Below are 57,671 nucleotides of genomic sequence, written 5' to 3'. Positions count from 1 at the left end.
TCTGTAATTATCTAAAACCTCTAATAGTTGTTTTTTGGTGTTTTGGTGTGTCCCTTTTTTTATCTCGAAATAGGCTTCTTCCTTAAAACCTAATTGGTCTTTTTTCTCTTGGCAAAGTTTACCAACGGTATTTTCTACAATGTATTTGGTAATGTATTTTGGTGTGTAGAACACGCCATCTTTTTTACGCTTACTCTTTTGCTTATCGAACTCGCCACCTTCAATTTCAGCATTAACGCTTTCTATTTCGTTAAGTGAGTTTTCAAAAATGTGACCTAAAATATTAACATCTACTTGACTGCTAAAATCGTATTTAGCGAGTTTGTAGGTGTGTTTGTAAAGTAAGTCATCATCAATCTCTAAACTATCGAGAATGGCATCCGGTTTAAACAATCCGCCATTGTAGGCATAGATTTCTGCTCTTGAGGTTGTGCCTTTTCTACCTTCATCTAAAAAATGAAAGTATTGTTTAAAGAGGTTGTATAATGGGCGTTCATCACCAAAATCGATGTCGGCTTTCCACTTATCTAATATCTGTATTGTTGAGTTTGGTGGTAATAAGTCTCTATCTTCCGCAAAGAAAATGAACAGGAAACGGTCTATGAGTTTCTGTGATTTTTTGAATAGGGATAGTTTTACGTTTTTTTCGAGTGCTTTTAGTTCGGTGCTATCGTCTCCATTATGAGATTGCCGCGCTTCGCTCGCAATGACATTTTGTTTTAGGCGTTTGGCATTTCGTTTTACGAGGTCTCTAAAGAGTTCGCGTTTAAATACGGAATAGTCGTTGTAAAACTGTTTGGTAATCTTGTCTTCCTCAACTAAAGACGCTTCTTTAATGGTTAATGGTAGATTGTTGAGAATGTTATCCTTTTGTAAGCACAGGTGCATTAAAGCAAATTCTTCGGGCGCTAACTGAAAGAGATTAAACTCTAAAAACTCGGTAGCATCATTGATGTAAAACCGCAACTTCTCAAAGTTGGATGTGATGACATACACACAACCCTTTTGGTTGGCTTTATAGTCGAATGCCTGTTTACGGATGCTTTCTAAATCTTTGGTGTTGGTTCCCTTTAGCTCAATAACTCCAATAGCTTTGGTTTCCTTTAAAATAGCTCCATCTGCTTTTCCTGCTCCTTTTTGGTTTTTAAACTCGGTAGTAATATTAAAATTAGGCTTTGGATTTAGCGTATAACCCAAGACATTGACAAACAGCTCGTCCAGAAACTTTGCCTGGTATTGCTCTTCTTTAGAGTTTTTAATATTCTCTTGAATGGTAGCATTATGAAAATACTTGGTATATTTTTTATAGGCACGTTCTACTACTGAATTATCTTGTTGCGCCAGATATGTTTTTAATACTGATGTTTGAAATAATGCCATTTAAAGCTACTTTTTTTGGTTGGTTAAGTTCTTAATTTCTTCTTCTACTTTTTTGAGGATTTCCGTACTGTTGGATTCATCTTTAAGCATATTGACAATTTTATCAGCCATCCAAAACTTTAGTAAATCACTTTCACTTTTGTTTAATGCCTTTGCTAAATCTTCCACCTGTTCCTTTCGGGCCATACGTGTACCACGTTCAATTTTACTTAATAAGGCGGTATCAATGTTCATTTGAGAGGCAACCTCACGCAGTAATAGTTGCTTTTCTTCCCTTAACTTCCTTATATAATTACCAAATGTCATTTTAGAGATATTTTGACTTGTCAATATTTGTCTAATTTAATAAAAGGAAACAAAAGGAAAGTAAAAAGATATAAACAGTTATTAACAGGTAATGAGGAAGTTGAGGATTTGAGGAAATCCATTTAATCATTTCCTTAAATCCTCGAAATCCTTAACTATGTCTTTGCAGGATTTGAGTAGTTATTGTGTGCTTCTCTGTGTATTAATCCTGCATCAACAAATTTGGTAATATAACCTTCTGCGGTTTTATGTGGTATGCTCTGTTTTGTGGCTAAATCTAAATACTCTTGTCTGCTAAACTGCTTTGGTAAACTTTCTAAAAAGCGTTCTTTTCTATTTGAACGTTTTGTTGTTTTTTGCTCAATTGGTAAATCATTAAATACTTTACTACTGTGTTTTACTAAAATTGAAATTATGGTTAGTGCGTTTTCAAAATCCATATCCTCACATTCTTTAGTTGCATTTACATCACCATCTTCCATAATTCGGAATGCTGTGAATAGCATCATTATCCTAAACGCAATTAAGCCTAATCGCCTTATTGTTGCGATGTACTCTTCAGGTTGTAGGTTGATGTATTTGGTCTGTAAGGATTCAAAAAAGGTATTGAATTGCTGTTGTTGAGTTGTGGTTAATCGTATTTCAATCTCTGGATTGTTTTTTAGCGTTTTGTACAATTCTAAAAACTCACTACCTAATTGGTTATAGTAATCATCTAAACCTACTTTATTGCTATTTTGAAACACGTTTTTCCAAGTTGGTTTTATATTCATATAGTAAAACATAAAACGACTAAACAAACCATTTTCGGCATTGGGTATTAAGGTTGCCACTTGTTTAGGTGTGCCTGATAATACTGTTGACAAACACGGTTTCTCAATATCTACATATTCTCTATCTGTTCTGCGATAATAGCTTATAGTTTCGTGATGAAAGGCTTTACGAAAACCATCGGAATAATTACCATAATCGCTTTTAAAGGCTTGTGCTAACGTATCGCCTTCGGTTTCAAAAATTAACCCTCTGCCTTTATTATCAGAAATTAATTGATATACGCCTGTTACACTATTGTTAGCAGGAATAAACAGCATTCTTTCTGGTGGTTTACTTGGTTTTTCCAAGTTTTCATCTTTACCCTTGTTCATATTGTAAGTAGCAGTTTCTGCTTGAAATTGCTGTTTTAATACTTTGGCTTGTTCCCGTTTTAACTTGTGAACAGGTTCTACCAAATTTTTAATTTGGTTAAGTCTTCCTTTACCTGCAGATGCAGGTGCTGTAACAAATAGATATAAATTACAAAACACTTTACGTTGGTCATAGATTCCGAAGAGTTTAGGAAAACAAGCACTAAACGCTGTTAATGCACCTAATAACAAAATGTCCTTTTCTTCCTGTCCATTAGCAGGGTTTACAACTTGTTGTAAAAACTGTGGCAAATTTTCATATACCGTTTCTGGTATTGTTGGCATTGCTTGGTTGGGTGTATCAACAATAGTTGCAACGTTTGTTGCAACTTCGTTGTTGTTTTGTTGTTTGGTCGGTTTGATACCTGATTGATGTGCGTAATGGTAAAAGGTAGCAATTGTAATTCCGTGTCCTTTTGCGTTTAGGCATTTGTTGAATTGTGCGTCACACTCTTTGGCATCGTAACCTGCATAATTTTTACTTATACGGTGAAAATAATCCCTTCCTGTTTCTCCATACTCTTCTGCTAAAGCAAAGCCTAAATCTCTCCAAGTGGCATAGCCTCCTGTTATGTCTGTACCTGATTGCTCGATTGCTGAAATGTAGGATTCAATATCGTTATCAGCAACAGCAACAACTTGAGTTATTGTCTTGTTGCTTTTTGGTTTTATTGGCTCTTTAGGAACTTCTAACCAATCTTTTGGGTTAAATATTTTAGTCATAATGCTTGATGTCTTTTATGTAAAAAGGCTGTTGGGTCGTATGGTAAAAAACACGCTCTGGAAACGTCTTTACCTGACTGGTCAACCTCAATGTTATAATTGTGTTTAATGTAATTTGCTACTGCTGTGAAATATTCTGAATGTGATACTTCTGAAATATCTATTCTAATAATCCATTTTAAACCATCACCAGATGGTGATATGAATAGCATTTCGGTTTCAAAATATTCATCATTTAAGAGCTGTGTTCTTAACTCTTGTAGATTCTCTAAATGGTCAAAATCAATGGTTAATAAATTAGAATGCTTTAGCAAATTTTTATCGCCTCGTTTTTCAAATATTCCTGAAAGTGTTACGTAATCAAAGCGATTTGCTTTGAATTTACGTGCTTCTTTTACATTGGTAATTGCTCTTAATTCTTCAGTAATCCTTTTGTATTTATCACTTGTGATTAATGCAAATACTTGATGCAGTTGCAAGGTTTCCGAAGGAAATACATTGCGAACAGGTGCTTTGAAAAAGCTACAGTTGGCATACCAGGTATCGTCTGGTTCATTAAGCCATTCCAATTCGTCTTTTTCCTTGACTTCTAAATTTAGATGTAACTCTTTATTTATCTTCTGGAATAATTCTTCTTCATCGGTTATTCTAAAATGGTATTGTGCAAAATCGAATACATCACCTTTAAAGGCTTCTAATTCTGTATCTCTATGTGTTGCTATAATACCATCAATATGAATCCGTAAGGTTACTTTACCACCATTAAAAGGGTTTCGAGTTATCCCACAGTCCCTTCCTTTTACAGAAAGGACTGTTTGATTAGGATAATACTGTCTCAACACATAGGCATAGATTTTTAAACCATAATGTGTTTTGTCTAAAATTGCTTCTCTACTTATTTCCATCTTGCTTGAAATTATGGTTGTAGTAGTTATCTTGAAGCAATTGCTCTATGTCAGCAACTCTATAGTAAAATTTACCTTTTACTTTGCTGTAAGGTAAAGTGCCATTGGTTCTTAAAGTTTGCAACGTACGCTTACTAATATGTAAGGTCTGCAATACATCTTGATTGTCTATCCACGTATCTTTTAATACTTCTGCTCTCGATTGTCGCAACAATTCGATACGTGCTTTTAAGTCCTTAACATCTTGCGAGAGCGTTAAGAGTAAATCGATTATTTCTGTCATAACTTCACCGCTCCTTTCTTAATTAGGTAATCGGCAGCTTGCTGTTCGATTTCATCTCTTGAGTCCATACGGTTACGTAGTAACCAATGGTCTAACTCTTCTCGTTGGAAATAAATCTTTTTACCATTCGGTTTATAATGTGGAATGGTTCCCGTACTTGTAAGTTTATACAAGTGCGATTGGGATAATTCTAAATACTTGCAAGTTTCATTAAAGTTTAATACTTGCTTTTGCATTGTTTGTTGCTCTAACAAGAGTTTTTCAATGCGGTCTAACTTTTCGATGATATTTGTGTCCATCGTTTATTTTGTTTTAAATAAATGAGGACATCTGGCCAAATGTCATTCTTGGTTTTCAAGAACAGGACAAAGGTTCAAAATTGGCTTCTCGATTTTAGTAAGAGTGTAAAACAAGGGTAAGACAACAGTAAGGTTTCTTACTATTCTTACTGTTTTTTATTGCAGTTGTTGGATAATTTTATCTATTTCTTCCTTTTCTTTTGGGTTATGAACTTTGTTTTTGTGAAGATTATTAGCCTTTAATAGCGTACCTGTTTTGGTAACAAATTTTCCAGAACGTTCTATTGCCGTAGGATTGAAATAAATAAAAAATGGTTTAAGTTTTGTTACAAGGTAACTAAACTGTGTCGTCTCGCATTGAAGATAAATTTGCGATTCTGTATTTGTGAAATCTTTTGCTAATAAGAGTTCGTGCAACTGTTCTACAGTTGTACGGTTATCTAACAAATCTATTTTTAGATTTACCAGTTTGAGCACAGTTAGCAAAGTTGAAGTGTCATTACTTTTATATCCGAAAGAAGTCTTTGGTTTTGCTTTCGTTTTTGATGTTTTTTTGGTAGCAACTTTTTTAGTGGTGCTCTTTTCTATCACATTAACATCAAAAGTTTCATCATTAAAGTATTTTTCTGCAATTTCTGAAATAGAAAATGTTGTGTTTTCTGAAAACTGACCGTATTGCTCTTGTAGTTCAGCATACAATCTTATAGCAGACACTTTTAAGTAGTTTATGATATAATTATCATCATTATTTAAATCTGCTGTTATTCCTCTCTTATTGATATAAGTTGCAATGTCATTTAAGTACTTATCAAATTTATTAAGTAGAATAGTATAGCTATATTTATTTTCCGGTGTAGTTGCATTTACGGGAAATTCTTTTGAAAATGATGCTACTGTATTTTCTGTTTCAATAAAGATTAGCTTTTGGTAGTATTCTTTTTTCGCATTTAAAGGCTTTTTAAAGTTTACTTTAAAAACTGCATTATTGGCTTTTGGATTCAATTTAAAATCAGACAGTAGGTATTTAAAATCCTTTTTTTGTCTATTATCTCTATGTAAGCCATTGGTTATAGAAACCAAACTTGAAAATACACTTCCTTTCATTATAAATCCAGTTGAATACGGTTAGCAGCTTCTTTCTTTTTATCGTCAATTACTTTAGCATATATCTGTGTAGTGCGTAATTCTTTATGACCTAATAATTTTGATACTGTATATATGTCTGTACCCAATGTTAATTGTAAGGTAGCGTAGGTATGGCGCGCGCAATGGAAGGTTATATTTTTAGTAATACCTGCTTTCATCATCCATTGTTGTAGCTTTAAGTTAGACCAGGCACTATAATGTAAGCCATCAAACACTTTATCATCTGGATTACCTTTTTCTCCTAATAGATTTCTTGCTTGGTCTGATATTGGTAAGGTTTCTACACCTTTAGTTTTCTTTTGTCTAAATCTGATATAATATCCCATTTCTTTAGAGTGCTGGATTTCTGACCATATTAGTTTTTCAATATCTGACCAACGTAATCCGGTTAAAGCTGAAAAAATAAAAGCATTTTTTAAAATAGGTAGTTCACATTCTGTATTAACTGCCTTTTGTAATTCATCAAGCGTTAAAAATTCTCGTTGAGGTTCGCCTTGTTTAAAGTATTCAACACCATTTGCAGGATTTACTTTTAATATACCATCCTTTACAGCCTGTTTTAATGCTGCTGAAAATTTCCCGAAATATGAATATTTTGAATTTTGAGACAATTGCTTACCTGCTCTACCTATTGCATCTTTATCTAAATACTCTTTGAAACGCTCAACAAATGATTTGTCTATATCTTGAAAACTAACATCAGTTGGACAAAACTTTTTTAAATGTTTTAGCATACTATTCCAATTACCATAATTGCCAGAGCTTGTATTTTTCTTTTCTGCTAAAGCTGTGATGTAAGTAATAAAACTGCCTTTTAGCTTTTCAATATCTTGAAAGCCATAAATACCGTTTTGAATTTCAATCTGTCGTTGTGCACAAATAGTTTCTGCAAGTTGCTTCGTTTTCCTGTTTACCTCTCTTTCCGTTTTGGTTTTAGGATTTGGTGTAAGGTATAAGCGTAAGTATTCGGTTTTACGTTTACCTTTATGATAGTAATCTAAATACAGGCTTATTTTGTCGTTTTTCTTGCGTTGTCTTAATGTTACTTTCATAATGGAATTAATTAAAGAGGTTTTCTATTTGCCATCTGGCCACAATACGCTTTCTACCAAAAGGAACTGCTTTTAAACGTCCTTGTTGAATCATTCTTTGAATGGTCCATCTACTCACACCAATAAGTTGTGAGGCTTCTGTAACGCTTAAAAAATCCTTGTTATTTACAGCATTAGGATTGTGAACTTCAACAACTTGTTTTTGCTGTTGCATATCTTCAGTAAGAGTAGCTTGGATTTTTTCTTTACGCTTACGTGCCTTATATGCTCTTTTTGCACAAGTATCGCCACAGTATTTAGTAACTGTTGTACGTGCTGTGAAGGCATTACCGCAATGCTTACAAGTTTTAGGAATGAATAAATTACTGCTCATAAATGGTGCTTTATGTAGCGTAATGGTGCAACGTGGTGCGTTATGGTGCATCATTTCGCCTTTATTTTCGCCAACAGATTTGGGCAACAAATCCGTATTTAAGGCAACAGATATACAACAAATTTAATCAAAAAAGAGTAAATAAGCAACAAATAAAAGAAGATAAAACACTATAAAGTCAACAATAAAAAGGGATTAACAAATAAAATAAAGTAAGTTACTTCCCAATACAGAAGTTAGCAAATATATTTCCTAGAAGATCATCTGATGATATTTCTCCTGTGATTTCTCCAAAATGATACAGTGACTGACGGATATCTATGGCTAGCAAGTCTCCAGACAAACCTGTATTTAAGCCACTTTTAACTTTTGATACTTCTTTTAAAGCTTTTAACAATGAGTCATAATGCCTAGTATTGGTTACTATGGTTTCATCATTACGTAAGGCTCCCGTATTTACAAAATTAGTTAAGGTAATTTTTAAATCCTCTACCCCTTTCTTGGTCTTAGCAGAAATAAGTTTAATATCTTTAATACTATTCTTGAGTTCTTCTAACTCTTTACCAGAAATAGCATCAATCTTATTAGCAATAACCACTAAAGGCTTTTGTGGGTATTTGTTTTTTATTTTTTCAATCTCAATACTAATGTTTTCAACAGAAGCTTTTTGAGAAAAAATGGATACGGCATCAAACAAATAAACAACTACCTGTGCTTGTTCAATTTTCTCAAAAGTTCTCTTAATCCCTATACTTTCCACCACATCATTAGTATCACGAATACCTGCTGTATCAATAAAACGAAACCCAATTCCGCCAATAGAAATTTCGTCTTCAATAGTGTCTCTAGTGGTTCCAGCAATATCAGAAACTATGGCGCGCTCCTCGTTTAATAGTGCATTAAGTAATGTAGATTTACCTACATTGGGCTCACCAACAATGGCCACTGGAATACCATTTTTTATAACATTTCCAACTGCAAAGGAATCAATCAATCGCTTTAAAACGTGTATGATTCTATCTATTAGCTCCTTGAATTGTGTTCTGTCTGCAAATTCTACATCTTCCTCAGCAAAATCTAATTCTAATTCAATTAAGGATGCAAAATTTAATAGTTCTTCACGTAGTTTGGCTATTTCTGAAGAAAAACCACCACGCATCTGCTGCATGGCAATTTGATGTGATGCTTGATTATCACTAGCTATTAAATCGGCCACAGCTTCTGCTTGGCTTAAATCTAATTTTCCGTTTAAAAAAGCACGTAATGTAAACTCACCAGCACTAGCCATTCGGCATCCACTTCTCAGAAATAATTGAATAATTTCCTGTTGGATATAATTAGAACCATGGCAAGAAATCTCTACTACATTTTCACCTGTATAAGAATTGGGATCTTTAAATACAGATACCAAAACCTCATCTAAAACTCTTTCTCCATCAACAATATGCCCTAAATGAATAGTATGCGTAGGTTGCTCTGACAAGGTTTTACCCGATACCGACTTAAACTGATTTTCTGCAATGGTAATAGCATCTTTGCCCGACAAACGAATAACTGCAATGGCACCTGCCCCCGAAGGTGTTGCTAAGGCTACTATGGTATCTTGAATAATCATAAAATAAAAGTAACAAAAAGCACTCAGTTTTTACTTAACCAGATAAATACCATCTGGTTTTAACTCTATTTGACGTTGTTTATATAAGGTTCCCACTGCTTTTTTAAAGCTTTTTTTACTCATTTGTAGTTGTTCCTTAATAGCTTCAGGATCTGATTTATCGGTTAGATTAATATAACCGCTATTGTCTTCTAGTTCTTCAAGGATACGTTTTGCATTAGGTTCTATATTTCTATAACCAACCTGCCCTAAAACAATATCTAATTTGTTGCCTTTTCTAATTTTTTTAACAATCCCCTTAAACTTATCCCCTACATTAATATCGGTAAAAATTGTATCCTTAAAAATAAGTCCTGAATGCTGCTTATTAACAATAACATTCCATCCAATTTCTGAAGGATGTGAAGCTATAATATCAACCTCATCAAATTCTTTTACAGTTAGTTCTTTATTGCTTAAAAACTGGTTAGTTTTACTTGATGCCACAAGTCTCTCTGTTTTTTCGTCTAGATAGCAATACACTAAATACCAACCGCCAGGTTTCATTTTAAAGGCCTGCTCCTTAAACGGACAAAATAATTCTTTGACCAAACCCCAATCTAAAAAAGCGCCATAATCAGTAACTTGACTACACCTTAGCAATGCAAATTCTCCTAGTTTTATATGAGGCTTATCGGTAGTAGCCACTGGGCGTTCTTCATTATCAAGATATACAAATACATCTATCTTGTCCCAAATTTTAAATGACTCCGGAACGTACCTATTGGGAAGTAATACTTCGTTATTTTCTTCATCTACTAAATAAATCCCGTGATCTGTTTCACGAAGTATTTCTAATGTGTTTATTTGCCCTAATTGCATCATGCGGCAAAGGTAATAATATAAAGCTACAAAATAACCTTTGCGTTAAGGATTGCAGCGGCATCCTTTTTAAACCTAGTAAACTAATTTTAATAAGTGCTTATTAGTTGTGAGATTGCAACAGTAAATTTGAAATTTAATTTGCTGTGACGTTTAAAAAGATATAGCGAAAAAGCCTGACCTTTAGTCCTGAACTTGTTTCAGGACAAAGGGAACGCCAATGAAACGAATGACATCATGAAATGAATTCAGGACATAAAAAAAGCGCCACAAAAATTGCAGCGCTTGAATATAGTGTTTGATAGATTTCTAGTAGGCAGATTCTTTACCAAAGTGTTTTGTTAATAGGTAATACACAACGGCACGGTATTTATTTCTGTTAGACTGACCGTATTGATTCATTACAGCAGCTATACCTCCATCTAAATCATCGCTTGCACTCAATCCTAATTTTTTAATTAAGAAATTATTCTTTACGGTTTCTAACTCTGACTCGTCTGAACCTGAAACTGTTGAAGCATCTGCATTGTAAATTGATGGCCCGCAACCTATGGTTACTTTGGTTAATAAATCCATGTCTGCATTAACACCACACTTTTCCTTTAAATCTGCGGCATATTTTGCAATTAGTTCGTCACGTTTACTCATGATAAAAATTGTTTAATTGTTAATAAAATACTTGAATTGATAACTTTTTGAAAGATACTATTTTTTAGACACAGTACCTGTAAGAAAGTCACATTTTTACTTGGTAATGATAAGTATTAGGGTTTGAATACGTTAAAAATAGACGCCATGAATGGCAGTTACATCAAAATTTAATTTTGAATCTAGACGATGAATTTAAAGTTTACTTTATAAACTTAAAATAGTTTAAAAGCACCTCATCATTTATGTTTTTAGGCGTAAATACCTCCAATAATTTTGGCTGGTTACTTTCAGAATAAAAGGTTTCTAACTTACTTTCTAACTCAATTTCGTTTGAAGCGGTTGCATATTCAAAACCGAACATCTTACATAAATGCTCTGCGGTTAAATGGTGATTAGTTTCAAAATAGGTATTAAAATTCTCAGTATTCTTATGCCCAGGCAATATCCTAAAAATGCCACCACCTTGATTGTTTATTACAATAATTCTGAAATCATTGGGAATATTATTGTTCCAAAGTGCATTACTGTCATACAAAAAACTTAAATCGCCAGAAATGAGAGTAGTTTGTTTATCTGTTGCTACAGCACAACCTATAGCGGTAGATGTGCTTCCATCAATACCACTGGTACCACGGTTACAATACACTTCTAAGGTGTTATTAATATTAAATAGTTGTGCATAACGCACCGTAGAACTATTACTTAATTGTAAAATTGAATGGTTTGGAATGGCCTTTAAAATACTATTAAATGCCTTTAAATCTGTAAATTCAATTTGGTCTATATACACAGTGTGTTTTTGTAGCCTTACTTGTTTTATAGCCTCCCAGTATAATCTATAATTACTTGAAAATGGCTGGGTTTGTGGCAGTAATTTTGATAAAAAATAATTTGGAGTTGTTTCAATAAACCTATTCAAACAGAAAAATGTATCATTGGCTTTTTGGGTGTCTATATGCCAATGTTGTTTGGGTTGATACGTTCTTAAAAAGGCTTTTATTTTTTTGGAAACTATGAGACCGCCAAAAGTTAATAGAATATCTGGTTGGAGGTTTTTAAACCCTTCATTATCTAAAGGCGCAATGATTTTATCTATACTCGGGAAAAATGCCTCATGATTTATATTTGAAGTTGTTTCTGTAAATACCAAAACACTGTCGTCTTTCGCTAAAATATCCAACCACTGTTGTTCTATGGTATTAGGATGCTTTACCCCTATCAAAATCATTTTTCGTTTTGATGTATTCCAATCATCGATACATTTGCTTAAAACAGATGCTTCTATTTCCAGTGGTTTTTCTTTAGCTGGAACTATTTCTGGTTGTACCGATAATGCTTCAACGCGTTCATACAAAGGCTCATCAAAAGGTACATTTAAATGTACCGGACCACTTTTCTGCAATGCAATATTAATGGCTTTATTAATTTCAGATTCGTTAAACTCTTGAATAGACTGCTTTAACCCTAACAAGGTTTCTACTTTATTTTCAAGGCTTTTAAAAATGGGTAACGCTTCGTGTGCTTCAGTTTCTGCTTCTTTTAAATCTAATTTTAAGTTAGCTGAGTATAAAATATGATTTTCAAAAACATTGGGCTGGTTTATGGTTTGTCCGTCACCTACACCAATTAAATGTTTAGGTCTATCTGCCGATATTATCACCAACGGAATATCACTATAATAGGCCTCGGCTACAGCTGGATAATAATTAAGCAAAGCACTTCCAGAGGTACAAACTAGAGCTGTTGGCTCTTGTAACTGTTGCGCTATTCCTAAAGCAAAAAATGCCGCACAACGTTCATCTACAATGCTATAACTTTTAAAAAAGTTGTCATGAGAAAAGCCAATAGTTAAAGGAGCATTACGGCTTCCTGGTGAGATAACAATATGTTTAATACCTTTAGCTTTACATAGTTGAATTACAGTTTGTGCTAACGGAATTTTAGGATATACCATACTTTAAAAATCTATTTGCAAAATTACAAAATACAAGGTAATTATTTTTCAAATTTCAACTTCAAAAATCCAAATTTGGTTACCCGTATTAAGTCTTTTCACTTTAAACTATAAAATGCTTTTAATGATAAGAGATTTATCTACCGTTTCTTTCCATTCTTTTTCCGCATCAGAACTTATGGTAACACCACCACCAACATAAATAATAGCCTGTAAGTTTTTAAGCTGCATACAGCGGAGGTTTACATAGAGCTGCGTACTTTTTCGATTTAAAGCATAGGCTCTATTTTCAATATTGCGTTTTCCAGAACGTGGTGCCACTGTGGTTCCCAAATTCAATTCACCTAAAAAACCGGTATAAAATTCGCGTTTGTAGTTTTCATGCTTTAAAATAAAGTCTTTAGCTGCTTGCTTTGGTACACCACAAACCGCAGGTGTAGGATGAATTGCTGAAATTACTTCTTTTAAATTAGAGCGCATTTTTAATTGTGCCGAAATCATAGTTTTTAAATGCAATAAATTCCCCGCTTTTACTGTATTAGTCCCAGAGATCGCAATACTTTCTACTAAAGGCTTTAAATTATCTACAACAAAATCTGTAACAAACTGTTGTTCTTGAATTTCTTTGTCTTGCCATACCACATCTAATGTATCTTTGTACACTTGAGTTCCAGCCAATGCCATGATAGAAAATCTGTTACCTTCAATCTTTACCAAGGTTTCAGGGGTTGCTCCCAACCACAAGCCTACTTTGGGGTGATACCAGCAATACACGAAAGCCGATGGATATTTATTTAGCAACTTTTGAAAAATGGTAATAGGGTTTGCTTCTTTTAGTAAAATATCTTCTTTTCTAGATAGCACCACTTTTTTAAAAACATCATTTTTAATGGCCTTAATGCCTTTTTGAACCAACTTGATGTGATGATTTTTAACTTCTTCACTAACCACAGATTCTTTAGAGTTGAAGCTTGTTTCAAAGACATTAAGACTACCTTCATTATAACATAAGGCTTTTATAACCTCTGAGTTTTTTAAAGGAATTAAAACAGTATCTACTTTATCATCAAAGGGAGAAAACACAAACCCTTGCTCTGTAAATTCTCTAGCAAAGCACAAATTATTAGTTTTTTGCAATAATACTTTAACCTCTTTTTTATGAGGTTTTCTATAAACTACAAATGGTAATTCTTGCTCGTATTGCGTTTCAATACGTTTAAAAAAGGCTTCCAAAATCATACTAGTTATTTGGTTCTTGGAAGTGAAATAGTGGTTAGTTTACACAACGATATTAAATTATTATCATCATCAGTTACTCTAATTTGAAATAATTGTGTGGTGCGCCCTTTATGAATAAACGTAGCTTTAGCATACACGTTACCCTCACGCACACTTTTAATATGGTTCGCAGAAATTTCAATGCCTCGCACAAAAAATTGTTTGGTATCTAAAAGTAATTCGGCAGCAAAACTACCACAAGTTTCGGCTAAAGCTACGGTAGCTCCACCATGCAATACCCCATCTGGTTGATGTACTTTTGGAGTTACTGGCATTTTTAGTATCAAAAAATCATCTCCAAAGTCCATTATTTCAATGTGTAGTGTTTCTAACAAGGTATTTTTTGCTATGACTTTAAAGCGCTCTACCAGAACTTCTTTAGATAATTGCATAAGAAATAATTACTTTTAAATTTAGGTTTGTAAAAATACGAAATGCATCTATAATCTATAGTTTTAATGAAATACAAATATTAATCTAAAGGCTCTATCCATAAATTTCTAAACTGAATTTTAGAGCCTTCGGCTTGTAAACCAATACTACCTTTTGTTACCGTACAGTTAGTAGCTACATTTTGAAGCACACCGTTTACAAACAACTCAATGGTATCAGCATTACAAGTAATATCGTAACTATTCCATTCGCCAGCTGGTTTCTCACTTGACGCCTCGTATTTTGGAATAAGTGGTTTATGGTCTATGATAGATGTGTAGATACTATCGGCAATAGTGGCGCTTCTACCTACGCCATGAACTATGAAATCGCCTGCATTTTCATGTTTTAACTGCCCTTGATAATGACCAACCCAAATAAGATCCTCTCCCGTGGCATGCACAAAAACACCGCTATTGGTAGGTTTTTCGGGATAACGCCATTCAACATGTAATTTGTAATTTGCATATTCTTTAACCGTTCTTAAATAACCAATAGGCTTTCCAACAGTCTCAATCATGCCTTCATTTACATAAAAATAGTCATTGTGGTTAATGGTAGAATCTTTAACAAAAATGGTCCAACCATCCAGATTTTTACCATTAAACAGGTATTCTTTTTCAGGTGATTTACATGTGGTAAAACAAATCATAAAAATCACAAAGGAAAAATACGTTTTCATATGCATAAAGAAATTTAAAGCTTTAAAGCTAAGTTATTTCTTTATACAATAAAAGTGCGTTGAAAATTTCTTGATGTAACAACGTTTGGTCCTTACAAACAAATTATCTAAAACAATTATTTGATATTAACCCATGACTCTAGAAGAATCAACAAACCTTTTTAAATCAACAGCATTAATTTGTCCGTGAGATGCATGCGCAACCACAACTGCATTCTTGATAACTAAAAGTTGAGGCGACTCATGCCATACCTGAAATTTTTCAGCTATTTTATCAGAAACTTCCCTGTAATTCAACAAATCTAGGTAGTATAAATCAATAAATTCCTCGGTTAAATTATAAGAAGCCACAAACTGGTTGATGACCATTCTACTAACTCCACAACGCGTAGAATGCTTAAATATGACTTGAACTTTGCTTTTAGATTTTTTTTCTATGTCCTGTAATTGTGAAACGTTATTTAGCTCAATCCAGGGTAAAACCTTTTCTTCCTTTTTCTCTGTAGCACCTCCAAACAATTTTTTTAATAATCCCATAACTTTTCAAAGTGTTTTATTTTATCCTTAAGTCGAACTAATATTGCAAACTTACAAACTGACTAAAAGTCATAAAAAAAAAGGGGTTTAGCGACATTTTGTCTGTTAACGTGTATTGGTAAGATTATTGACTTATACACAGTGTAAAGAAACAAATTTAACGCTATGAACTTAAATAATTATACCATAAAATCACAAGAGGCTATACAACAAGCGCAACAGATAGCGCAAGGCTATAGTCATCAACAAATAGAAAATGAGCATATTTTCAAAGCCCTTTTTGAGGTTGATGAAAACGTGCTGCCTTTTATTTTAAAGAAACTCAATGTTAATGTACCTGTACTTCAACAAGCTTTAGATAAACAATTAGAAAGCTTTTCAAAAGTTAGTGGATCAGAATTAATGCTCTCCAGAGAAGCAGGTAAAAGCCTTAATGAAGCCTCTATCATTGCTAAAAAAATGAAAGATGACTTTGTATCCGTTGAACATTTAATTATTGCTGTTTTTAAATCGAAAAGCAAAATAGCACAAATGCTAAAAGACCAAGGTGTTACCGAAAAAGAACTAAATGCAGCTATTGAAGAACTACGTAAAGGTGACCGTGTAACTTCCCAAAGTCAGGAAGACACATATAACGCACTTGGTAAGTATGCTAAAAACCTAAATCAATTAGCCAAAGACGGTAAACTGGATCCTGTGATTGGTAGAGACGAAGAAATTAGACGTATTCTTCAGATTCTATCTCGTAGAACCAAAAACAACCCTATACTTGTAGGTGAACCAGGTACAGGAAAAACAGCCATTGCTGAAGGTTTAGCACATAGAATAATTGATGGCGACATTCCAGAAAATTTAAAAGACAAACAAATTTTTGCTCTGGATATGGGCGCCTTAATTGCAGGTGCCAAATACAAAGGTGAGTTTGAGGAGCGTTTAAAAGCTGTTATTAAAGAGGTTACTACAAGTGAAGGTGATATTGTATTATTCATTGACGAAATACACACCCTTGTGGGAGCTGGCGGTGGCCAAGGCGCTATGGATGCAGCCAATATTTTAAAACCTGCACTGGCACGTGGTGAATTGAGAGCTATTGGTGCAACTACGTTGGATGAGTATCAAAAATACTTTGAAAAAGATAAAGCTTTAGAGCGTCGTTTCCAAAAAGTAGTGGTTGATGAGCCTGATACCGAAAGTGCTATCTCAATACTTCGTGGGATTAAAGAGAAATACGAAACACATCATAAAGTTCGTATTAAAGATGAAGCTATTATTGGTGCCGTAGAATTATCTACTCGCTATATTACAAATCGGTTTTTACCAGATAAAGCCATTGATTTAATGGATGAGGCAGCCTCTAAACTCCGTATGGAAATCAACTCTAAACCGGAAGAATTAGATGTGCTAGATAGAAAGATAATGCAGTTGGAAATTGAAATTGAAGCCATTAAGCGCGAAAAAGATGAAGCTAAGTTAAAATCATTACGTTCTGATTTAGCAAACCTTAAAGAAGCTAGAAACGAAATAAACGCCAAATGGAAAAGTGAAAAAGAGGTGGTAGATAATATTCAAAACATTAAACAGGATATTGAAAATTATAAGTTAGAGGCTGAACGTGCAGAACGCGATGGAGATTACGGAAAAGTAGCAGAATTGCGATATGGTAAAATTAAAGAAGCGCAAGAGCAACTTGAAGTTTACCAAAAGCAATTGCAAGAACAGTCTGAAAACTCTTTGATTAAAGAAGAAGTAACCTATGATGATATAGCTGAAGTAGTGGCAAAATGGACCGGAATTCCTGTTACCAAAATGATTCAGAGTGAACGTGAAAAACTACTTAGGTTAGAAGACGAATTACACAAACGTGTTGTAGGACAAGAAGAAGCTATTGAAGCGGTGAGTGATGCGGTAAGACGCAGTAGAGCGGGATTGCAGAATCCACAAAAACCTATAGGAACTTTTCTATTCTTAGGAACAACGGGGGTTGGAAAAACGGAGCTTGCAAAAGCATTGGCAGAATATTTGTTTGATGACGAAAACGCCATGACACGTATTGATATGAGTGAATATCAAGAACGTCATGCGGTAAGTAGATTGGTTGGAGCTCCTCCAGGATATGTGGGTTATGATGAAGGTGGTCAATTAACGGAAGCCGTTAGAAGAAAGCCTTATTCTGTGGTACTATTAGATGAAATTGAGAAAGCGCATCCTGATACGTTTAACATTTTATTACAAGTGCTGGATGAAGGCCATTTAACTGATAATAAGGGTCGTGTAGCAAATTTTAAAAACACTATTATTATTATGACTTCAAATATGGGTAGTTCTATAATTCAAGAGCGTTTTGAAGCTACAAAGGATATTAATTCAGCCATTGAAGCTGCTAAAGTTGATGTGTTAGCATTATTAAAACAAAGTGTAAGACCAGAGTTTTTAAATAGAATAGATGATACTGTGATGTTTACACCTTTAACTAAGGAAAACATTTTTGATATTGTTGGTTTACAGCTTAAAAATGTTACCAAAATGTTAGCGCAACAAAATATCACGTTTGATGCAACAACTGAAGCAGTACAATATTTAGCAGAAAAAGGTTATAATCCTGAATATGGTGCAAGACCCGTAAAACGTATCATTCAAAAAGAAGTACTTAACGCTTTAAGTAAAGAAATACTTGCAGGTAAAGTAACTACAGATAGTATTATTTTACTAGATGCATTTGATGATAAACTTGTTTTTAGAAATCAAAGTGATCTAGTAGCTAAAGAACTTTAAAAATACTCTAGTATTGTTGTAACATTATTTAGTTTCAACAGTCTATTAGTTGGTTGGTTAGTTGAAAAGCAACGTGAATCTTTAGTTAGATAATCGTTGCTTTTTTTTCTAAATCGGTTAAAGAATTTCGTTTAATAGTTTAAACACCAAAAACATCGTTTAAAAACTTAAAACCTAGCTAAAATGCAATAATTTGAAAATAAAGGAGTTAAAAAATTTATGATTGTAGTTCATCGAAAATCTCTTTTTAATATGATTTTCAACTACAATTATTTATAACTTAGTCCAAGAAATGTGTGGCCCCTAACTATACATTTATTAATAATTAATAGCACCTATTTTATGATTTCCCTCCAATAAAATAGATTTTTAAACCTACTTAAGACAATGAACTTATTCAAAAATTTTGAACTTACCCAGTTACATCCCAGCACTACAGAACGAGACATTATTGATTTATGCCAAGAAGCAAGAGCTATAGAAGCTCATTCGGTATGTATCAATAGCAGTTATGTTGCTTTAGCAAAACAACTTCTTGAAGGCAGTAATGTAAAAATAGTATCTACTGTTGGCTTTCCATTTGGGACCACAGATACCTTATCTAAAATCCACGAAGCCAAAAAAGCTATTGAAAATGGAGCCAACGAAATTGATATGGTTATCAATTTAGGACTTTTTAAAAGCAAAAACTATGTATCTGTTTTGAAAGATGTCATCGATGTTAAGTTAGCCATAGGAAGTATACCTTTAAAAGTAATTATTGAGATTTCAGAATTAAATAAAAACGAAGTCATAAAAGCTTGCCAAATCTGCTTAGATGCCAAAGTAGATTATATAAAAACTTCAACTGGTTTTTCAAAAGGTGGCGCTACCTTAACTGTTGTAAAAATCCTAAAAAAATCTGTTAAAAACCGTATTAAAATATGTGCCTTTGACGGAATAAATGATGAAGAAAGTGCCTCTAAGTATATGGATATTGGTGTGGACAGAATTGGCATAACTTCTGCGTTCAAAGCCAATGAAGTAGCTGCTTAACAAAAACATGTTTATACAAGGCTATACATTATTATATAGCCTTTTTTGTTTCATTAAACTGATAATAGTCATTCTTAAGGATACTTAAAAGTCGTTATTTTGCATACATACAATTGTATTTGATTTAAACTAAAATAATCTTAACTTTAACGTAGTTTTGAACACCTTAAGCAGATATATAGACCACACTTTTTTAAAGGCAACTGCCACAAAAGATGATATTATTAAGCTTTGTAACGAAGCCAAACAGTATCATTTTTTTTCGGTTTGTGTAAATAGCGGTTATGTAAATTTGGCAAAAGAACAACTTAAAGGAACTGACATAAAAGTATGCAGTGTTGTTGGTTTCCCTTTAGGCGCCATGTCTACTAAAGCAAAAGTTTCTGAGGCCAAATCTGCTTTGAAAGACGGCGCTGACGAAATTGATATGGTTATCAATATAGGGCTCTTAAAAAGTAAAGATTTTGATGCTGTTTGGAAAGATATAGAATCTGTAAAGTCCATCATGCCAAACAATGTCTTAAAAGTGATTTTAGAAACTTGCTATCTTGAGGAGATTGAAATTATTAAAGCTAGTGAATTAGCTATTCAAAGTGGAGCAGATTTTGTTAAAACCTCAACAGGATTTGGAACTGGAGGTGCTACAAAAGAAGATGTAAAAATTATGGTAAGTGTTTGCAAAAAATGCATTAAAATAAAAGCCTCTGGTGGTATAAAAGATACTAAAACAGCTATAGAATATATTAATTTGGGCGTAGACAGAATAGGTACTTCATCTGGAATTGATATTGTTGAAGGAACCACTTCTTCTAAATCTAATTACTAAAATTTTATGAGTGTACATATTGAAGCCAAACAAGGCGAGATTGCAGAAACTATTTTACTTCCGGGAGATCCACTCCGCGCTAAATGGATTGCAGAAACATTTCTTGAAAACCCTGTTTGTTTTAATAAAGTTAGAGGTATGTTAGGTTATACGGGGACTTATAAACGGAAGGCAGTATCGGTTATGGGAACTGGTATGGGTGTGCCATCTATTTCTATTTATGTTCATGAGTTAATCAATGAATATGGCGTAAAAAACCTTATCCGGGTTGGTAGTGCAGGTTCCTATCAAGAACATGTTAAAATACGTGATGTGGTTTTGGCAATGGCTGCATCCTCTAATTCTGGCTTAAATGAACTTAGATTTGGTGGAGCAGATTATGCTCCAACTGCAAATTTTGATCTTTTTCAAAAAGCGGTAGAGGCAGCCAAAACTAAAAACATCACCATTAAAGCTGGAAACATATTCACTTCGGATGAGTTTTATGCCGATGACTTTGAATCCTACAAAAAATGGTCAAAATTTGGTGTGCTCTGTGTTGAAATGGAAACTGCGGGGTTATATACTATTGCATCAAAACACAATGTAAATGCTTTAAGTATTCTAACTATTTCTGATTCTTTAGTAACTGGTGAAAGGCTTTCAAGCAAAGATAGAGAAACAACCTTTAAAGACATGATAAACATAGCTTTGGAGCTGGCCTAGTTTTTACAAATTAGTTTAAAACCAATGTGTTGTCCGGTAAACTTTTGTGCCATTACATTTATTGAAAACTCTTTTAACTGTAACACCCTAGGATACCCCCCTGTAGTTTGGCAATCTCGCATTAAAACAATAAGTCTTCCTGATGGTGTTAGCTGAACTGTTCCAGGTAATACAAGTGATGTAATTATGGGCTCTAAATTATTCTCAATAGTTTCATTTAGCTGATAAGCCATTCTATTATTGTCTTTGGAAATAGTAAAATCTTGATTCAAAAGACAATCCTTTTGATACTCTGTAAGGTTATCAAACTCTGGCCCCTTAAATACTTCAATAGTTTTTAAATTTAGATATTCATCGTTCACCTTAATAGAAGCGTATTGGTTTTCTGTAGTTAGGTTTTCTGATTCTATTTTTAAAACATCGTTCTTTTCAATTTTAAATTTACTGGTTAATCCTTGGTACATGCTGTAACTTTGCATTATTCTTTCTGTTTTAAAACCACCTGAAACAGCTAAGTATGTTCTTACTCCCTTTTTTAGTTGACCAAACGACAGCACATCACCTTTGTCTACAGAAATAGCTTTGTTATTTGAAACAAAAGTATTGTTTAGTTTAGGGGTTATATCAGCCCCAGAAATACAAATAGAAGTATTGCAATCAAACTTTAGCTTAGGCCCAACCATAGTAATTTCAAGAACTGGTAAATTTTTAGAATTGCCAATAATAGCATTGGCAAATGAAGCTGCTTTTTTATCCATAATTCCAGATATGGGCACTCCATATTCTTGAAATTTAAATCTACCAAAATCTTGAATAGATGAATAAATGCCAGGACTTAAAACTTTAATCATGTATCACCTCACTTTCTATTTGGTAAACACCTGCCTCAACTAGGGCTTTAATATGTGTATGCTCCTTTTTTGATATGGAGTAAAATTGAATTTGGTCTCCCGAAGTGGCAAAACATGGTACTTCCTTTTTAATATTGAAAAAGTCAATTGGAGAATTACCAATAATATTCCATCCTCCTGGACTTTGACTAGGATACACCCCTGTTTGTTCCCCTCCTATGGCAACAGCTCCCTTTTCAATTTTTAAACGAGGTGTGGCTCTCCTTGGTGTATGAAGCACTTTATTTAGACCTCCTAAATACAAAAACCCTGGCAGGAAACCAATAAAGTATATAGTATAGTTAGTGCTGAAATGAAGTTTAATTATGTCTGCTGTAGATAAATTTTTAGCATTGGCTAGTTCCTCAATATCAAACCCAAAAAAGACATCATAACATACTGGTATCTTCCACAAATTGAAAGTTGAGGTTTTAACACTTTTACGTGAATTATAAACTTCTTTTAAGTCATTTACACAATGTTCAAAATCGAATTTAATTGAATCATAAACAATTAACAATGAGTTATATGCATTTACTACATTAACTAATTCTTTAATGTGTTTTTTTTGAATAGTTTCTTTTAATGCTAATACATCATATAAAATATTCTTATCTATTATCTGTGGCCATTCTATTAAAATAGAACACTCTCCAAAAGACTTAAACACTAAGTTGTAATCCATTAAATTATCTTATACTAATACCGTTTGTTTTAAGTTTTTTATTCAAATTTTCAACCATTTTAATGGCATTAGAGTTATCACCATGAATACAAATAGTTTGTGCTAGAATAGGAAATTCATTACCTAAAACCGTTTTTACTTTTTTGTTCTTTACTATACGTAAAACATGTTGAACCATGTCATTTTCATCAGTAATCATGGCATTATTTTCTTGCCTTGAAACTAGGTTCAAATCTTCATTATAGTTTCTATCTGCAAAAGCTTCATAAATAATTTCAATTTTGTTCTCTTTGGCCAATTTTGCAATAACCGACTTGTAAGGTACATATAACTTTACAGGTATATGCATGCTTTTAACTACTTCAAGAATTACGTTAGCAACTTTTTCACTCTTAGCAGCTAAATTATAAAGTGCCCCATGGGGTTTAATATGATGTAATGTTGCATTTTCTTGTTTTAGCACATTTAGGAGGTTTGTTACTTGATGTTTCAATGAGGTAAATAATGCTGCACAGGAAATATCCATTTTCACACGCCCAAAGTTTTCTTTGTCTGGAAATGAAGGATGTGCTCCAATTTTAACTTTATGTTTTTTGGCTAATTTCACTACTTCATGCATGGTGCTAATATCTCCTGCATGCCCACCACAGGCTATGTTACAAGACGATATAAAGGGCATTAATTCTGATTCATTGCCCATACCCTCTCCCACATCGGCATTAATATCTATCACAAAAAAATTCATTAAAAAATATTTAAACCAAACACTTTATGGAGTGCCGAAATTGATAACAAAATGGTTATACACAAGATAAGAATTCCTAGAATATTTTGCTTAATGTTATTTTTATAAGTTCCTAAAACAGATGATTTATTCATAATCCAAATCAAAACTATCACTATAATTGGCAACAAAATACCATTAGCCACTTGAGCAAATTTAATGATATCAATTGGTTTAAAATTCAGTGACGATAATAGTACCCCCAACACCAAAATGAACATCCAAATAGCTTTAAATTTTTTCGATTTTAAATCCGACTTAAACCCTAAACAACCACAACTTACATAAGCTGCTGCTAAAGGTGCTGTAATAGCACTCGTTATGCCTGCTGCAAAAAGACCAACAGCTAAGAAATACTGTGCAAAACTTCCAAATAAGGGCTTTAATCCTTTAGCCAAGTCAGATGCGTTTGAAATATTCATACTTTGAATAGAAGCTGCTGAAATAATAATGCACATTGACACCAACCCACCTAATACAACAGATATGTAAGCATCCTTTCTAGCTAAGCTTAAGTCTCTTTTATACTTCCATTTTTCTTTTACCAGTGAAGCATGTAAAAACAAATTATAAGGCACCACAGTTGTACCAATTAAACCAATAATGATGAGTAAACTATCCTCAGGAAATACTGGAATAAAAACTCCTTTTAAAATATTAGCTATATTAGGTTTGGTTAAAATAGCAGTAATTAAAAAGGCTAAACTCATAAGAAGAACCAAAGCCATTAATGCTCGTTCAATGGTTTTGTAATTACCAACATATAAAAGAGAAAATGCTATTAGGCCAGTCAAAATACAAAGAGTGTTTATAGAAAATCCAAATAATTCTAAATTATGCTTACCAACTAAGGTTTCTAAACCTAAAACACCCCCAGATATATTTCCAGCCTCATAGGCTGCATTTCCTATAACTATAGCAGATATAATTAAAATAACCGTTAAAGATTTTAATACAGGGTTATAGATTTCCGTTCTAATAATCTCAGACAACCCTTTTTGGGTAATAATTCCTAATCTTGCTGCCATTTCCTGTAAAACAACAGTAGCGATAATAGAAAGTCCCATAGCCCATAACAATGCAAATCCAAAATTGATACCTGCAATAGTACACAAAGTAACAGTTCCTGGACCAATAAAAGCTGCAGCTACCAAGGGGCCAGGACCAATATTATTAAAGATGTCTTTAATCATTAGAAACCGTATTCAATGCGTAAATAGCAAAACTACCTAACCAATGACTACCCATATAGTCATCATTAAAAATATTTGGTAACGAATAATTAATATGTTGATTTGCAATGTTTTTTAAGTGACTATACTCTTGGAAACTGTCAGCAATAGTATTTAAATTCCATGCTCTTGAAAAATTCACACCATCTAAATGCACTAATTGTCCATCGGTTCTATCTGAAACCAAACCTGGTTCTAAAGTGTAGTTTTTATTTCCTAATTGAGGTAGAAAAGTATCTAACCAAATCTTGAAGTCTTCAATGGGTAATAAACGCTTCATTAAGGCAGCTTCCTCTAAGCATGGTGATAAAAAATCACTACCACTAGGCTCCCAAGACATGGGACAGTTTTTATCATTTTTAAAGAAAAATAAAGCTCTGTCTTTAATAGCGCTTTTTAGAGTTTCATGACCAACCGTTTCTGCATAGTCATATGCAAAAGACAAACCAAAAGCTGTATTAGTGTGGGTTCCTACCCTCAGGGAATAATTAAGTTTTGGCAAATACTCAATATACTTGTCGCAAATTAAATCTGTTAATGGCTGAAGGTTAGTTTCTAAAATTTTTGCAATATCGTTATCCCAAGTATGCAATTCCTCGGCCAATTTTAATAACCAAGCCCAACCATAAGTACGTTCATAAGATTTATTATGTTCTCCATAAAAATAAGCTACTTCAGCTTCAATGTTTTCTTTAGAAATATTGTTCAATAAACACTTTTTAATGTCTTCTGCTTTATCTAGGTTGGGGAACTGCTTTAATAAACTTACTAGACTCCAATGTGCGTGTACAGATGAATGCCAATCAAAACACCCATAAAATGCAGGATGCAATTCTGTGGGCGATTTTAAATCTTCATCGCCACCTAAAGTTTGAGACAACCTATTGGGATATTCAACATTCAAACAATGTAGAGGTAACTCTGTTAATGTATTAGCCTGAGCTAAGTCTAGTCTTGGAATTTCATCAATGGTTGTTTTACCTAGAGAATCTAAAGTTTCCTTCTCCTCTTTTTTTGTGTTAGTACATGAGAAAATGAAAAATAACAAAAGGAAAAATACTAACGGTTTTTTCATAATTTACTTTTTTAATTTACCCCAACCAACCCTCTCTATCTAAACTTCTATATTGAATGGCTTCACTAATATGAGCGCCATTTACATTTTCAGAAGCTTCTAAATCGGCAATAGTTCTGGCCACTTTCAAAATACGATCATAAGCTCTAGCTGATAAATTCAATCGCTCCATGGCGGTTTTTAACAATTGCTTAGAATTTTCATCTAAAATACAATACTTTCTAATTTGTTTGGTATTCATTTGAGCATTATAATGCACAGTGTCGTTATCTCGAAAGCGTTTACTTTGTATATCTCGTGCTGCAGTCACACGCTTTCTTATGTCTACTGAAGATTCTCCTTTTCTATCGTCAGAGAGTTTTTCAAATGGTACTGGCGTAACTTCAATGTGAATATCGATTCTATCTAAAAGTGGTCCTGAAATTTTGCTTAAATAGCGTTGCATTTCAGCAGGACTTGAGGTTACAGGCGCATCAGGGTCGTTAAAATAGCCTCCTGGACTTGGATTCATACTAGCCACCAGCATAAAAGACGACGGATAAGTAACCGTAAATTTTGCTCTGGATATGGTTACTTCCCTATCTTCCAGAGGTTGACGCATCACTTCTAGAACAGAACGTTTAAACTCAGGCAATTCGTCTAAAAACAAAACCCCATTATGCGATAATGAAATTTCTCCAGGTTGTGGATAAGCTCCGCCACCTACAAGCGCCACGTCTGAAATGGTGTGGTGCGGACTTCTAAAAGGTCTTTGAGCCATTAACCCAGTATTATCTTTTACTCGCCCTACAACAGAATGTATTTTGGTAGTTTCCAAAGCCTCTTTTAGTGCCATAGGAGGTAAAATACTTGGCAGTCTTTTAGCCAACATGGTTTTTCCGGCTCCAGGTGGACCAATTAAAATAATATTATGACCGCCAGCTGCTGCTATTTCCATACACCGTTTAATACCTTCTTGCCCCTTAACATCGGCAAAATCAAAATCTGGAAATTCTAAATTTTTATAAAATTCTTCTCGGGTATCAACAATAGTCTTTTCTAAGGCTTCTCCTTTGTCAAAATAATTAATAACTTGTTTAATATTATCAACACCAAACACCTCTAAATCATTAACAATGGCTGCTTCTTTAGCATTCTGACTTGGAAGGATAAAACCTTTAAAGCCTTCTTCTCTAGCTTTAATAGCAATAGGTAAGGCTCCTTTTATGGGTTGCAAGGAACCATCTAGCGATAGTTCTCCCATAATTAAATACTTATCTAAATCTTCTGCTTTAATTTGATTAGAAGATGCCAAAATTCCAATGGCTAAAGTTAAATCGTAAGCACTTCCTTCCTTTCGTAAATCGGCAGGAGACATATTAATAATAATTTTCTTCCCGGGAATTCTGTAACCGTTGTTTTGTAAAGCTGCAGCAATACGAAAATTACTTTCTTTAATGGCATTGTCTGGCAACCCCACTAAATGATAACCAACACCCTTATCTGTATTAACTTCAACTGTAATGGTGGTAGCCTCTACTCCGAAAACGGCGCTACCAAATACTTTCTTTAGCATAAAACTTGTTTTCAGCTTAAATGTAAGAAAAGTAATTTAACTAATGCTATATTTTAATTTAGCTTTTATTTTTTAATACTTTAACTGTGTAGGTCACTAATAAATCCTCTCCTAGTTTTAAATGAACATCATAAAAGCCACGCCTTTTAAAAGTGTTTTCAAACTCAACTATACGATTTCCGCTATTTAATTGAAATACTTCAATAGGAGAGTTATTAGAATTACTGCCAACCAATAATTCCAGAGCATTAATATCAAAATCTTCAGGAACTTCAAACCTAAAACTTAGTCTGTCATTTTGGAGTACTTCTAGTTTCATTTTTGATAGACCAATAGGTTTAACCCCATATTTAAACGCATTACCATACACTAAGGGCCCGTTTAAAAAATCTTCTATGGTAAATGAATTTCTGGTTAATTTCCATAAACTTTCTAAAGGATAATGACTTTTTACAAATAACTCTGGATCTGTTAAAAAGTACCCATCATTAAAGTTAGCCACAAAATAACCCTCATCTATATGAAAAAACCCGCTAGACCAAGTAGGGTCCGTTAAATACCATTTATTATTTAATTCTATAACATTCCATGAGTGATTAGGGATACTTAACTCATCTATATTAGACAAAACTGTTCTACCATAGCCATGAACCATTTTACAATTTAAGCCTGCTAACAAAGATAATTCTTGAAGCAAATAGGTATAACCTGTGCAAATTGTTTTTTTATGCTTTTTTAAATTCCTGAGTACTTTTTCTCTAAACTGGTTATTCCAATTTTGAAGTGCCACAGTATCATTCTGAAATTTCTTTCGCTTACGTAAATTTAAAACGTGGTTGCCGTGGTCATTTTTAATATTCAGACATATCCAAGTATAAATAGCCCTAAATTTTTCAACATCCGTATCTAAATTTGAAGTAAGCTGATGTACTAATATTGGCAGATTCTGTAAAGAAGCCCCATTAAATTGCTTCGCAACATTATCTGCTTTTTCAAAACTAATATGCTTAAAATCTGTTGCTTGAGAAAAAAGCTTTAGACCAAATAAAAATGATAATACAATCAGTTTCCTCATTTAAAAAACACTCTTTACCTTTTGCCAAATTGATTTTCTAGACTTGTAGGGCCTATTGGTGTCAATAGCTCCCATGAGCTCTACAAGTTCAGCTTGCATGGTTACATTGAGTATCTTTTGGTTGTTTGCTATGGTTACTTTTTTAGGTGAGTACCCAAGAAAACTAAACACTAAAACATCTCCTTCTTTTAATTTTTCTGGAAAGGTGTACTTACCATCAAAATCTGTAGCGGTTCCAATTTTAGTCCCTTTGAGAACAATGCTTAAACCTGGTAGTGGCAAGTTTTCATGATCTAGAACGACTCCCGTTAATAAATCTGCTTGTTGAACCGTTTGAATTGATTGACTAACTTGATTTGAAGTGCCTTTCTGTTGGGCATGTACATTCTGTATAGCAACTAATGAAAATGCTGCTATTAATAAAGCCCTAAAGTAGCTAAGACCTCTTTTAGATTTATAAATTAAAAGGTTAGATGGTGTTTTCATTTGAGATGATTTAAAAATTCCACAAGTGACAGAATAGTTTTGTTTCAAGAACCTGATAAGTTCCGTAGAAGTCATATTTCTAAAGTCTATAACTTCTGTTTTGCAAGTATTACAAAACCCTCCGTTTGAAGTCTTGTTAAAAGTATTGAACTGAGCTTTGCATGGATTGTTGATTGAGATACTAAATTGTGTTTTCATAATTATAGTTTTTTAATATCTCGAAACTAAATGTAAAAAACATTTTAAGGAATTAAGTTTTAGGGAATATAAACTTTGGTTGAGTAAAACCTGTTTCTTATTTAATCAACTTTTCACCAAGTTATCTTTAATTAAATAAAAAAAATTAAAAAAAACAATCAATATACATAATTAAAATTAAATCAATTAGGATATTAACCAATAAATACCTCGTAAATAACATATAAATACTTATTTATCAATGGTTTATAATTTTTTATAAAAAGTTATAAACAATGTGAAATCTATTATAAAAAAGACTAATTTTAACTAAACTAAAAGATCTTTATAAATAATAATTAATATGAAAAACTTTAAATTAAGACTATTTCTAGTCTTAAGTTTATTGCTATTAACGGTTTCATGTGAGGAATACCTGGATATAGCACCAGAAGCTGAAATTGACATTACAGATGTATTTGCAACTTTTCAGTCTTCTCAAGGATTTGTAGAAGAGATGTACAACTTAGTAGTTGAATATGGTACTTCGGGTCATTCCTTTCAGGATTACACTTTTGGGGACGACTCATACAGGGGGAGCCAGTTTAGTGGTGCCGTGGATCGAGGAGAATTGAACAATTGGGTGAACCAACAATACGCTTACCTTGGTAAGAATACACATCAAAATTTACCTGGAGATACTAATAATGCTGAAGCTAGGAAAAGACCAAGAGTTTGGCGTGGTAGTATGTTGGGTATCCGTAAGGCTAATTTGGTAATTGCCAACCAAGATTTAATGGTAGGATTAACCCCGACAGAAAAGAGTGTTATATTGGGGCAAGCTTACTTTTTTAGAGCATTCTTCCATAACGAAATCATGAAGTTCTGGGGGCGTTTTCCACATATCACTGAGGTATATGAAGGAGCCATTACTACACCGCGTCCAGAAACTTACAAAGAAGTAGCGTTGTCTGTTAATGAAGATTACAAAAAAGCTATTGAACTATTACCTGTAGATTGGGATGATGAACCCTACGGGCAAAATACGCTAGGCGACAATGCAGGTAGAGTAACCAAGGGGGCTGCTTACGCATTTCAAGGTAAAAACTTACTTTGGGCGGCTAGTCCGTTAATGCATTTCAATAACCAACCAGGGATTGATACCTATACCTATGATACCGAACTAGCAGCTATGGCTGCCGAGGCTTTTGCAGAAGTGCTTAAGCTAGAACAAGCTGGTGAGTATTCCTTAGCAAAAAACATGGAAGACTACAAGAAGGTATTATGGGAAACACCAGCAAACAGGTGGCCTGGTTTAGCTCCAGAAGCTAAAGAATTAATTTTTGCAGGTTCAGGAGGTTCATCTGTTGGTCAAACAATTGCTTTTATGGCAGCTGGTATTCCAAGACCTATTGGTCAATCGTCATCAGGAAATGAAAGTGCGACCCATAATTTTATATACAATAATTTTGGAATGGCCAACGGATTGTCTATTGAAGATGATATGAGTGGTGCTTATGGCACCCCAACTTATGACCCTACTAAACCATTTGACAATCGTGACCCTCGTTTTAAAGCATGGATTTTTACAGATAGAGACCAGATTTCAACCAGAGGAGGTGTGCCGGCAGCAAATAAATTTGCCCAGTTATGGGATGATGGAAGTGGTAATTCTGGTTCTCACCGTGGCGCGAATAATGTTTCACAAACAGGTTACATGTTTAAGAAGTTTTATCCAGAGATTAATGGTCAATACCATGTACAGCAAGGAAACAATATTATTAGAAGATTTACAGGAATGCGCATTCATATGAGATTAACAGATGTGTACCTCATGTATGCAGAGTCCCTTCATGTTGCTAAAGGAGCTACTACAGCATCTAACGGTTTTGGATTAACTGCAGAACAAGCTATCAATACACTAAGAGATAGAGCGGGAGTTCCTCATGTACATCCTGCCATTGTTGCAGACAATACTAAGTTCATGGACGAATTGAGACGCGAAAGAGCTGTAGAATTATCTTGGGAAGCACACCGATGGATGGATATACGCCGTTGGGGAGTTGCCCATGAAGATAAATACAAAATGAAAACAGGGTTATATTTTGATAAAGATTGGACTTTCTTTGAAGAGTTCCTTATTGTAGAGCGTGTGTGTGAATATCCAAAACACTATTGGTTACCTTTTGAAGCGAATCAAACACAATTTTATGAAGGTTTCCCTCAAAACCCAGGGTGGTAAGCTTTGATATTTTTAAATAATTTTTACAAAGAGTCTTCTAAAATTAAATAGAAGACTCTTTTTTTAGTATTAATTAGCAAATCCTAAAAGTATAAAAAAATCCCGCAAGCAGGCGGGATTTTTAAAACTAGTCATGATAAACCTGAATGAATTCAGGTTATATTTAAATATTATTTAGCTGTATTTAAAAACTTTGGTTTGATTACTAACATGGCCCAAGCCCAGTTTTGCGTATCTTTTACACCAGGCAAATCTGCTACTTCACTTGGCTCAAAGAAATGAGAATACCCCCCTACTAAAGTAAACTCCTTAAATTTTTTGGCTAAAACAATATCTATTTCCGATCCTAAATCGTTACCCAAACCGTCAAGATCTGATTGTTCTGTAAAGTAGTGTCCTGCTAGTGTAACTGCAACCCCAGAAATTTTGGTTGCATAAGATAATTGAAAATCGTTTAATCCACCCGCATTTGCGTGGTTACCAACATAGAATCTATCAATTAATCCATTAAATGCGTGGTTTGTACCATATAATGGAAAGAATGCTGCCGACTCAGAATTTCTACCTGAAATACGCTCTACTGTACCCGTAAGTGAGCTTTTATCACTCAATTTTAAGTTTGCCGCTAAACTTGCTAAATAAGCACCCTTAACATCTACTCCACCTATTCTCTGTCCTTCTTGTACAAATAAGTTTGTAGTTAACTTAACACCACCTAAATTATAGTCTGCATGAATACCAGCAGTTATTAAACTGGATTTATTTGATCCGTCTACATTTGAATCTTGGAATGTATTCACTAAACCCAAGAAAGTAAAATTCAGTTTCTCCCCTTTACTATTTGCTCTTGCAAAAACCATATCTCTGTAAGAGAACAATGCTGATGTATTGTAAACTTCATCAGTAGTAGTATTTAAAGACCCTCCCAAATCAAGGCTAAATTTTTCCTTTTTATACTTATAAACAGCGGCATCATGAGTACGTGCTTGTTGTGCCCATCCTAAACCACCAAGAATTCTTTGATCATCATAAGATAATTGTTGACGGCCGAGTTTTAGACTAGAAAATTCACCTAATTTTAAATCTGCCCAAGCTTCTTGTACTCTAAAGTTACCATTTCCATTTGTTGCAGTCTGTGGTCGGTCACCAAATGCAAATACTTCTTGAAAACTTGTATAAACAGTATAAGTTTCTGCTTTATACTTGGCATTTAATGCTGCTCTTACCGTTGTTCTAATGAATCCTTCATCTGCATCGGTAGCCGTTTGAGCTGGAAATGTGCCTCCTGTAAAGTTTCCTCCGTTTCCAAAATACTCACTACGTGGCCTAAATTCACCATCCAAAGTAAACTGTGCTTGTGCAAATTGCACCGCTAAGGCCAAAATTGTTATTAATACGTATTGTTTTCTCATGTTTTCTAATTTTAATTTTCTTTATTGAATTAGTTATTTATTATTGAATTGAATTAGTTATTTATTCATTGTATGAAACATCGAAGCAAATATAAAAAGACCTTTATATCTCTTTTATGACAAAACTCATGTTTGTAACTGCTTTTTTCATATTAATTTTAATGTTCCAAGAAATCGATTAAGTGTTTTCTATATTTATAATAATCGTCATGCTCAAGAACCGCTTTACGCGTTCTTGGACGCTCAAAGTCAATTTCTAAAACATCTCCAATTTTAGCTCTAGGACCACTGGTCATCATCACCACTCTGTCTGCTAAAAATATAGCTTCATCCACATCATGGGTAATCATAACTGCTGTAATTTTTTCTTTATTCCAGATATCAATTAATGTATCTTGAAGCTCTCCTCTAGTTAAAGAATCTAGCATCCCAAAAGGTTCATCTAACAACAACACTTTGGGCTTTATAGCAAACGCCCTAGCAATACCAACCCGCTGCTGCATACCTTGTGATAAATCTGAAGCTTTTTTATGAAAGGCATCTTCTAAACCAACCTTTTGTAAATAATACTTTGCAATGTCATTTCGTTGAGCTTTGGTAGCATCAGGAAATACTTGGTTAACACCTAACATTACATTTTGAAGTGATGTCATCCAAGGCATTAAGCTAGGCGCTTGAAAAATAACACCTCTATCAGGACCCGGCCCCTTAATATGTCTTCCTAATACCGAAATATTACCCCCAGAAATTGGGTTTAGTCCAGCTATCATAGATAACATGGTAGTTTTTCCACAACCAGAATGCCCAATGATGGTAACAAACTCTTCCTTTTTAATTTGAAGATTTAAATCTTCTAAAACCACATAATCGCCTTTTGGTGTTGGATAAACTTTCTTTAGCTGCCTTAAATCTAGCATCACTTCATTTGAAGGGAACAATCCGTTTTCCAAGAGACCTGTTGTTTTTTTATCTGCAATTGTTGTACTCATTTGATGCTATTATTTAAATTGATAAACAAAATCTTTTGGAGTTAAATCTGGTAGTACATATTCTTCTGTTGCTTCAGATTTTCTTTCATTACCTATATCCATTAAATACTCTATTATGGCATTACGCGTTTTTTTAAAGCTTTCATTGTCATTCATCTCGGTTTTATCACGAGGTCTTTCAATGTCAATTTTGAACTCTGGCCCCAAAGTAGCTCTTGGACCTGGTCTTAAAGGAATGATTCTATCTGCCATGTAGATACCTTCATCTACATCATTGGTAATCAATAAAGCGGTACGCTTATCCTTTCCCCAAATATTTAAAATCTGATCTTGAAGTGTTCCTCTTGTTAAAGCATCTAAAGCTCCTAAGGGCTCATCCATAATAATCATATCTGGTTTCATAGATAAAGCTCTTGCAACAGCTACCCGTTGACGCATTCCTCCAGATAATTCTCTTGGTAACTTATTTATAGCAGGGGTTAAACCTACCATTTCTATATAATGAGCTGCTTTACGTTTATAAACTGCTTTTTCTCGTTTAGGAAAAGCTTCCTTAACAGCCATTAAAACATTTTGCTCTACGGTTAACCAAGGTAATAATGAATAATTCTGAAAAATAACCCCTCTTTCGTGACTTGTACCTGAAACAGGTTTTCCTTTAAATAAAACTTCTCCACTGCTTGGTTCCAACAAGCCATTTATTAAGTTAACTAAGGTTGTTTTTCCACTTCCTGTAAATCCTACAATGGCTACAAACTCGCCCTCTTCAATAGATAGGTTGATATTTGATAGTACCTCGGTAGCATAATCACCTTGACCGTAAGTTTTACTAATATTATGTAATTCTAAGTATGCCATTTTCTTGTTGTTTATTCGTTTATTCGTTTATTCGTTTAATTGTTTATTCGATTACACGATTCCACATTTAAATATTTCAACACCATTATATTGCATCCGTTTTTTCAAAAGACACGGTGTTTTGAACAAATAACATTAACCTGTCTAATAAGAATCCTATGATGCCTATTACAAACATGGCCACAATAATTTTTGCATTAGAATCATTAGCGCCATTTTGGAATTCTTCCCATACAAAGGTCCCTAAACCTGGGCTTTGTGCTAATAACTCAATAGCAATTAGTACCATCCACCCTACTGACATTGTAATCTTTAAACCTGTAAATATTAATGGTAAAGACGATGGTAAAATCACTTTAAATATTTTTTGAAACGTTCCCAACTTCAGCACTTTTGCAACATTGATGTAATCTTTATCTACAGAAGACACTCCCATAGCTGTATTTACTAAAGTTGCCCACATAGAACATAAACCAACACTGATAAATGAAATGGTAAATGAGCTATCCTCACTAGAGTCAATTAATAATGTCTTTACAATCATGAATACTAACAAGTACCAAACTACAGGAGATACTGGTTTGAAAATTTGGATAAACCAGTTAAAAGCACTCTTTAAAGTAGGACTTAACCCAATGAATATTCCAAGTGGCACGGCAATAAAAAGCGCTAACAAGAACCCTGCAAATACCGTTTTTAAGCTTCTGAAAATCTGGTCAACAAACGATGGTCTACCGGTATAAACAATAGGTTCTTTACCCTCAGCAATACGTTTAGCATTGAGTGTTGCCGTTTTTTCTGCAAATTCAGTCTTATCAGCACTAATAATTTGGTGATCTTTCAATAAAGATTTATAAGAATCCCAAACCTTAGCTGGTGAAGGCAATGTATTTGGTTGACAACTAATGTCTCCCGAAGCAATGCATTCACGCATTGCTTCGGCAGCCTCAGGACCTTGATCATTAAGAGCTTTTTCTATTTTAAATTCTGCTTCTGTGTTGTATAAAGACTGAGAGCCTAAGTGCCACAGACCTAAAAATAATAGTATGGAAGCAATTGGTACGACTACTTTACGAAGAAAACCTTTAAAATCTTCTTTTTCTAACTTCCCAGTGAATAAGTCTTTTAGTGTGCTTAAAAAACCTAATCCCATAAACTTGGTTACTTTTCCTAATGTTATACTTTGCTTCATGACTAATCAAACTATTTATTAAGTAAATTTCTTTTTATTTTACAGCCTCGTCTTTGTTTCCAATTGTGAAACTGTTAATATACCCTATTGGATCTTTAGCATCGTAGGTAGTACCATCAATAAAATCTGATGTTGCGGGCTTATAGCCATCTGTTGTTGGAATATCGCTTGCTGGAATATTTCCTTCCTCTACTAAAAGGTTAGCAGCTTTTGTCCAAATATCTGGTCTGTATATATCTTTAATTGTTTTCTCATACCAGTCTGCTGGTTTAGATTCTGGAATTTGCCCCCATCGTCTCATTTGAGTTAAGAACCAAATTCCATCTGAGTAGAACGGATAGGTTGCATTGTACTTGTAGAATACGTTAAAATCTGGCATATCTCTTTTATCACCTTTCTCAAATTCAAAAGTACCTGTCATTGAGTTTGCTAATACAGCTTCATCAGCACCAACATATTGAGACATAGAAAGGATTTTCACAGCCTCTGCTCTATTTCCTGGTTCATCTAACCATTTACCTGCTCTTATTAAAGCTTTAGTAACTGCCACTGCTGTATTTGGGTATTCTTCAACAAATTTCTTTGTCATAACAAATACTTTCTCAGGGTTGTTTTTCCAGATATCGTAGTTAGTAGTTACTGGCACTCCAATGCCCTTAAATACTGCCTGTTGATTCCATGGCTCACCCACACAGTAACCATAAATTGTACCTGCTTCTAGCGTTGCTGGCATTTGTGGTGGCGGTGTTACAGATAATAAAACCTCAGCATCAATTTGCCCTTGTACGTTTTCAGCAGTATACATTCCCGGATGAATACCAGCTGCTGCCAACCAATATCTTATTTCATAATTGTGGGTAGATACTGGAAATACCATACCCATTTTAAAAGCTTTACCACTGGCTTTGTAATCTGAAATTACAGGTTTTAGAGCATCGGCCTTGATAGGATGAATTGGTTTACCATTTGAATCTTTAGGCACATTAGGTTTCATTTTAGACCAAACATCATTTGAAACAGTAATACCATTACCATTTAAGTCCATTGAAAATGGTGTCACTAACTCTGCTTGACGACCAAAACCAGCACCAGCAGCAATAGGCTGACCCGCTAACATATGAGACCCGTCTAACTGTCCATCAATTACTCTATCTAACACGTTCTTCCAGTTTGATTGTGCCTCTACAGATACAAATAAACCTTCATCTTCAAAGAATCCTTTTTCTTTGGCAATAGCTAAGGGCGCCATATCTGTTAATTTTATAAAACCAAAAGTTAACTGTGGTTTTTCAATGTCTAGTGTTTTAGTTTTTGAAGTTTCTGTAGAAACATTTTCTGCTATAGCTGCATCCTTTTTCTTGTTACCACAAGAAAATAATATAACCGCCACCGGCAGGATTAAGATTGATTTTTTAATTAGTGCTTTCATATTCATTGTTTTAATTAATTTCTAAGTAATAATACTTAATTTTTAAGCAAATATATAAGTATAATAACTTCTGTTTCATGATGAACACCATGTGAAAAACACTTTTTATACCACAAAAAAACCTGCTAAAAAGCAGGTTTCAAAATTAACTATTTGATATAAAGACAATTGATATGTGTGACTTTATACGTGGTTACAAAATATTATTACTTAGAATTAAGTACATACTTAGTTTTTATTTAATTTTTTAAGCCATTCTTCTTGAGAAAGTGCAATATATTTTTTGTCTGTTCCATATGGATCTAATCCTCCTTCAAAATACTTTTGAACATCAAGCAAAGGAATTGTATCCTTCATTTTTTCAGGAACTTCATACCGGTGGTTACCATGAAAATCATGACATTGAATACAGGTATTCCACTGCTTTTGTGAAATTAAATCTTCATGAGAAACATCCAGAGGGTCATTCTCAACTACTAATTCTTGATGGCAGTTCATACAGTAATCAGCTGTTTTGAGAGATACGCGTTCTTTATCATGATGTTCTGTATGGCAAGTAATACAAGTGGTTGTGTTAATTACTTTAATAGCATCTTTAAATCTAGGTTCTGAAAATCGGTAAGTTGGGTGCCTATCATTAGCTCTATCATGGCATTCTAAACAATTATCTACGGTTACATCTTGCGTTCCAAAATCTACCCCCTCACTTCTATTACCGAAAGCATGGGATATATTAGACTGAATTTGTTGCATCAAATTTCCTTTAGCATCTGCATGACATGCAAAACAGGATAAATCTTGATGCCCTGTATTCATTGGACCTATGGAGATATACTTTTCTGTAGAATCCAACGTCAATATATAAAATAAGGAACTACCAAGTATTAAACCAATAATTCCTCCTATCACTTGCCGTTTTCGTAAAGGGCTTATTTTAAACATAGACTAACTTTTTATCTAAATTTCTATAACAACTTTTTCACTCAAAGGATAAGTGATACAGGTAAGTATGCTACCACTTGCAACATCTTCATCTGCTAACAGGTGACCATCAGTCATTTTTACTTCACCTTCTATACATTTAGCCTTACATGTAGAACACATTCCTGATCTACATGAATATGGTATCACAATATTGTCTGACATAGCCTGATTAAGGATTGACTTATCACCTCTTACTTGTAATTGGTACTCTTTTCCTTTATACTTAAGGGTAACATCGCTCAATAAATTTTTACCAGATACCTTAATCTGCGGTGCCTTAAAAACCTCTAGTTTTATTTTATCTCTTGTAATACCATTGTCTTTTAAAATTTCTTTTATCTTTTCCATGTAGCCAAAAGGACCACATATCATGTAAGCATGTTCACTACTATAGCTAATATCATGCTTTAAAAAGATTTTATCAATAAGTCTACGTGTTGCCAAACCAACATGATAGTTATTATTGGGACCATCATAAACAGACACAATATGCTCTACAGCAAACTTATTTGAATACTCATTTTCTAGCGCTTTGATTTCCTTATGAAAAATAATGGATTCTAAATTTTGATTAGCGTATACCAAAAGAACTTTAGAGTCTTTTTCCTCCGTTAGAACGGATTTTACTATGGAAAACATGGGTGTGACACCACTACCACCAGCAAATAAAACATATTGCTTTTTAGTTTTATTATTTGGATTAATACAAAATGAACCTGCAGGGGCATCTACTTCCAGTTTATCTCCAATTTTAAGATTATCATGTAGATAGTTAGAAACTACCCCCTTTTCAACACGTTTTATAGTTATTTTCAAATCCTTGTCTGTGTAAGGATTACTACTAAATGAGTAAGCACGCTTATGAACCTTATTACCAATAGGTACATGTATAGTTAAAAACTGACCAGGTTTGTACTTTAGTTTCTTAAAGAAGTTACCATTTTTAAGAGATAAACTTACAGCATCATTGGTTTCTCTTATTATATCTTTAACTACTAATTTCATAGATTTACTTGTAATAAAACACCATTACTATATGGAATACCATAAGAATGGTAATAATTAATGATAACGATACATGACCAATCATCCAGCCTTTAAATAGTGTATCACTGTTATTTTTAATAACGTCTAGATTGAAATATCCTAGAATGGTATTTGAAAAGAATATATAAGATAGTAAAAGTAAATATCCATAACCCATTCCTATACTGTGTATGTAAAAAATCAACGGACTAATAGCTCCTAACCATTTGTGTATATTCTGCATTGACATAGCATATTTTCTTAGTTTTTTGCTAGTTCTCACAAGAGATAGCAGCCATTGAAAAGCTATTAGAAGCCCCAACAATAAACCAGACCATCTTTTGTACATTTCGTCTTGTTGCATTTCTAACAGCCAAGACCATTCAATTTTTAGAAAAAATTGTACAAAAAATGCCACGAAAAGTAACAAGCCAAAAAGCGTAGATTTATTATTACTTAATACCATTATGAATATAAATATTAAATAATATCACAATCAGAGGCCCATACTATGTAAGTAATGAGCCAGATTGCAACATTCATTAACACTAAAATTATTTATTTAGAAGCTACTAACTGCTTCATTGTTTCATAAGACGCTAGTTTTCTAACACTATCTAAGAAAACTTCGGCTGTTGGTAGATAGTTTCCTTCTTCTGGCCATTTACTGCCAATTTCTGGTTTTTCACTTTCTTTGAAGGCTTCGATTTCATCTAAGTATTCCATGTATATATCTACTGTACCTTTAGCATAAGAATTCAATACTGCTACTGTTTCTTTGTATGTTAGGGAGTCTTTTGGATATTGCCATGTTGTTGCCCCCATAACATCTCCCAATTTCCAATCAGATTTGGCTGTTTGTGGGTGTTCATTATGACAAGATACACAGGCACCTGCGCTTGCTAAATCTGCAAACATAGCTGTGTGTAATTTTTGATCTTCGTCATAAAAAAATTGAGGTTTTTGATCCTTTTTAATCTGTGAAAATAATTCAGCTTGTTTACCTTCAAATTTATTGGCTGCATTTACTGGAAAATCTGAACCTAAGTAAAGACCCAACGGAACTGGTCCCTTTCTAATACTTGTGGCCACACCTCTAAGAAATAATGCTGGAAGCGGACCTGCCTCAATATCATCTTTTCTCCAATCTTCATCGAATTTCATGCCTTGCTTTTTACCCTTGCCAACAATAGCTTTTGTATAGAGCGTTCTTGTCACATCATTCTCTTTGGCTACCATTTCCAGAACTTCTTCGACAGAAAATGTTTTTTCTTCTAAAGCTACTGCAGATTTTTCCTCTGGTACACCGCCACATGAAATTAGTAGCGTACTCAATATAGTAAGTGCAATGATTCTGTTTTTAATTTTAGTTAATTCCATAATTCCTTCTTTTATGTGTTAGTTATTAATATGCTGCTTTAATCATGACATCTGCCATAATACCATATACAGAAGCCCAAGCTGCTTTTACCTCGGGAGTAAAGTCGTCTCCTAGGCCAGCTTCTAGCGTACTTAGAAGTGCTGAACCTACAGTTTCGTAATGAAAAGCCTCTACCTTATACTCTACATGACGTTTACCTAAATCTTGAAGGATTGGTATTAAAGCGTCAAGATTACTCAAACCAGCCACAGCTGCCGCTAGCATGGACATTAGTTTGTTACCCTGTTGTTTCATAGCTCCCTCGTCACTAGGAAAAAGTGGTTTCAACTCTGGATCTAATTCAAATAGTTTACCGTAAAAAATCTCTGCAGCGGCAGGGGCTATAGGTTTTACTTTTTCAAAAGATTCTTGTACAAGTGTTATTGTTTTTTGTTCCATAGTATATTGCTTTTGTAATAAATTTTCTCACCAGAAAATAAATAAGTATTAATACTTATCTGAAAACAAAATTATAAGTACAGAACTAAAATTAATATGTATATACACAGGAGAAAATATCTTTTTACCTCAGATATTTATCTAAAAAAAAACAGCTGATAAACTGTTTTTACACCATACTTTAGAATTTATGGTTTTTATGAATATGGAATAATCTCAATTATTAACTATCTAAGAAATAGTTGTGTTCGCTTATTTCGCGGCGCAGTAAATCGATATCGTTGATACCAATTTTTTTTCCACTAGCACTAATCAGCCCCTCTTTTTTTAATGCAGAAAAAATCCTAATGACTTGTTCTTCAGAAGTACCTGCATAGTCGGCATATTCTTTTCGGCTTAAAGGCAAATTTAAAAAGCCATTTAATTCACCAAATTTTCTATTTATGTAGAGTAAAGTATCTACAACACGTTCCCTAACGGTCATTTGGGATAACGATTTTACCTTAGACTCACTTTTGTTTAGCTCGTTAGCATAAAAAAGCATCATATCGTAGGTAAACTGAGGGTTATCGCGCAATGCCTTCTGCAAAGCATCTTTAGAAAAATAACACAATAAACTATCTTCTAAGGCAACAGCACCTATAGAATAATACTCTTCGGTACCAAAGCCGCGGTGACCAATTATCTCGCCTTCTTTAGCAAAACGAACTATTTGTTCCTTACCGTTAATACCTGTTCTAAAAACTTTTACTTTTCCTCCTAGAATGAAAAACAAACCATTTACAGGGGCGCCTTCAATTACAAACTGTTGTCCTTTTTTACAGAATATCTCATTTTTACTTTCTAAAAATTCAGTATTTTCAAAAGAATTATAATTCCGTTTTATTAGGCATTTAACGTTCTCACAAAGTCCACAGGAAACCTTGCCAGTCGATCCTCGTTTTGATTTTAAATAAGGCGTAGAAGCAACCATAGTGTTTAGTGTTACATCAAATATACGTAATACTACTTAGTTTTAAAGTAATGAAGTCCATTTTTGATAAGGTGATAATTTAATGAGTTTAATTTTAGAATAACCGAAAAATAGATATCCTTAATTTACGAAATGAACAATACCTTATTTTGAAAAACACTCTACCCTTATGGGCATGTAAAAAAAACTATGTAACTTACACGATAATTTTCGTACATGTACGGTCATTTTTTTATACCACACCTACTTAACAAATTAATCATAAGAAAAATTAAGAGATTTTTGTTCAAGAATCACCTCTTTATTTTTTTTACATTACACTATATATCAACATATTCACAACAAACCCCTCAATTTTCTCAATATTTACAGAATCCGTTTGTTATAAATCCAGCAATGACAGGAGTTGAGAATTATATAGATATAAATGCCTCTCATAGAAACCAATGGTTAGGTTTTGATGGTGCCCCTAGAACATCTACGTTTAGTATTAATAGTTCTCTGTATCGTTCTAGAGCAAGTTATTTACCTAACGAAGGTACCACACATCATGGTTTGGGTGTTTTTCTTTACACGGATACTAACGGACCACTTTCTCAAAATGGACTCTATGGAAGCTATGCTTATCATCTTAAGGTCTCAGAAGAATGGTTTTTATCCTTTGGGACATTTGCTGGTGTTTCTCAATTTAGATTCGACGATAGAAAAGTTGTTTTGTTGGACAACCCCATCGACCCTCTTGTTCAAAATGTTTCAGAATTAAACTTTGATTTAAGTTTTGGTCTATATGCCTACTCGAAGTATCTTTTTTTAGGTATTGCAGCAAATAAAATTTTGAACAAAGAAATTCGATTTTCAGATGCGTCAACTGAAGAATCTTTATTACCTAGTTATAATTTACTTCTGGGTAGTAGAATATCAATTAACGATGCTCTCACAGTTGTACCTTTCTCTTTATTAAAAACGGTAAAAAACTCGCCAATACAATGGGATGCTGGTATTAAAACAGTTTACAATGATAAGTTCTGGGGAGGTTTAGCTTATCGTAACGAGGAAGCCATTATAGGCTTTTTGGGTTTACGCCTTACAGAAAACCTACTTTTAAGCTATTCTTACGACTGGATTACCGCGGATTTTAGCACACAACAGTCTGGCTCTCACGAAATAATTATTGGATACCGGTTTAACCCAAGAAAATTACTTTGTGCTTGCCCACAATATTCCTTATAATGAAGAAGCTACTAAAAATAATGATATTATGCCTTCCTTATTTTTTTGGGACACAAGAAACTCTTGCCCAACCAAGATTGGATTTTGAATTTGGTAATTTTGGCCATTGGATTTTAGATACAGGGGTTAGGGTAGACAATGAAATAATTTGGAACCCAAGACCTGCTGACAACTTAGGCCTTCAAATAAAACTAATGAGTCCTTCTAGCACTCCTAAAGACCACCTTGGATTAGACTGTTTACCTATACCAGTTGATTTACCAACCACATTTCCCGCTGGTAGGTTCTCTGCACGTTTAGGTGATAGAAAAGGCGGTAATAATGTGGCTAAAATTAGTAGCACGTTCACCGTTACCGAAAACGCTACATTTCTAAACTATAGCTATGCTATTGTATTGGAGGATCCAGGACATGGTGCAGAGGAACAACCTAAGTTTGTTGTCAATATTAAAGACTCTATGGGAAATTTAGCAACTTGTGGAGAGTTTGAGGTATCTGCAGGCCCCGATGCAGACAATAACGGTTTCATCTATTGTGAAGGGGATTATCAAATACTACCATGGACAACCAGCGGTGCAGACTTAACACCTTATATAGGTGAAGACATTACCATTGAATTTATGATATTAGATTGTTCTCTTGGTGCACATGGTGCCTATGCCTATGTAGATGCGTCCTTAGGTGCTTTAAAAATAAACGTTGAAAACTTATGTAATAATGGTGATACCGCTACATTACATGCACCTGAAGGGTTTTCTGAATATTTATGGTCTACCGGAGAAACCACCCCCAGTATAACAATTGAGAACGCTCAATATGGAGAAAATTACAGTGTTACACTTATCTCAAACACAGATTGCTCTAAGACCATTTATACTAATTTAGCACCAAAATCTACAGCTAGAATAGATGCCTTACCAGATGAAGAGATTTGCTTGGGCGGCAGTGTTTTTGTTCAACCCAAAGGGGTAAATGTAGGAGATTTTCGTTTTACAAGGCCAGACCCCACAAACCCAGGAGAATACATTGATGTTGCTCCCATTGGTGCCTCTGCGGTATTAAGTCCAATAAAAAATACAACGTATACAATCATTGCTAGAAATAAAAATGGATGTGAGGGTTTATCTACCACTCTTAAAGTAAACGTAATAAATTCTGACGACCCTCCATTTCCCAAAGCAGATTTTGAAATTGAAACTCTAACCGAGGGAACAGAAAACATATGCAATACAATACAACTTAAAAATCTTTCAGGTTACTGTAAAGGAGGACTTACTTATAATTGGGACTTTGGAGATGGTACCAAAAGCTCAGAAACTAATCCTTTGCATACATTTCCCACTACTAACGAAAACACAACCTATATAATCACATTAACAGTAACATCAGCAGATAGTAACGCAATAATAACAAAATCTGTAGAGTACAACACTTTTATTTTAGCAGATTTCTCTACTTCGAAATTAGATTGTGAAACTATTTCTATTGTAAATTCCAGTAATATTTGCAGTAATTCAATATCTGAATTCACACCTTTAGTTTACAGTTGGAACTTTGGTGATGGCAGTCCAAACATTACGACCTCTAATAACGAGCCTTCATTAACACACATATACTCTAAGTCTGGAACTTATGATATTACCCTTACCATTACAAATATAAATGAGCCAGGAGTAATTATTTCAACTTTCAGTAGAATCGTTCGTATTGATTTAGAGACCAATGTAGACTTTAACTATAGAATTAATTGTCTTGATGTAACTTTTGAGGACTTGTCCGTTCAGTGCTCAACTAAAACAACCTATATCTGGGATTTCGGAGATGGCAGCCCTACCAGTAATCAAGAAAACCCTAAGCATATTTATACTACTCCTGGGACTTACGAAGTGTCTCTAACAATTCTTGACGGAACTGAAAGCTTATCACAAACTAAAGAAATTTCGGTAACTACAACAGAGACGATACCAGATTTTGAATTAGATATAAAGTGTGACATTGTTAGCTTTACAAACTTTACCAATAGCTGTGATGAATTAACTTATACATGGGATTTCGGAGATAGCAGCCCTTTCAGTACTGAAAAAAACCCAACACATCGATATGATTTAAACAAAACCTACAATGTTACACTTACTGTAAATGATGGACTCAAGGATTTTAGCATATCAAAATCTTTTACCACAGGAAATGGCCTTACTGGTTATAACATACCTCAAGATATGATATTATGTAGAAACCCGAGTGCAACCAATACACCAATATTTGATTTAGCTGCTCAAAAAGATTTTATTTTAAGAGGTTTGGCAAACAACAATATCGAATTACCATCAGTTAGTTTTCACTTAAACGCTCCCGAGGCTTTCAATGGTCTACGGCCACTACCTTTAGAATTTACAAGCTTTTCAAGTTCTCAAAAAATTTATGCCAGAATTGCTAATCAAAATGGTTGTGTTGAAGTATTTATGTTTTCACTTAATATATTAAATACACCAACAGTTAATCTTATTGAAAATATTCACCTGTGTTCTTTTAATCAAAGCAATACTGAATATGATTTGTCTCAACTAAATGCGAAGATTTTTGATGGTATAGACCAATCGAATATCAAATTAAGTTATCATCTTTTTGAGAATGATGCCGTTCTAGGTACTAATAAAATAACAGAATTAAATCTTAACGCTGGTCTCGATATACTTTTATATGTACGTTCAGAACACATCACGGACAGTAGGTGCTTCGAATTAAGCACATTTCAAATTAGGATGGACAATGACGATACGGATACAAACAATCGTTGTATGCCATTTTTCGCTAACACCATGACACCAAATGGTGATGGTCGTAACGATACCTTTTTCATAAAAAATATCGAAAAATTTTCTAACAATACGCTAACAATATACAACCGATGGGGAAATATGGTTTACCGTACTACGGGTTATAACAACACTTGGAACGGAATGCATAAAGGAAAACCTCTCCCATCTGGAAACTATTATTACTACTTTCAACTAAATGATGGTACCAATAGGTCACACTCTGGATACATAACCATTTTGAGATAGACTACCCTACGATTTAAACTTGATTACTTTTTGTGAGGTAAAACCAATTAACTACTTCTTGTAACGTAGTTTTCCTATTTCAATACCTATTGCTGTTTTAGCTAGAATAGTAAATACAAAAGCTCCTAAAGCCCAAATACCAAGCGTAACACCTATTTCAATTCCAGTGGGCATATATTCGGCTATTTTACCATAAGGTCCGGGAATAAAACCAGGAACAATTAAACCAAAGCCTTTTTCAATCCAAATAGCAATGAACAATATAAAACAAGCAAAGTATAGGACTTTAAAATTGTTCCTGAGCTTATGGAAAGTCAACATTACAGTAGCTAAAACGTTCAATGGTATGGCCGTCCAAATCCAGGGCAACAATGCATCTTTCCCATGTAAACCAAAGAAAAGATAATAGGCACTTTCACTGTGGTGTGTAGGTGCATAAAACTCCTTGAACAACTCAGAAATAAGCATAATCAAATTAATCTGAGCTGCTACTGTAACCACCATAGCTATCTTTTTAATAGTCTTATTTTCAATTTTAAAAGAAGTATATGTTCTAATAACTGCCAAAACCAAAATTATAAGCGCTGGTCCTGCTGCAAAGGCAGAAGCTAAAAACCTAGGTCCTAATAAAGCATTGTTCCAAAACGGTCTAGCCTGTAAACCTTGATACAAAAATGCAGTTACCAAATGAATGGCCACGGCCCAAAAAACTGATAAAAAGGCACCTGGAATATAAACACTTTTCTTAGATTCTTTGCCTTGATAGTGTCTAAACAAGATATAAAAAGGTATAGTAATATTTAAAAACAGATATCCATTAAGAACTAAGACATCCCAGGTTAACATAGAGTTGGGAAAATTAAATACACCAATTCCTGGAATCATGTGCCAAAGAACCGAGGGTCCTCCCATATCTGCTATTACAAAGGCTAAACACATAACAAGTGCTGCTACAGCAACACCTTCTCCAATTAATACAGCTTGTTTAAAATCGATATCTTTTAATACATACGTTGGCATTACCAACATAACAGCTGCAGCCGCAACCCCCACCAGAAAAGTGAAATTTGAAATATATAATCCCCAGCTAACCCTATCTGTCATTCCTGTTACACTCAATCCTTCTTTGAGCTGAATAGAATAACAATACATCCCAACCAACATCATAAAGGTTAAAGCCGCCATCCATAAATGATACTTCTTAGAACCGCGCGTTATAGTATCTAAACTATCTCTTACTAAACTTTTAAAAACTTTAATTTGTCTCATGTAATTAACTCATTATTAGTCCATAAAATACCAAAACTTAGGTTCTGTTCCTAGGTCTTCTTTTAGCCTAAATACTTTCTTGTTCTCCAGTACCCATCTAATGGTACTGTTTGGGTCTAGTAGATTTCCAAAAATACGCGCTCCTGTTGGACACGCTTCAACACAAGCAGGGTTTTTACCCGCTCTAGAGCGTTGCACACAGAAGGTGCATTTTTCCATAACACCTTTTTTACGAAGGCGGTTACCCAAGTAGTGTTGGTTTTTATTGATTTCTTCTTCTGGTACTTCAGGTTTACTCCAATTAAAACGTCGTCCATCGTAAGGGCATGCCGCCATACAATATCTACAGCCCACACACCAATCATAATCAACCACAACCAGCCCATCATCTTCTCTCCATGTGGCTTGTACCGGACAAACATTTACACAAGGTGGATTATCACAATGAAAACATTGGGTTCCCATATAAAAATGACCTTCGGCAGGCACTTCATGGTAATAATTATCATCGGCTTCACTAAAGTTAAATCCATTTCCGTCTTTCATTTCATGAATACGGATGTATTGCATTTGTGAGTTTCTATCTTGGTTGTTCTCTTCAACACAGGCACTCACACAGTCCATATAACCTTGACACTTTGAAATATTGAAAGCATAACCGAACAGGACATTTTCCTCGGCATTTTTAGCCGACATATTAATGGTCTTTCCGGTACGTAATTGATACGAACGTACTAACCTATCTACAGTGGCTTGCTTTTCTTCATCTGTCATTAACTTGTAGTTCCCCTTAAACTGCTCTTCCCAATCAATTTGGGCTTTTTCCTTGCTTTCATCACCAGAAAACATACTACAAGAAGTACTTACGGCTCCAGCTCCAATAGCTAAACTCGCTGCTAATTGTTTAAAGGCTGAACGACGGTCCATTTTCACATCAAATACCTGTTCAAAACCGTTTTTTCTTTCTTCAATTTTATCAGTTTCCTCATGATTATGTCCACCACAACCACCAGATTGCTTTCCACAACTGCAACTACTGGAAGTTTCTTGGTTCTTACGGCCAATATTTAAGGAAAACCATTTTTTGTTATTGCTGCTCATACCTATTCTTATTCTCTTTCTTTTATTTTTTGTGTATTAAAACGTGCCGGCCATCTCTTCTCAAAATGGGGTTTGTGCGGATTATGACAATTCACACAAGTCATAGATGCTCTTGGTGGCGCCCAACCTCCAATACGTTTCCCATGTGCGCCGCCTTTCCAATCTTCAAATTGTTTGGTATGACACTGGTTACACAAATTATAACTGTTATTAAAATCGATACTGTTACCTGTTAAACTCTTAAGGTTGTCCATATCATTTCCATCGTGACATGTAGCGCAGTTCATGGTGTTTTCATTGGCATGGTGCAACTTAATATCCCAATGCGCTTTTTTACCATCCTTACTTTGTAATTGTGATAATGGCTTGGAATGACACTCTGTACAGGCATATGACTTTATATGACGCTTTCTTTCTGGAATTAAAAAAGTGTGCCCTCCCTCTGTAATCTCAATAGTTTCAATACCTTCCAAATAAGCTTCAGAAGACAAAGAAACACCATGATAATTTTCGCTTTCTGCTTTAATTTTGTCCGTTACTCCGTGATATTCTCCTTCGCCATGTTTACATGAAAAGAACAAAAGCGATATAAACGAAATACAAACTATTCTATGTATAATGTAATTATTCATTGCTATTTGCTCTTTTAAAGGTTCCTATATCGGTCATTTCTTTATTGTTTGGAACGTGACATTGCCTGCAATTAATACGCTCTGGATGCGTAACTCTTATTTCCTTTGGCGCACTTGGCCCTGCGTGACAGGACAAACAATTTTCGTGCATCTGAATTTGATGCGGAATAATTGGTGGGCTTCCAGCCAAGGCATTATTAATTCCTGCTTTGGGTGCAGCAACACTTCTATGCTCAAAAGGCTTAAATACCCCACTCGTATTTGTTGGCACATGACATTGCCTACAATTAACCAATTCTGGATGCGGCACTACAGGCGCGTAAGCATTAAATTTTTCAGTAAAACCACCATTTTCATGGCATTTTAAACAAGTATTTGCCCCAATTGTCATTTCATCTTTTATAGGGTGTGGAATACTTGGTGGTGCCCCGTGATAAGCTCTGTTATCATAATAATTTTTTAAAGATCTTTGATGATTTTCGTCTACGGGCATATTAGCGTAATCCAACGCATGTTCAGACCGCTCAAAAACCCCTTTCTCTGATGGAATAATAGAAGACACTTCTGTACTTCTTTCAAAAGGAATATAAGCTTCTTCTTTTCCAATTTGATAGCTAAAATTCCAAACAGCGATAAACGCAATAAATAGAATAATAAATAATGAAATGATACCCAGTCGTTTTTTCATAACCTATGCTTTTTCTATTTTAACAGCACATTTTTTAAAGTCAGGTTCTTTTGAAATTGGGCAAAAAGCATCCAAAGTCACATCATTAATTAGCATGTTTTCATCAAAGAATGGCACAAAAACCTGTCCTTGTGTTGGCAAGCCTCTTTCGTTTATTGAAGCTGGTAGCACACAAGACCCTCGTCTTGAAGATACTTTTACCTTTTCACCATTTCTTATACCTAAAGCTTTAGCATCTTTTGGATGAAACTCTACATAACTATGAGGCATTGCTTTATGCAAAACAGGGATTCTACGTGTCATAGATCCGGTATGCCAGTGTTCTATTATACGACCTGTATTTAGCCAGAACGGATACTCATTATCTGGTGATTCTGCAGCTGGTTCATAAGGACGCTGCCAGATCACTGCCTTTCCATCAGGTTTTCCGTAGAAATGAAAATCCTCTCCGTTACTACAAGCTGGATCAAACTTGGCATTAAAACGCCATTGTGTTGATTTTCCATCTACATATGGCCAAATTACTCCAGACTCTTTTTTAAGAACTTCTAATGGAGCCATACCATGTTTTTTACCTTCATGGAACTGACGGTATTCGTTGTATATCTCTTCAACGTGGTTTTCCTCAGAATAAGGAAACAAATCACCATAGCCCATACGTTTAGCAACTTGAATGGTCATCCACGCATCTGGTGTGGTTTCTCCAGGACCTTCAATCATTTTATCCCAGTGTTGTGTACGGCGTTCTGAATTTCCATATAAACCAGATTTTTCAATATGCCATGATGCTGGTAAAATTACATCAGCCACATCTGTTGTTGGTGTTGGGAACACATCCGAAACAACCACAAAGCAAGAGTCTTTTTCCATTCCAGGACGGAATCTACTGGTTCTAGGGAGAGACACTAATGGATTGACTACCTGAGTCCAAATGAATTTAATATCGCCTCTATCTACCGCTCTAAACATTTCAGTAGTATGATAGGTTGGTTTAGCAGGAATTCTTTCTACTGGCACTTTCCAAATTTTTGCAGCTAATTCTCTATGCTCAGGATTCATAACCACACCTTTTGGTAATTTATGCGTAAAAGTACCCACTTCACGAGCCGTTCCACAAGCAGAAGGTTGTCCCGTTAAAGAAAAAGGACCATTACCTGGTTGTGAAATTTTACCAGTCAACAAGTGGATGTTATAAATAATATTATTCATCCATGTTCCTCTGGTATGTTGGTTGACACCCATACACCAAAGCGACATTACTTTTTTGTTAGGATCCCCAAAAATTGATGCTAAGTACTTAATATCTTTTACAGATACTCTAGAAATTTTTGCTACTTTCTCTGGGGTATAATCCTCTAAAAATGCCTTATACTCTTCAAAATTTATTTTTTCTGGCTTGTCAGTAAAACTATAATTATCCTCTAAACCGTATCCCATATTAGTAAGCCCCTTACTTAAGTTACAGTGTTTTTCTACAAAAGATTTATTTAACCAGCCATTTTTTATTATTTCATAACAAATAGCATTACCAACTGCTAAATCGGTTTGAGGTTCGAAAAGAATGGATTTATCAGAAGCTGCACTAGAACGAGATGTTCTTGTTGCAAAGTCAATTATTTTAGCGCCTCTTTTATTTTTTTGCTCTAACATTCTTGAGAATAATACCGGATGCATTTCTGCCATATTATTTCCCCAAGTCACGTAGTAATCGGCATAATCAAAATCTTCATAACACCCCATAGGTTCATCAGCCCCAAAAGTTGTTAAGAAACCAGCCACAGCACTTGCCATACATAAACGGGCATTACAATCTAAATTATTAGTACCGATAGCACCTTTCATTAATTTTGACGCTACATAACCTTCAGGAATTGTAGATTGCCCAGACGTGTACATAGCTACAGAATCTTTGCCATGTTTTTCTATGGTTTCTTTCATTTTGCTGGCTACTAAATCCAGAGCCTCATTTAATGGTGTTTTAATATAAGTCCCATTCTTTTTCACCAAAGCATGTTCTAATCTGTCTTTAGCTTGAATACACATTGTTTGATGATATCCTTTTACACAAAGCAATCCTTTATTAACTGAAGAATTTGGATCACCTTTTACAGCTACAGCTTTACCATTTTCAACACCAACCAAAATACCGCAACCTACACCGCAAAAACGACAAGGTCCTTTTTTCCAATCTAAATTTCCGTTAGGAATTCCAGCCTCTTGTTCCTTTGCAAAAACAATACCTGGAAACATGGTTGCCGCTGCAGTCATCGCTGCCGCTGCTGCCATTTTTTTAATAAAACTTCTTCTGTTTGTTAAAGAGGTATACATACGTTAATTGTTTTTTGGTGTGTCAAATCCTGAAACCATTGCCAGTAACTTTAAACTGTCTAGAGCTTCTATCTTTTCTTTTAATTGTTCGTCTTCTTCTTTGTTGTTGGTATCGGTAACGACTATGAGCAAGTCTTTATTTTCGGCAGGAATCACCTCACAGCTAGAGAGTTGCGAAATTTCATTTATTAATGACTCCTTCTTTCCATCCTGAGGATGAGCTAAATAACTTATTATCGGCATTTTTGAGTTATTATAATTCGGATATAAATATCCTGTTTAATAGCAGGAAAAAAACTGACTTTTGTCATGTTTGTTTAAAAAATCTATTCGCTATATTTGCATGGATATAACGTAAAAGGAATATGATTTCAATTGAGGACGCTTTATTTAAAGTAAAAAGAAACGTTAATCCACTTTTAAAAGAAGATGTCAAGGTTATTGAAAAAGCCAACGGATATTACCTATATAAAGATGTGATTTCGCCCATTAACATGCCCCCTTATAGGCAATCAGCCATGGATGGTTATGCATTGCATTTGCATAACGATTTGCATTATAAGCTAATTGGAGAAGTTAAAGCAGGTGATGGACATGAACCAAACTTAAAAAAAGGTGAAGCGGTTAGAATATTTACAGGTGCTCCAGTACCAGACACTGCTAATGCTATCATGATGCAGGAAAAGGTTATTTCTAATAATGATACCATCTCTATTGAACACCAAATTAATTTAGAGCAAAATATTCGCCCTTTGGGAGAACAAGTTAAAGAAGGTGATATTGCCCTAAAAAAAGGCACAAAATTAACACCAGCTGGCATTGGGTACCTCACTTCCCTTGGAATTACTGAGGTTTCAGTATACAAAAAACCTTCCATAGCCATTGTAACTACAGGAAATGAATTAATTGAACCAGGACAAGAACTAAAATACGGACAGATTTACGAGAGTAATTCTAAAATGCTACAAGGTGTATTATATAGTTTGAAATTCTATGATGTTACGCTTCACAAGGTTGAAGACGATTATGAAAAGACAGTTAATTTGCTTAGGTCTATTATAAAAAATAATGATTTGGTACTTATTACTGGAGGAATCTCTGTTGGTGATTATGATTATGTTGGTAAAGCTTTAAACGAATTACAAGTTGAAGAGATCTTCTATAAAGTACAGCAGAAACCTGGCAAACCTTTATTTTTTGGAAAAAAAGAGAATACTTCCATTTTTGCCTTACCTGGAAATCCTGCGGCGGCATTAACCTGCTTTTATGTTTACGTTTATATCGCACTACAGAATATGATGGAGAGAACTGATACAGAACTACCCAGAACTCAAGCAAAATCCATTTCAAAATTCGTAAAAAGAGGTGATAGACCTCAATTTTTAAAGGCGATTTATAATGATGGTGAAGTAGAACTTTTAGAAGGACAGAACTCATCCATGTTACAAACTTTCGCTTTATCAAATGCCTTGGTATTTGTTCCTGCTGAAATATCTGAAGTTCATATGGGTGATGTATTAGAAACTATTGTTTTACCAGTTTAAAAAAACAAGCCGATGAGTTACAAAATTAAAAGCCGCATTTGGATTGAATCTAACAACAACGTCTTGTTAGGCGAAGGTCGTGTTCATTTATTAAAAGCCATACAGAAAACAGGCTCTTTATCAAAGGCTGCTAAGTCTCTTAATATTTCCTATAAGAAAGCATGGCAACTTTTAGACTCGGTTAACAAATCGGCAAAAAAACCGGTAACCATAAATAGTATTGGGGGCAAAGGTGGCGGCGGTGCCGAATTAACGGAGTATGGCCATTCCTTAATTAACGCTTTTGATGAAATCAATAAAAACTGTTGGGCTTTTTTAGACCAGCAATTAGACAAAATAAAACAACTATAAATTGAAAACTAGGGCTTTGTCATTTCGAACGTAGTGAGAAATCTCATTACCAAAAAATAGATATTATGAGATGTCTCAATCGTACCTCATTTCGACATGACAAAAAAATAATGTAAATGCTTGAAACCGAAAACATATATTATTTTCTACTAATACTCCCAATAGTGTCGTTTCTATACTCGAGTGTAGGACATGGAGGTGCCAGTGGCTATTTGGCTTTAATGGCTTTATTTTCTTTTGCTCCAGAAACCATGAAACCTACTGCTCTATTGCTTAATTTATTTGTAGCGGGGATTTCCTTTTATTACTATTATAAAGAAGGGTATTTCAACAAAAAGTTATTCTTATCATTCGCCATTGCTTCCATTCCCCTAGCCTTTTTAGGCGGACGTATTGAAGTAGATGCTTCAATTTATAAAAAGACATTGGCAGTTCTATTAATATTCGCCATTCTTAAAATGTTGAATGTTTTTGGAAAGGAAAGCAACTCAACAAAACAAGTCAAACTATGGCAAGGGCTCATGGTTGGAGGGTTCATCGGATTCTTTTCTGGGTTAATAGGTATTGGTGGTGGCATTATTCTAAGCCCCGTTATTTTATTATTGCATTGGGGAAAAATGAAAGAAGCCGCAGCCGTTTCGGCGTTGTTTATTTGGGTGAATTCTGCATCTGGATTAGTAGGACAATTAAGTAGTGGTGTTACATTAGAAATGGCATCTTTTCTATTGGTGGCTATTGCTCTAGTTGGAGGTATTTTAGGCGGCTACTATGGAAGTAAAAAGATAAATAACAAACACTTAAGATACATTTTAGCATTTGTTTTGATAATCGCCTGTGCTAAATTGATGTTTACTTAATATGGTCGATAAAAAGAACATAACAGGTATTATTTTAGCTGGAGGTAAAAGCTCCAGAATGGGTTCTGATAAAGGCTTTATAAAACTAAACAATAAACGTTTTGTTGAGTATAGCATTAAAGCCTTGAAACCTTTAGTTAAAGATATTTTGATTGTTTCAGATAATACTGATTATAATTTTTTTGGATATAAAAGAATAGAAGACGACATAAAAGATGCTGGTCCTGTTTCGGGGATATATTCCGGGTTGTCAGCTTCGGAAACTGATTACAACCTAATACTGAGTTGTGATATTCCTTTAATAAAAACGAGCATCTTAGAAAAGTTGATTGATAACATTGATGAGTGTTCTGAAATCATTCAAATTGAAAGCAATGGAAAGACCATGCCTTTAATTGCGCTGTATAAGAAGCAATGCGCACCAACATTTTTAAAGTCTTTGAAAAATAATGAACGGCATTTAAGACGAGTTATTAGTACCTTGAAAACAAAAAACGTTGTATTGACTGTCGAAGAACAAAACACAACTATGAATGTAAATACTCAGGAAGAACTTAAATCTATTGCAAATGCATATAACGGTTAAATATTTTGGACAAATAGTTGAAGTAACCAATACTCAAGAAGAAACTATTGAAGTTGTAGGTAGTCATATCTCGGATTTAGTGGGCGTTCTCAATTCTAAATATGATCAATTAGAAAAAAAGGATTTTCAAATAGCACAAAATCAGGAATTGGTTTCATTAGAAACCGAATTAATAGGATTGGAAATAGCATTATTACCACCATTTGCTGGTGGATGATGTAATGTTGAAACGTTTATGCGTTAAACTGTTTAAACGATTCAATAAATAAACAATTAAACACGAAGTGAACAGATATAACAGACATACCATTTTACCAGAAATTGGTCAAGAGGGTCAAGACAAGCTCTCAAAAGCCAAAGTGTTAGTTATTGGCGCAGGTGGTTTAGGTTGTCCTATATTACAATACTTAGCCGCTGCCGGCGTTGGTACTATTGGTATTATTGATTTTGATAAAGTGGAATTGTCTAATCTTCAACGCCAAGTGTTATTTGGGACTTCATCCTTAGGTAAAAATAAAGCAATAGCTGCGAAAAATAGATTAGAAGATTTAAACTCGGATATTGAAATTAAAGTGTATCCAGAAGCACTTACCTATCAAAATGCACTTGAGCTATTTAGTCAGTACGACATTATTGTAGATGGCTCTGATAATTTTGAAACGCGCTATTTGGTAAATGATGCTTGCGTCATTACCAACAAACCTTTGGTGTTTGGAGCTATCTATAAATTTGAAGGGCAGGTTTCTGTGTTTAATTATAAAAATGGTCCAAGTTACCGTTGCTTGTTTCCACATCCACCTAAAAAGGATGCCATACCTAATTGTTCAGAAATAGGGGTCTTGGGGGTTTTACCAGGTATTATTGGAAGCATGCAAGCCAATGAAATTTTAAAAATTATTTTAGGTATTGGCACTACCCTTTCAGGAAAACTATTGTGTTATAATGCTTTGACGTCTCAAACATCAATTATAAATGTGAAGAAAAATGAAGCTATTTTTAAATCTATTTTAAAAAACAAAGAAGGCTTTCATAAAACAAAAGTAGATTTTCATTGTGAAGTTGAAGTTACAATGGCTTCATTTGAAGACCTTTTATCCAACAACAACATTCAATTTATAGATATTAGAGAAGCCGATGAACAACCTAAAATTGAAGGTTTAGAAGTTACACGTATTCCTTTAAGCCAACTTGAAAACCGAATTAATGAAATTGATGCCATAAAAAAGAAAGCCATTTTTTGTCAATCAGGAATACGCAGCAAACACGCTGTTAAGATATTACAGGAACAAAAAATTAAAAATTGCTTTAGCATTATTGAAGGTGCTTTAGAAATAAAAAACTATTTAAAAGAACAATATTAAGAAAAGACCAATGTCAGATAAAAAACCCAAAAACGTATTTAGAGAAGGAGCCATTTCTTCGGATTTTATAGGCAATTCTATATATAAACACCAAACCAAAACAAGTATTGGAGCTCACAATATTTTCTTAGGGCAAGTACGTGCCGATGAGATTGATGGAAAAACAGTTGCTGCAATCGAATACACAGCTTATGAAGACATGGCAAACCAAAAGTTCCATGACATTAGAGAGGCTGCCTTTGAAAAATTTGAATTAACCTGCATGCACATCTACCACAGCTTAGGAACTGTAAAAGCAGGCGAAATCTGTTTGTTTGTTTTTGTGTCCTCACCAAGACGTAAAGTCGTTTTTGAAGCGCTTGAATATATTGTTGAAGCCATAAAAGCAGATGTTCCTGTTTTTGGAAAAGAGATTTTTGAGGATACTAGCCACCAATGGAAAGTGAATAATTGATTATTGACTATTTATTATTGATTATTATGAAGGAACAACTCAAAAAAAGGACTAAATTATTTGCTCATAATTGTGTAAAGTTCACTGAATTACTTCCAAGTACTTATTTAGGTAGTCATATAAAAGGACAACTAATCAGGTCTTCAACTTCAGTTGCAGCCAATTATAGAGCAACTTGTATAGCCCAATCCAAAGCCAGTTTTGTTGCCAAAATTAGTATTGTAATAGAAGAAGTGGATGAATCCAATTTTTGGTTAGAGTTTACACTAGATGAAAACTTAATTCAAAAAGATAAAGTAGAATTTCTTCTGAAAGAATCTAGC

57 protein-coding genes (2 of these 57 running past the window's edge) are annotated in these 57,671 nt (G+C 34.2%); 15 read left to right on the top strand and 42 right to left on the bottom strand.

Annotated elements, in window-relative coordinates; translation table 11 throughout:
• The 17 genes from E1J38_RS07895 to ytxJ form a co-directional block, all read right to left on the bottom strand.
• Positions 1-1,380 carry the 5' end (the start) of an Eco57I restriction-modification methylase domain-containing protein gene (locus E1J38_RS07895; RefSeq protein WP_133355500.1) on the bottom strand. 1,881 nt of this gene lie to the left of the window's left edge, so only the first 1,380 of its 3,261 coding nucleotides appear in the window; it begins with the start codon at positions 1,378-1,380; its stop codon lies beyond the left edge, outside the window.
• Between the two features lie 6 nt (positions 1,381-1,386).
• A complete protein-coding gene (locus E1J38_RS07890; RefSeq protein WP_133355499.1) occupies positions 1,387-1,686 on the bottom strand; it encodes a helix-turn-helix domain-containing protein in 300 nt (99 codons plus the stop codon).
• Between the two features lie 155 nt (positions 1,687-1,841).
• Positions 1,842-3,593, bottom strand: coding sequence for a DUF3987 domain-containing protein (locus E1J38_RS07885; RefSeq protein WP_133355498.1), 1,752 nt, complete (start codon positions 3,591-3,593; stop codon positions 1,842-1,844).
• Positions 3,590-4,498: a BT4734/BF3469 family protein gene (locus tag E1J38_RS07880; protein WP_133355497.1), complete on the bottom strand. Its 909-nt coding sequence runs from the start codon at positions 4,496-4,498 to the stop codon at positions 3,590-3,592. The genes E1J38_RS07885 and E1J38_RS07880 overlap by 4 nt, the downstream gene beginning before the upstream one ends.
• Positions 4,485-4,781 carry a helix-turn-helix domain-containing protein gene (locus E1J38_RS07875; protein WP_133355496.1) on the bottom strand — a complete coding sequence of 99 codons (297 nt, stop codon included), beginning with the start codon at positions 4,779-4,781 and terminating at the stop codon, positions 4,485-4,487. Before E1J38_RS07875 ends, E1J38_RS07880 begins: the two co-directional genes overlap by 14 nt.
• Positions 4,778-5,080, bottom strand: a complete 303-nt coding sequence (locus E1J38_RS07870) for a helix-turn-helix domain-containing protein (RefSeq protein ID WP_027879783.1) — start codon at positions 5,078-5,080, stop codon at positions 4,778-4,780. The genes E1J38_RS07875 and E1J38_RS07870 overlap by 4 nt, the downstream gene beginning before the upstream one ends.
• A 156-nt stretch (positions 5,081-5,236) precedes the next feature.
• Positions 5,237-6,184, bottom strand: coding sequence for a DUF6617 family protein (locus tag E1J38_RS07865; protein ID WP_105473072.1), 948 nt, complete (start codon positions 6,182-6,184; stop codon positions 5,237-5,239).
• A complete protein-coding gene (locus E1J38_RS07860) occupies positions 6,184-7,278 on the bottom strand; it encodes a site-specific integrase (RefSeq protein WP_105473073.1) in 1,095 nt (364 codons plus the stop codon). Before E1J38_RS07860 ends, E1J38_RS07865 begins: the two co-directional genes overlap by 1 nt.
• A gap of 7 nt (positions 7,279-7,285) precedes the next feature.
• The gene (locus tag E1J38_RS07855) at positions 7,286-7,738 is read right to left on the bottom strand and encodes a helix-turn-helix domain-containing protein (RefSeq protein ID WP_255449828.1); all 453 of its coding nucleotides are present in this window, start codon (positions 7,736-7,738) and stop codon (positions 7,286-7,288) included.
• Positions 7,739-7,868: 130 nt separating this feature from the next.
• Positions 7,869-9,266 carry a tRNA uridine-5-carboxymethylaminomethyl(34) synthesis GTPase MnmE gene (mnmE, locus tag E1J38_RS07850; RefSeq protein ID WP_133355495.1) on the bottom strand — a complete coding sequence of 466 codons (1,398 nt, stop codon included), beginning with the start codon at positions 9,264-9,266 and terminating at the stop codon, positions 7,869-7,871.
• Between the two features lie 30 nt (positions 9,267-9,296).
• Positions 9,297-10,130: a CvfB family protein gene (locus E1J38_RS07845; RefSeq protein WP_133355494.1), complete on the bottom strand. Its 834-nt coding sequence runs from the start codon at positions 10,128-10,130 to the stop codon at positions 9,297-9,299.
• 306 nt (positions 10,131-10,436) lie between these two features.
• Positions 10,437-10,775 (bottom strand): DUF2853 family protein, encoded by a 339-nt coding sequence (locus tag E1J38_RS07840; RefSeq protein ID WP_133355493.1) that lies wholly within the window; start codon positions 10,773-10,775, stop codon positions 10,437-10,439.
• Positions 10,776-10,977: 202 nt separating this feature from the next.
• The gene (menD, locus tag E1J38_RS07835) at positions 10,978-12,732 is read right to left on the bottom strand and encodes a 2-succinyl-5-enolpyruvyl-6-hydroxy-3-cyclohexene-1-carboxylic-acid synthase (protein ID WP_133355492.1); all 1,755 of its coding nucleotides are present in this window, start codon (positions 12,730-12,732) and stop codon (positions 10,978-10,980) included.
• Between the two features lie 108 nt (positions 12,733-12,840).
• Entirely contained in the window at positions 12,841-13,971 is a 1,131-nt protein-coding gene (locus E1J38_RS07830; RefSeq protein WP_133355491.1) for a chorismate-binding protein, read from the bottom strand.
• A 5-nt stretch (positions 13,972-13,976) separates the two neighbouring features.
• On the bottom strand, positions 13,977-14,402 hold the full coding sequence (locus E1J38_RS07825; protein ID WP_133355490.1) for a PaaI family thioesterase: 426 nt from the start codon (positions 14,400-14,402) through the stop codon (positions 13,977-13,979).
• A gap of 80 nt (positions 14,403-14,482) precedes the next feature.
• Entirely contained in the window at positions 14,483-15,124 is a 642-nt protein-coding gene (locus E1J38_RS07820; RefSeq protein WP_186525836.1) for a 3-keto-disaccharide hydrolase, read from the bottom strand.
• Between the two features lie 126 nt (positions 15,125-15,250).
• A complete protein-coding gene (gene ytxJ / locus E1J38_RS07815; RefSeq protein WP_133355488.1) occupies positions 15,251-15,661 on the bottom strand; it encodes a bacillithiol system redox-active protein YtxJ in 411 nt (136 codons plus the stop codon).
• A 165-nt stretch (positions 15,662-15,826) separates the two neighbouring features.
• Here ytxJ and clpB point away from each other — a divergent pair, with 165 nt between their 5' ends.
• From clpB to deoD, 4 genes are all read left to right on the top strand, one after another.
• Positions 15,827-18,433: an ATP-dependent chaperone ClpB gene (clpB, locus tag E1J38_RS07810; RefSeq protein ID WP_133355487.1), complete on the top strand. Its 2,607-nt coding sequence runs from the start codon at positions 15,827-15,829 to the stop codon at positions 18,431-18,433.
• Between the two features lie 387 nt (positions 18,434-18,820).
• A complete protein-coding gene (gene deoC, locus E1J38_RS07805; RefSeq protein ID WP_133355486.1) occupies positions 18,821-19,468 on the top strand; it encodes a deoxyribose-phosphate aldolase in 648 nt (215 codons plus the stop codon).
• Between the two features lie 157 nt (positions 19,469-19,625).
• The gene (gene deoC, locus E1J38_RS07800) at positions 19,626-20,294 is read left to right on the top strand and encodes a deoxyribose-phosphate aldolase (protein WP_133355485.1); all 669 of its coding nucleotides are present in this window, start codon (positions 19,626-19,628) and stop codon (positions 20,292-20,294) included.
• A gap of 6 nt (positions 20,295-20,300) precedes the next feature.
• Entirely contained in the window at positions 20,301-20,999 is a 699-nt protein-coding gene (gene deoD / locus E1J38_RS07795) for a purine-nucleoside phosphorylase (RefSeq protein WP_133355484.1), read from the top strand.
• Here the strand turns inward: deoD and E1J38_RS07790 are convergent.
• From E1J38_RS07790 to E1J38_RS07755, 8 genes are read right to left on the bottom strand one after another with little or no spacing between them, the layout of a single operon-like run.
• On the bottom strand, positions 20,996-21,850 hold the full coding sequence (locus E1J38_RS07790; protein ID WP_133355483.1) for a 5-oxoprolinase subunit C family protein: 855 nt from the start codon (positions 21,848-21,850) through the stop codon (positions 20,996-20,998). The two genes, deoD and E1J38_RS07790, sit on opposite strands and share 4 nt — an antisense overlap.
• Positions 21,843-22,574, bottom strand: a complete 732-nt coding sequence (gene pxpB, locus E1J38_RS07785; protein WP_133355482.1) for a 5-oxoprolinase subunit PxpB — start codon at positions 22,572-22,574, stop codon at positions 21,843-21,845. Before pxpB ends, E1J38_RS07790 begins: the two co-directional genes overlap by 8 nt.
• A gap of 4 nt (positions 22,575-22,578) precedes the next feature.
• Entirely contained in the window at positions 22,579-23,319 is a 741-nt protein-coding gene (gene pxpA / locus E1J38_RS07780) for a 5-oxoprolinase subunit PxpA (protein ID WP_133355481.1), read from the bottom strand.
• The gene (locus E1J38_RS07775; RefSeq protein WP_133355480.1) at positions 23,319-24,551 is read right to left on the bottom strand and encodes an Nramp family divalent metal transporter; all 1,233 of its coding nucleotides are present in this window, start codon (positions 24,549-24,551) and stop codon (positions 23,319-23,321) included. The genes pxpA and E1J38_RS07775 overlap by 1 nt, the downstream gene beginning before the upstream one ends.
• Positions 24,544-25,665: a DUF2891 domain-containing protein gene (locus tag E1J38_RS07770; protein ID WP_133355479.1), complete on the bottom strand. Its 1,122-nt coding sequence runs from the start codon at positions 25,663-25,665 to the stop codon at positions 24,544-24,546. Before E1J38_RS07770 ends, E1J38_RS07775 begins: the two co-directional genes overlap by 8 nt.
• 16 nt (positions 25,666-25,681) lie before the next feature.
• Positions 25,682-27,220 carry a YifB family Mg chelatase-like AAA ATPase gene (locus E1J38_RS07765; RefSeq protein WP_133355478.1) on the bottom strand — a complete coding sequence of 513 codons (1,539 nt, stop codon included), beginning with the start codon at positions 27,218-27,220 and terminating at the stop codon, positions 25,682-25,684.
• Positions 27,221-27,278: 58 nt separating this feature from the next.
• The gene (locus tag E1J38_RS07760) at positions 27,279-28,295 is read right to left on the bottom strand and encodes a transglutaminase domain-containing protein (RefSeq protein WP_133355477.1); all 1,017 of its coding nucleotides are present in this window, start codon (positions 28,293-28,295) and stop codon (positions 27,279-27,281) included.
• A complete protein-coding gene (locus E1J38_RS07755) occupies positions 28,296-28,979 on the bottom strand; it encodes a carboxypeptidase-like regulatory domain-containing protein (RefSeq protein ID WP_133355476.1) in 684 nt (227 codons plus the stop codon). It lies immediately after the preceding gene.
• Between the two features lie 343 nt (positions 28,980-29,322).
• Here E1J38_RS07755 and E1J38_RS07750 point away from each other — a divergent pair, with 343 nt between their 5' ends.
• The gene (locus E1J38_RS07750; RefSeq protein WP_133355475.1) at positions 29,323-31,200 is read left to right on the top strand and encodes a RagB/SusD family nutrient uptake outer membrane protein; all 1,878 of its coding nucleotides are present in this window, start codon (positions 29,323-29,325) and stop codon (positions 31,198-31,200) included.
• 170 nt (positions 31,201-31,370) lie between these two features.
• Here E1J38_RS07750 and E1J38_RS07745 read toward each other — a convergent pair whose 3' ends face one another.
• From E1J38_RS07745 to E1J38_RS07695, 11 genes are all read right to left on the bottom strand, one after another.
• Positions 31,371-32,612, bottom strand: coding sequence for an alginate export family protein (locus E1J38_RS07745; RefSeq protein WP_133355474.1), 1,242 nt, complete (start codon positions 32,610-32,612; stop codon positions 31,371-31,373).
• 158 nt (positions 32,613-32,770) lie between these two features.
• Entirely contained in the window at positions 32,771-33,601 is an 831-nt protein-coding gene (locus tag E1J38_RS07740) for an ABC transporter ATP-binding protein (protein WP_133355473.1), read from the bottom strand.
• A 9-nt stretch (positions 33,602-33,610) separates the two neighbouring features.
• A complete protein-coding gene (locus E1J38_RS07735) occupies positions 33,611-34,459 on the bottom strand; it encodes an ABC transporter ATP-binding protein (RefSeq protein ID WP_133355472.1) in 849 nt (282 codons plus the stop codon).
• 85 nt (positions 34,460-34,544) lie between these two features.
• Positions 34,545-35,651, bottom strand: a complete 1,107-nt coding sequence (locus E1J38_RS07730) for an ABC transporter permease (RefSeq protein ID WP_133355471.1) — start codon at positions 35,649-35,651, stop codon at positions 34,545-34,547.
• A 34-nt stretch (positions 35,652-35,685) separates the two neighbouring features.
• On the bottom strand, positions 35,686-37,080 hold the full coding sequence (locus E1J38_RS07725) for a CmpA/NrtA family ABC transporter substrate-binding protein (protein WP_133355470.1): 1,395 nt from the start codon (positions 37,078-37,080) through the stop codon (positions 35,686-35,688).
• Between the two features lie 228 nt (positions 37,081-37,308).
• Complete coding sequence (locus E1J38_RS07720; protein WP_133355469.1) at positions 37,309-38,022, bottom strand: cytochrome c3 family protein; 714 nt, start codon at positions 38,020-38,022, stop codon at positions 37,309-37,311.
• Between the two features lie 15 nt (positions 38,023-38,037).
• Positions 38,038-39,069 carry a ferredoxin--NADP reductase gene (locus tag E1J38_RS07715; protein WP_133355468.1) on the bottom strand — a complete coding sequence of 344 codons (1,032 nt, stop codon included), beginning with the start codon at positions 39,067-39,069 and terminating at the stop codon, positions 38,038-38,040.
• Positions 39,070-39,073: 4 nt separating this feature from the next.
• On the bottom strand, positions 39,074-39,454 hold the full coding sequence (locus E1J38_RS07710) for a hypothetical protein (RefSeq protein WP_255449825.1): 381 nt from the start codon (positions 39,452-39,454) through the stop codon (positions 39,074-39,076).
• Positions 39,455-39,648: 194 nt separating this feature from the next.
• Entirely contained in the window at positions 39,649-40,470 is an 822-nt protein-coding gene (locus tag E1J38_RS07705) for a c-type heme family protein (protein ID WP_133355466.1), read from the bottom strand.
• Between the two features lie 25 nt (positions 40,471-40,495).
• Entirely contained in the window at positions 40,496-40,909 is a 414-nt protein-coding gene (locus E1J38_RS07700) for a globin family protein (protein ID WP_133355465.1), read from the bottom strand.
• 223 nt (positions 40,910-41,132) lie between these two features.
• Positions 41,133-41,882, bottom strand: a complete 750-nt coding sequence (locus tag E1J38_RS07695) for a Crp/Fnr family transcriptional regulator (protein WP_133355464.1) — start codon at positions 41,880-41,882, stop codon at positions 41,133-41,135.
• Positions 41,883-42,098: 216 nt separating this feature from the next.
• Between E1J38_RS07695 and E1J38_RS07690 the strand changes: the two genes are divergently transcribed.
• Positions 42,099-43,112, top strand: coding sequence for a PorP/SprF family type IX secretion system membrane protein (locus E1J38_RS07690; protein WP_133355463.1), 1,014 nt, complete (start codon positions 42,099-42,101; stop codon positions 43,110-43,112).
• Entirely contained in the window at positions 43,112-46,177 is a 3,066-nt protein-coding gene (locus E1J38_RS07685) for a T9SS type B sorting domain-containing protein (RefSeq protein WP_133355462.1), read from the top strand. The genes E1J38_RS07690 and E1J38_RS07685 overlap by 1 nt, the downstream gene beginning before the upstream one ends.
• Before the next feature lie 51 nt (positions 46,178-46,228).
• On the opposite strand, the gene dsrP is transcribed toward E1J38_RS07685, so the two are convergent.
• From dsrP to E1J38_RS07655, 6 genes are read right to left on the bottom strand one after another with little or no spacing between them, the layout of a single operon-like run.
• Positions 46,229-47,446 (bottom strand): sulfate reduction electron transfer complex DsrMKJOP subunit DsrP, encoded by a 1,218-nt coding sequence (gene dsrP, locus E1J38_RS07680; protein WP_133355461.1) that lies wholly within the window; start codon positions 47,444-47,446, stop codon positions 46,229-46,231.
• Between the two features lie 15 nt (positions 47,447-47,461).
• Complete coding sequence (locus E1J38_RS07675; RefSeq protein WP_133355460.1) at positions 47,462-48,547, bottom strand: 4Fe-4S dicluster domain-containing protein; 1,086 nt, start codon at positions 48,545-48,547, stop codon at positions 47,462-47,464.
• An 8-nt stretch (positions 48,548-48,555) separates the two neighbouring features.
• Positions 48,556-49,179, bottom strand: coding sequence for a cytochrome c3 family protein (locus E1J38_RS07670; protein ID WP_133355459.1), 624 nt, complete (start codon positions 49,177-49,179; stop codon positions 48,556-48,558).
• Positions 49,172-49,867, bottom strand: a complete 696-nt coding sequence (locus E1J38_RS07665; RefSeq protein WP_133355458.1) for a nitrate reductase cytochrome c-type subunit — start codon at positions 49,865-49,867, stop codon at positions 49,172-49,174. Before E1J38_RS07665 ends, E1J38_RS07670 begins: the two co-directional genes overlap by 8 nt.
• A gap of 3 nt (positions 49,868-49,870) precedes the next feature.
• Positions 49,871-52,195, bottom strand: a complete 2,325-nt coding sequence (locus E1J38_RS07660; protein ID WP_133355457.1) for a molybdopterin-dependent oxidoreductase — start codon at positions 52,193-52,195, stop codon at positions 49,871-49,873.
• 3 nt (positions 52,196-52,198) lie between these two features.
• Positions 52,199-52,438: a hypothetical protein gene (locus E1J38_RS07655; RefSeq protein ID WP_133355456.1), complete on the bottom strand. Its 240-nt coding sequence runs from the start codon at positions 52,436-52,438 to the stop codon at positions 52,199-52,201.
• A gap of 122 nt (positions 52,439-52,560) precedes the next feature.
• On the opposite strand from E1J38_RS07655, the gene E1J38_RS07650 reads away from it, so the two are divergent.
• From E1J38_RS07650 to E1J38_RS07615, 8 genes are all read left to right on the top strand, one after another.
• Complete coding sequence (locus tag E1J38_RS07650) at positions 52,561-53,739, top strand: molybdopterin molybdotransferase MoeA (RefSeq protein ID WP_133355455.1); 1,179 nt, start codon at positions 52,561-52,563, stop codon at positions 53,737-53,739.
• 12 nt (positions 53,740-53,751) lie between these two features.
• On the top strand, positions 53,752-54,090 hold the full coding sequence (locus tag E1J38_RS07645; RefSeq protein WP_133355454.1) for a winged helix-turn-helix domain-containing protein: 339 nt from the start codon (positions 53,752-53,754) through the stop codon (positions 54,088-54,090).
• 116 nt (positions 54,091-54,206) lie between these two features.
• Positions 54,207-54,947, top strand: a complete 741-nt coding sequence (locus E1J38_RS07640) for a sulfite exporter TauE/SafE family protein (RefSeq protein ID WP_133355453.1) — start codon at positions 54,207-54,209, stop codon at positions 54,945-54,947.
• Between the two features lies 1 nt (position 54,948).
• Positions 54,949-55,533 carry a molybdenum cofactor guanylyltransferase gene (gene mobA, locus E1J38_RS07635; protein ID WP_133355452.1) on the top strand — a complete coding sequence of 195 codons (585 nt, stop codon included), beginning with the start codon at positions 54,949-54,951 and terminating at the stop codon, positions 55,531-55,533.
• A complete protein-coding gene (locus tag E1J38_RS07630; protein ID WP_133355451.1) occupies positions 55,517-55,750 on the top strand; it encodes a MoaD/ThiS family protein in 234 nt (77 codons plus the stop codon). The genes mobA and E1J38_RS07630 overlap by 17 nt, the downstream gene beginning before the upstream one ends.
• A 67-nt stretch (positions 55,751-55,817) precedes the next feature.
• Positions 55,818-56,894, top strand: a complete 1,077-nt coding sequence (gene moeB, locus E1J38_RS07625; RefSeq protein ID WP_133355450.1) for a molybdopterin-synthase adenylyltransferase MoeB — start codon at positions 55,818-55,820, stop codon at positions 56,892-56,894.
• A 10-nt stretch (positions 56,895-56,904) separates the two neighbouring features.
• Positions 56,905-57,348 (top strand): molybdenum cofactor biosynthesis protein MoaE, encoded by a 444-nt coding sequence (locus tag E1J38_RS07620; RefSeq protein ID WP_133355449.1) that lies wholly within the window; start codon positions 56,905-56,907, stop codon positions 57,346-57,348.
• A 26-nt stretch (positions 57,349-57,374) separates the two neighbouring features.
• Positions 57,375-57,671 carry the 5' portion of a four helix bundle protein gene (locus E1J38_RS07615; RefSeq protein ID WP_133355448.1) on the top strand. It continues 51 nt past the right edge of the window, so 297 of the gene's 348 nt are visible here — the first part of the coding sequence; it begins with the start codon at positions 57,375-57,377; its stop codon lies off the right edge, out of view.

Source organism: Seonamhaeicola sediminis, from assembly GCF_004358095.2.
In the GTDB taxonomy this organism is placed as follows: Bacteria; Bacteroidota; Bacteroidia; order Flavobacteriales; family Flavobacteriaceae; genus Seonamhaeicola; species Seonamhaeicola sediminis.
This window is presented reverse-complemented; position numbering and strand designations above follow the sequence as displayed.

Excerpts from the sequence above, each read along its gene's own strand:
- E1J38_RS07890 (WP_133355499.1), bottom strand. The coding sequence starts at position 1,686 with ATGACATTTGGTAATTATATAAGGAAGTTAAGGGAAGAAAAGCAACTA.
- E1J38_RS07885 (WP_133355498.1), bottom strand. The coding sequence starts at position 3,593 with ATGACTAAAATATTTAACCCAAAAGATTGGTTAGAAGTTCCTAAAGAG.
- E1J38_RS07880 (WP_133355497.1), bottom strand. The coding sequence starts at position 4,498 with ATGGAAATAAGTAGAGAAGCAATTTTAGACAAAACACATTATGGTTTA.
- E1J38_RS07875 (WP_133355496.1), bottom strand. The coding sequence starts at position 4,781 with ATGACAGAAATAATCGATTTACTCTTAACGCTCTCGCAAGATGTTAAG.
- E1J38_RS07870 (WP_027879783.1), bottom strand. The coding sequence starts at position 5,080 with ATGGACACAAATATCATCGAAAAGTTAGACCGCATTGAAAAACTCTTG.
- E1J38_RS07865 (WP_105473072.1), bottom strand. The coding sequence starts at position 6,184 with ATGAAAGGAAGTGTATTTTCAAGTTTGGTTTCTATAACCAATGGCTTA.
- E1J38_RS07860 (WP_105473073.1), bottom strand. The coding sequence starts at position 7,278 with ATGAAAGTAACATTAAGACAACGCAAGAAAAACGACAAAATAAGCCTG.
- mnmE (WP_133355495.1), bottom strand. The coding sequence starts at position 9,266 with ATGATTATTCAAGATACCATAGTAGCCTTAGCAACACCTTCGGGGGCA.
- E1J38_RS07845 (WP_133355494.1), bottom strand. The coding sequence starts at position 10,130 with ATGATGCAATTAGGGCAAATAAACACATTAGAAATACTTCGTGAAACA.
- E1J38_RS07840 (WP_133355493.1), bottom strand. The coding sequence starts at position 10,775 with ATGAGTAAACGTGACGAACTAATTGCAAAATATGCCGCAGATTTAAAG.
- menD (WP_133355492.1), bottom strand. The coding sequence starts at position 12,732 with ATGGTATATCCTAAAATTCCGTTAGCACAAACTGTAATTCAACTATGT.
- E1J38_RS07830 (WP_133355491.1), bottom strand. The coding sequence starts at position 13,971 with ATGATTTTGGAAGCCTTTTTTAAACGTATTGAAACGCAATACGAGCAA.
- E1J38_RS07825 (WP_133355490.1), bottom strand. The coding sequence starts at position 14,402 with ATGCAATTATCTAAAGAAGTTCTGGTAGAGCGCTTTAAAGTCATAGCA.
- E1J38_RS07820 (WP_186525836.1), bottom strand. The coding sequence starts at position 15,124 with ATGAAAACGTATTTTTCCTTTGTGATTTTTATGATTTGTTTTACCACA.
- ytxJ (WP_133355488.1), bottom strand. The coding sequence starts at position 15,661 with ATGGGATTATTAAAAAAATTGTTTGGAGGTGCTACAGAGAAAAAGGAA.
- clpB (WP_133355487.1), top strand. The coding sequence starts at position 15,827 with ATGAACTTAAATAATTATACCATAAAATCACAAGAGGCTATACAACAA.
- deoC (WP_133355486.1), top strand. The coding sequence starts at position 18,821 with ATGAACTTATTCAAAAATTTTGAACTTACCCAGTTACATCCCAGCACT.
- deoD (WP_133355484.1), top strand. The coding sequence starts at position 20,301 with ATGAGTGTACATATTGAAGCCAAACAAGGCGAGATTGCAGAAACTATT.
- E1J38_RS07790 (WP_133355483.1), bottom strand. The coding sequence starts at position 21,850 with ATGATTAAAGTTTTAAGTCCTGGCATTTATTCATCTATTCAAGATTTT.
- pxpB (WP_133355482.1), bottom strand. The coding sequence starts at position 22,574 with ATGGATTACAACTTAGTGTTTAAGTCTTTTGGAGAGTGTTCTATTTTA.
- pxpA (WP_133355481.1), bottom strand. The coding sequence starts at position 23,319 with ATGAATTTTTTTGTGATAGATATTAATGCCGATGTGGGAGAGGGTATG.
- E1J38_RS07775 (WP_133355480.1), bottom strand. The coding sequence starts at position 24,551 with ATGATTAAAGACATCTTTAATAATATTGGTCCTGGCCCCTTGGTAGCT.
- E1J38_RS07770 (WP_133355479.1), bottom strand. The coding sequence starts at position 25,665 with ATGAAAAAACCGTTAGTATTTTTCCTTTTGTTATTTTTCATTTTCTCA.
- E1J38_RS07765 (WP_133355478.1), bottom strand. The coding sequence starts at position 27,220 with ATGCTAAAGAAAGTATTTGGTAGCGCCGTTTTCGGAGTAGAGGCTACC.
- E1J38_RS07760 (WP_133355477.1), bottom strand. The coding sequence starts at position 28,295 with ATGAGGAAACTGATTGTATTATCATTTTTATTTGGTCTAAAGCTTTTT.
- E1J38_RS07755 (WP_133355476.1), bottom strand. The coding sequence starts at position 28,979 with ATGAAAACACAATTTAGTATCTCAATCAACAATCCATGCAAAGCTCAG.
- E1J38_RS07750 (WP_133355475.1), top strand. The coding sequence starts at position 29,323 with ATGAAAAACTTTAAATTAAGACTATTTCTAGTCTTAAGTTTATTGCTA.
- E1J38_RS07745 (WP_133355474.1), bottom strand. The coding sequence starts at position 32,612 with ATGAGAAAACAATACGTATTAATAACAATTTTGGCCTTAGCGGTGCAA.
- E1J38_RS07740 (WP_133355473.1), bottom strand. The coding sequence starts at position 33,601 with ATGAGTACAACAATTGCAGATAAAAAAACAACAGGTCTCTTGGAAAAC.
- E1J38_RS07735 (WP_133355472.1), bottom strand. The coding sequence starts at position 34,459 with ATGGCATACTTAGAATTACATAATATTAGTAAAACTTACGGTCAAGGT.
- E1J38_RS07730 (WP_133355471.1), bottom strand. The coding sequence starts at position 35,651 with ATGAAGCAAAGTATAACATTAGGAAAAGTAACCAAGTTTATGGGATTA.
- E1J38_RS07725 (WP_133355470.1), bottom strand. The coding sequence starts at position 37,080 with ATGAAAGCACTAATTAAAAAATCAATCTTAATCCTGCCGGTGGCGGTT.
- E1J38_RS07720 (WP_133355469.1), bottom strand. The coding sequence starts at position 38,022 with ATGTTTAAAATAAGCCCTTTACGAAAACGGCAAGTGATAGGAGGAATT.
- E1J38_RS07715 (WP_133355468.1), bottom strand. The coding sequence starts at position 39,069 with ATGAAATTAGTAGTTAAAGATATAATAAGAGAAACCAATGATGCTGTA.
- E1J38_RS07710 (WP_255449825.1), bottom strand. The coding sequence starts at position 39,454 with ATGCAACAAGACGAAATGTACAAAAGATGGTCTGGTTTATTGTTGGGG.
- E1J38_RS07705 (WP_133355466.1), bottom strand. The coding sequence starts at position 40,470 with ATGGAATTAACTAAAATTAAAAACAGAATCATTGCACTTACTATATTG.
- E1J38_RS07700 (WP_133355465.1), bottom strand. The coding sequence starts at position 40,909 with ATGGAACAAAAAACAATAACACTTGTACAAGAATCTTTTGAAAAAGTA.
- E1J38_RS07695 (WP_133355464.1), bottom strand. The coding sequence starts at position 41,882 with ATGGTTGCTTCTACGCCTTATTTAAAATCAAAACGAGGATCGACTGGC.
- E1J38_RS07690 (WP_133355463.1), top strand. The coding sequence starts at position 42,099 with ATGTACGGTCATTTTTTTATACCACACCTACTTAACAAATTAATCATA.
- E1J38_RS07685 (WP_133355462.1), top strand. The coding sequence starts at position 43,112 with ATGAAGAAGCTACTAAAAATAATGATATTATGCCTTCCTTATTTTTTT.
- dsrP (WP_133355461.1), bottom strand. The coding sequence starts at position 47,446 with ATGAGACAAATTAAAGTTTTTAAAAGTTTAGTAAGAGATAGTTTAGAT.
- E1J38_RS07675 (WP_133355460.1), bottom strand. The coding sequence starts at position 48,547 with ATGAGCAGCAATAACAAAAAATGGTTTTCCTTAAATATTGGCCGTAAG.
- E1J38_RS07670 (WP_133355459.1), bottom strand. The coding sequence starts at position 49,179 with ATGAATAATTACATTATACATAGAATAGTTTGTATTTCGTTTATATCG.
- E1J38_RS07665 (WP_133355458.1), bottom strand. The coding sequence starts at position 49,867 with ATGAAAAAACGACTGGGTATCATTTCATTATTTATTATTCTATTTATT.
- E1J38_RS07660 (WP_133355457.1), bottom strand. The coding sequence starts at position 52,195 with ATGTATACCTCTTTAACAAACAGAAGAAGTTTTATTAAAAAAATGGCA.
- E1J38_RS07655 (WP_133355456.1), bottom strand. The coding sequence starts at position 52,438 with ATGCCGATAATAAGTTATTTAGCTCATCCTCAGGATGGAAAGAAGGAG.
- E1J38_RS07650 (WP_133355455.1), top strand. The coding sequence starts at position 52,561 with ATGATTTCAATTGAGGACGCTTTATTTAAAGTAAAAAGAAACGTTAAT.
- E1J38_RS07645 (WP_133355454.1), top strand. The coding sequence starts at position 53,752 with ATGAGTTACAAAATTAAAAGCCGCATTTGGATTGAATCTAACAACAAC.
- E1J38_RS07640 (WP_133355453.1), top strand. The coding sequence starts at position 54,207 with ATGCTTGAAACCGAAAACATATATTATTTTCTACTAATACTCCCAATA.
- mobA (WP_133355452.1), top strand. The coding sequence starts at position 54,949 with ATGGTCGATAAAAAGAACATAACAGGTATTATTTTAGCTGGAGGTAAA.
- E1J38_RS07630 (WP_133355451.1), top strand. The coding sequence starts at position 55,517 with ATGCATATAACGGTTAAATATTTTGGACAAATAGTTGAAGTAACCAAT.
- E1J38_RS07620 (WP_133355449.1), top strand. The coding sequence starts at position 56,905 with ATGTCAGATAAAAAACCCAAAAACGTATTTAGAGAAGGAGCCATTTCT.